Annotated in this window: 45 protein-coding genes, 2 tRNA genes and 1 pseudogene (1 of these 48 running past the window's edge); 17 read left to right on the forward strand and 31 right to left on the reverse strand. The window is 70.7% G+C overall.

Annotated features, from left to right (window positions below):
• A partial coding sequence (locus ACIOMQ_RS00005) for a TetR/AcrR family transcriptional regulator (protein ID WP_402187294.1) occupies positions 1–570 on the reverse strand: 570 nt, incomplete at its 3' end.
• A 121-nt stretch (positions 571–691) separates the two neighbouring features.
• Here ACIOMQ_RS00005 and hisN point away from each other — a divergent pair.
• A complete protein-coding gene (gene hisN / locus ACIOMQ_RS00010; RefSeq protein WP_362200661.1) occupies positions 692–1,492 on the forward strand; it encodes a histidinol-phosphatase in 801 nt (266 codons plus the stop codon).
• Positions 1,493–1,529: 37 nt separating this feature from the next.
• Here the strand turns inward: hisN and ACIOMQ_RS00015 are convergent, their stop codons facing one another.
• Together ACIOMQ_RS00015 and ACIOMQ_RS00020 are read right to left on the reverse strand one after the other, a co-directional pair.
• Positions 1,530–2,672 carry a tyrosine-type recombinase/integrase gene (locus ACIOMQ_RS00015; protein WP_401938267.1) on the reverse strand — a complete coding sequence of 381 codons (1,143 nt, stop codon included), beginning with the start codon at positions 2,670–2,672 and terminating at the stop codon, positions 1,530–1,532.
• Positions 2,673–2,904: 232 nt separating this feature from the next.
• Positions 2,905–3,651: pseudogene (locus ACIOMQ_RS00020) on the reverse strand (RNA polymerase sigma factor); the annotation flags it as partial.
• An 80-nt stretch (positions 3,652–3,731) separates the two neighbouring features.
• On the opposite strand from ACIOMQ_RS00020, the gene ACIOMQ_RS00025 reads away from it, so the two are divergent.
• Both ACIOMQ_RS00025 and ACIOMQ_RS00030 read left to right on the forward strand, forming a co-directional pair.
• Complete coding sequence (locus ACIOMQ_RS00025) at positions 3,732–4,490, forward strand: GntR family transcriptional regulator (RefSeq protein WP_401938264.1); 759 nt, start codon at positions 3,732–3,734, stop codon at positions 4,488–4,490.
• Positions 4,487–5,047, forward strand: coding sequence for an AAA family ATPase (locus ACIOMQ_RS00030; RefSeq protein WP_402187296.1), 561 nt, complete (start codon positions 4,487–4,489; stop codon positions 5,045–5,047). The genes ACIOMQ_RS00025 and ACIOMQ_RS00030 overlap by 4 nt, the downstream gene beginning before the upstream one ends.
• A 796-nt stretch (positions 5,048–5,843) precedes the next feature.
• Here ACIOMQ_RS00030 and ACIOMQ_RS00035 read toward each other — a convergent pair.
• Complete coding sequence (locus ACIOMQ_RS00035) at positions 5,844–6,236, reverse strand: hypothetical protein (protein WP_401261171.1); 393 nt, start codon at positions 6,234–6,236, stop codon at positions 5,844–5,846.
• Between the two features lie 1,819 nt (positions 6,237–8,055).
• Between ACIOMQ_RS00035 and ACIOMQ_RS00040 the strand changes: the two genes are divergently transcribed.
• Positions 8,056–8,460 (forward strand): CBS domain-containing protein, encoded by a 405-nt coding sequence (locus tag ACIOMQ_RS00040; RefSeq protein WP_362200657.1) that lies wholly within the window; start codon positions 8,056–8,058, stop codon positions 8,458–8,460.
• 71 nt (positions 8,461–8,531) lie between these two features.
• On the opposite strand, the gene ACIOMQ_RS00045 is transcribed toward ACIOMQ_RS00040, so the two are convergent.
• Positions 8,532–9,983 (reverse strand): catalase, encoded by a 1,452-nt coding sequence (locus tag ACIOMQ_RS00045; RefSeq protein WP_402187300.1) that lies wholly within the window; start codon positions 9,981–9,983, stop codon positions 8,532–8,534.
• 161 nt (positions 9,984–10,144) lie between these two features.
• Between ACIOMQ_RS00045 and ACIOMQ_RS00050 the strand changes: the two genes are divergently transcribed.
• The 4 genes from ACIOMQ_RS00050 to ACIOMQ_RS00065 all read left to right on the forward strand — a co-directional run bounded on the left by ACIOMQ_RS00050 (position 10,145) and on the right by ACIOMQ_RS00065 (position 13,638).
• Entirely contained in the window at positions 10,145–10,564 is a 420-nt protein-coding gene (locus tag ACIOMQ_RS00050; protein WP_362200651.1) for a Fur family transcriptional regulator, read from the forward strand.
• A 198-nt stretch (positions 10,565–10,762) separates the two neighbouring features.
• Positions 10,763–11,596 carry an ABC transporter ATP-binding protein gene (locus tag ACIOMQ_RS00055; RefSeq protein ID WP_401753896.1) on the forward strand — a complete coding sequence of 278 codons (834 nt, stop codon included), beginning with the start codon at positions 10,763–10,765 and terminating at the stop codon, positions 11,594–11,596.
• A complete protein-coding gene (locus ACIOMQ_RS00060; protein ID WP_401753894.1) occupies positions 11,593–12,462 on the forward strand; it encodes an ABC transporter permease in 870 nt (289 codons plus the stop codon). Before ACIOMQ_RS00055 ends, ACIOMQ_RS00060 begins: the two co-directional genes overlap by 4 nt.
• 33 nt (positions 12,463–12,495) lie before the next feature.
• On the forward strand, positions 12,496–13,638 hold the full coding sequence (locus ACIOMQ_RS00065; RefSeq protein WP_401261179.1) for an ABC transporter substrate-binding protein: 1,143 nt from the start codon (positions 12,496–12,498) through the stop codon (positions 13,636–13,638).
• Positions 13,639–13,701: 63 nt separating this feature from the next.
• Here ACIOMQ_RS00065 and ACIOMQ_RS00070 read toward each other — a convergent pair.
• The 4 genes from ACIOMQ_RS00070 to ACIOMQ_RS00085 form a co-directional block, all read right to left on the reverse strand.
• Positions 13,702–13,775 (reverse strand) — tRNA-Met (locus tag ACIOMQ_RS00070).
• 222 nt (positions 13,776–13,997) lie between these two features.
• Positions 13,998–16,193 carry a tetratricopeptide repeat protein gene (locus ACIOMQ_RS00075; protein ID WP_401753890.1) on the reverse strand — a complete coding sequence of 732 codons (2,196 nt, stop codon included), beginning with the start codon at positions 16,191–16,193 and terminating at the stop codon, positions 13,998–14,000.
• 213 nt (positions 16,194–16,406) lie between these two features.
• Positions 16,407–16,480: transfer RNA gene (locus ACIOMQ_RS00080), tRNA-Met, on the reverse strand.
• 52 nt (positions 16,481–16,532) lie between these two features.
• Positions 16,533–19,493 carry a UPF0182 family protein gene (locus ACIOMQ_RS00085; RefSeq protein WP_401985530.1) on the reverse strand — a complete coding sequence of 987 codons (2,961 nt, stop codon included), beginning with the start codon at positions 19,491–19,493 and terminating at the stop codon, positions 16,533–16,535.
• A gap of 128 nt (positions 19,494–19,621) precedes the next feature.
• On the opposite strand from ACIOMQ_RS00085, the gene ACIOMQ_RS00090 reads away from it, so the two are divergent.
• Positions 19,622–20,191: a PPA1309 family protein gene (locus ACIOMQ_RS00090; RefSeq protein WP_362200639.1), complete on the forward strand. Its 570-nt coding sequence runs from the start codon at positions 19,622–19,624 to the stop codon at positions 20,189–20,191.
• Between the two features lie 27 nt (positions 20,192–20,218).
• Here ACIOMQ_RS00090 and ACIOMQ_RS00095 read toward each other — a convergent pair whose 3' ends face one another.
• The 4 genes from ACIOMQ_RS00095 to ACIOMQ_RS00110 all read right to left on the reverse strand — a co-directional run bounded on the left by ACIOMQ_RS00095 (position 20,219) and on the right by ACIOMQ_RS00110 (position 23,669).
• Complete coding sequence (locus ACIOMQ_RS00095; protein ID WP_362200636.1) at positions 20,219–21,307, reverse strand: PDZ domain-containing protein; 1,089 nt, start codon at positions 21,305–21,307, stop codon at positions 20,219–20,221.
• Between the two features lie 144 nt (positions 21,308–21,451).
• Positions 21,452–21,622 (reverse strand): hypothetical protein, encoded by a 171-nt coding sequence (locus tag ACIOMQ_RS00100; RefSeq protein WP_362200633.1) that lies wholly within the window; start codon positions 21,620–21,622, stop codon positions 21,452–21,454.
• A 128-nt stretch (positions 21,623–21,750) separates the two neighbouring features.
• On the reverse strand, positions 21,751–22,212 hold the full coding sequence (locus tag ACIOMQ_RS00105) for a molybdenum cofactor biosynthesis protein MoaE (RefSeq protein ID WP_362200630.1): 462 nt from the start codon (positions 22,210–22,212) through the stop codon (positions 21,751–21,753).
• Between the two features lie 314 nt (positions 22,213–22,526).
• Positions 22,527–23,669 (reverse strand): SDR family oxidoreductase, encoded by a 1,143-nt coding sequence (locus ACIOMQ_RS00110; protein ID WP_362200627.1) that lies wholly within the window; start codon positions 23,667–23,669, stop codon positions 22,527–22,529.
• 192 nt (positions 23,670–23,861) lie between these two features.
• Between ACIOMQ_RS00110 and ACIOMQ_RS00115 the strand changes: the two genes are divergently transcribed.
• Positions 23,862–25,319 (forward strand): zinc-dependent metalloprotease, encoded by a 1,458-nt coding sequence (locus ACIOMQ_RS00115; protein WP_362200624.1) that lies wholly within the window; start codon positions 23,862–23,864, stop codon positions 25,317–25,319.
• On the forward strand, positions 25,316–25,864 hold the full coding sequence (locus tag ACIOMQ_RS00120; RefSeq protein WP_362200621.1) for an NUDIX hydrolase: 549 nt from the start codon (positions 25,316–25,318) through the stop codon (positions 25,862–25,864). Before ACIOMQ_RS00115 ends, ACIOMQ_RS00120 begins: the two co-directional genes overlap by 4 nt.
• Positions 25,865–25,947: 83 nt before the next feature.
• Here ACIOMQ_RS00120 and ACIOMQ_RS00125 read toward each other — a convergent pair whose 3' ends face one another.
• The 4 genes from ACIOMQ_RS00125 to ACIOMQ_RS00140 all read right to left on the reverse strand — a co-directional run bounded on the left by ACIOMQ_RS00125 (position 25,948) and on the right by ACIOMQ_RS00140 (position 29,774).
• Positions 25,948–26,703, reverse strand: coding sequence for an AIM24 family protein (locus ACIOMQ_RS00125; RefSeq protein WP_362200618.1), 756 nt, complete (start codon positions 26,701–26,703; stop codon positions 25,948–25,950).
• 19 nt (positions 26,704–26,722) lie between these two features.
• Positions 26,723–27,403: an AIM24 family protein gene (locus tag ACIOMQ_RS00130; protein WP_362200615.1), complete on the reverse strand. Its 681-nt coding sequence runs from the start codon at positions 27,401–27,403 to the stop codon at positions 26,723–26,725.
• 11 nt (positions 27,404–27,414) lie between these two features.
• A complete protein-coding gene (locus ACIOMQ_RS00135) occupies positions 27,415–29,043 on the reverse strand; it encodes a TerD family protein (protein WP_402187305.1) in 1,629 nt (542 codons plus the stop codon).
• A 107-nt stretch (positions 29,044–29,150) separates the two neighbouring features.
• Positions 29,151–29,774 (reverse strand): M48 family metallopeptidase, encoded by a 624-nt coding sequence (locus tag ACIOMQ_RS00140; protein WP_362200609.1) that lies wholly within the window; start codon positions 29,772–29,774, stop codon positions 29,151–29,153.
• 219 nt (positions 29,775–29,993) lie between these two features.
• On the opposite strand from ACIOMQ_RS00140, the gene ACIOMQ_RS00145 reads away from it, so the two are divergent.
• Positions 29,994–31,139, forward strand: a complete 1,146-nt coding sequence (locus ACIOMQ_RS00145) for a ThiF family adenylyltransferase (RefSeq protein ID WP_362200965.1) — start codon at positions 29,994–29,996, stop codon at positions 31,137–31,139.
• Positions 31,140–31,180: 41 nt separating this feature from the next.
• Positions 31,181–32,572: an AarF/ABC1/UbiB kinase family protein gene (locus ACIOMQ_RS00150; RefSeq protein WP_362200606.1), complete on the forward strand. Its 1,392-nt coding sequence runs from the start codon at positions 31,181–31,183 to the stop codon at positions 32,570–32,572.
• Between the two features lie 158 nt (positions 32,573–32,730).
• On the opposite strand, the gene ACIOMQ_RS00155 is transcribed toward ACIOMQ_RS00150, so the two are convergent.
• From ACIOMQ_RS00155 to ACIOMQ_RS00175, 5 genes are all read right to left on the reverse strand, one after another.
• Positions 32,731–32,946: a hypothetical protein gene (locus ACIOMQ_RS00155; RefSeq protein WP_402187308.1), complete on the reverse strand. Its 216-nt coding sequence runs from the start codon at positions 32,944–32,946 to the stop codon at positions 32,731–32,733.
• A 165-nt stretch (positions 32,947–33,111) separates the two neighbouring features.
• Entirely contained in the window at positions 33,112–33,435 is a 324-nt protein-coding gene (locus tag ACIOMQ_RS00160; protein ID WP_401754092.1) for a hypothetical protein, read from the reverse strand.
• Positions 33,436–33,467: 32 nt separating this feature from the next.
• On the reverse strand, positions 33,468–33,836 hold the full coding sequence (locus ACIOMQ_RS00165; protein ID WP_362200603.1) for a WhiB family transcriptional regulator: 369 nt from the start codon (positions 33,834–33,836) through the stop codon (positions 33,468–33,470).
• 173 nt (positions 33,837–34,009) lie between these two features.
• Positions 34,010–34,345: a hypothetical protein gene (locus tag ACIOMQ_RS00170; RefSeq protein ID WP_362200600.1), complete on the reverse strand. Its 336-nt coding sequence runs from the start codon at positions 34,343–34,345 to the stop codon at positions 34,010–34,012.
• A gap of 165 nt (positions 34,346–34,510) precedes the next feature.
• On the reverse strand, positions 34,511–36,706 hold the full coding sequence (locus ACIOMQ_RS00175; RefSeq protein WP_362200597.1) for an ATP-dependent DNA helicase UvrD2: 2,196 nt from the start codon (positions 36,704–36,706) through the stop codon (positions 34,511–34,513).
• 248 nt (positions 36,707–36,954) lie between these two features.
• On the opposite strand from ACIOMQ_RS00175, the gene ACIOMQ_RS00180 reads away from it, so the two are divergent.
• On the forward strand, positions 36,955–37,209 hold the full coding sequence (locus ACIOMQ_RS00180) for a mycoredoxin (protein ID WP_362200956.1): 255 nt from the start codon (positions 36,955–36,957) through the stop codon (positions 37,207–37,209).
• 112 nt (positions 37,210–37,321) lie between these two features.
• Here the strand turns inward: ACIOMQ_RS00180 and nudC are convergent, their stop codons facing one another.
• The 5 genes from nudC to ACIOMQ_RS00205 form a co-directional block, all read right to left on the reverse strand.
• A complete protein-coding gene (gene nudC, locus ACIOMQ_RS00185; protein ID WP_362200594.1) occupies positions 37,322–38,269 on the reverse strand; it encodes an NAD(+) diphosphatase in 948 nt (315 codons plus the stop codon).
• 44 nt (positions 38,270–38,313) lie between these two features.
• The gene (locus tag ACIOMQ_RS00190) at positions 38,314–39,708 is read right to left on the reverse strand and encodes a dipeptidase (RefSeq protein ID WP_401753884.1); all 1,395 of its coding nucleotides are present in this window, start codon (positions 39,706–39,708) and stop codon (positions 38,314–38,316) included.
• Between the two features lie 10 nt (positions 39,709–39,718).
• Positions 39,719–43,207: a UvrD-helicase domain-containing protein gene (locus ACIOMQ_RS00195; RefSeq protein ID WP_402187311.1), complete on the reverse strand. Its 3,489-nt coding sequence runs from the start codon at positions 43,205–43,207 to the stop codon at positions 39,719–39,721.
• Between the two features lie 161 nt (positions 43,208–43,368).
• Entirely contained in the window at positions 43,369–46,890 is a 3,522-nt protein-coding gene (locus tag ACIOMQ_RS00200; RefSeq protein ID WP_402187314.1) for an ATP-dependent helicase, read from the reverse strand.
• Between the two features lie 305 nt (positions 46,891–47,195).
• Positions 47,196–47,672 (reverse strand): MGMT family protein, encoded by a 477-nt coding sequence (locus ACIOMQ_RS00205; protein WP_402187317.1) that lies wholly within the window; start codon positions 47,670–47,672, stop codon positions 47,196–47,198.
• 221 nt (positions 47,673–47,893) lie between these two features.
• Between ACIOMQ_RS00205 and ACIOMQ_RS00210 the strand changes: the two genes are divergently transcribed.
• The 3 genes from ACIOMQ_RS00210 (at position 47,894) to ACIOMQ_RS00220 (ending at position 54,225) form a co-directional block, all read left to right on the forward strand.
• Positions 47,894–50,758 (forward strand): lysylphosphatidylglycerol synthase domain-containing protein, encoded by a 2,865-nt coding sequence (locus ACIOMQ_RS00210; protein WP_362200579.1) that lies wholly within the window; start codon positions 47,894–47,896, stop codon positions 50,756–50,758.
• Positions 50,759–50,914: 156 nt separating this feature from the next.
• Positions 50,915–52,522, forward strand: coding sequence for an alpha/beta hydrolase (locus tag ACIOMQ_RS00215; RefSeq protein WP_402187320.1), 1,608 nt, complete (start codon positions 50,915–50,917; stop codon positions 52,520–52,522).
• A gap of 116 nt (positions 52,523–52,638) precedes the next feature.
• Entirely contained in the window at positions 52,639–54,225 is a 1,587-nt protein-coding gene (locus ACIOMQ_RS00220; protein WP_402187323.1) for an alpha/beta hydrolase, read from the forward strand.
• 77 nt (positions 54,226–54,302) lie between these two features.
• Here ACIOMQ_RS00220 and moeZ read toward each other — a convergent pair whose 3' ends face one another.
• The 4 genes from moeZ to ACIOMQ_RS00240 all read right to left on the reverse strand — a co-directional run.
• On the reverse strand, positions 54,303–55,481 hold the full coding sequence (gene moeZ, locus ACIOMQ_RS00225; RefSeq protein WP_362200570.1) for an adenylyltransferase/sulfurtransferase MoeZ: 1,179 nt from the start codon (positions 55,479–55,481) through the stop codon (positions 54,303–54,305).
• Between the two features lie 85 nt (positions 55,482–55,566).
• Positions 55,567–56,391, reverse strand: a complete 825-nt coding sequence (locus ACIOMQ_RS00230) for a spherulation-specific family 4 protein (protein ID WP_402187325.1) — start codon at positions 56,389–56,391, stop codon at positions 55,567–55,569.
• Positions 56,379–57,344 carry an NAD-dependent epimerase/dehydratase family protein gene (locus ACIOMQ_RS00235; protein ID WP_362200564.1) on the reverse strand — a complete coding sequence of 322 codons (966 nt, stop codon included), beginning with the start codon at positions 57,342–57,344 and terminating at the stop codon, positions 56,379–56,381. Before ACIOMQ_RS00235 ends, ACIOMQ_RS00230 begins: the two co-directional genes overlap by 13 nt.
• A gap of 216 nt (positions 57,345–57,560) precedes the next feature.
• A protein-coding gene (locus ACIOMQ_RS00240; protein ID WP_402187328.1) for a hypothetical protein crosses the window boundary here: on the reverse strand, positions 57,561–57,671 show its 3' portion. It continues 1,305 nt past the right edge of the window; 111 of the gene's 1,416 nt are visible here — the last part of the coding sequence; its start codon lies off the right edge, out of view; it ends in the stop codon at positions 57,561–57,563.

Raw genomic sequence — 57,671 nt, forward strand, 5'->3', positions numbered from 1 at the left:
CCGCCCCCCCCCGCCCGGGGGGGCCGCCGGCCCCGGCGCGCCGCCCCCCCCCCGCCGGGGGGGGCGGGGGGGGGGGGGGCCCCGCCCCGGGGGGGGGGGGGGGGCCCCCCCCCCGCCGGGGGCCCCCCCCCCACGTCTCCTGACCTGGTCGAGCAGTTCGGCGGGGGTCGGTGTCCCCGCGTCGGCGCGCCGCTGGGCGGGCACGCGCGACGCGATCGGCACCGCGGGGTGTGCGGGGTGGGGTAACCACTCTCCCCAGCAGCCCGTGAGCAACCCCCTGACCAGGGCGTTCGCACGTACGGCACGGACGGTCCAGGCAGCGGTGGCGGCCAGCCTGTCGCCCGTACCGCCCGGTGATGCCAGCGCCCGTTCGACACCGGCCAGATAGCCGTCGGCCGCGCCCCGGAGGAGGGCGCGGGCCAGGCCGTCCTTGCTGCCGAACTCGTTGTAGAGGGTCTGCCGGGAGACCCCGGCGACGGACGCGACATCGACCATGCGCACCACCGGCCAGGGCAGGGTGGCCAGCGCCGCGAGGGCGGCGTCCAGCAAGGCGTCTCGCGCCGTGGGCATCGTCGCCTCCCGCGCCAAGGGTTCTGCGTTCCAGAGTTGACGTGCTCCCGGAGGCTGTCAATGGTCCGGGCGGCGCGAGGTCCGGTGGCTCTTGTTCATCTGCGGTCGATACTGTGACGGCATGCCCGACTACCACGATGATCTGCGCCTCGCCCATGTGCTGGCGGACGCCGCCGACGCGGCGACGATGGACCGGTTCAAGGCTCTGGACCTCAAGGTCGAGACCAAGCCGGACATGACTCCGGTGAGCGAGGCCGACAAGGCCGCCGAGGAACTGATCCGCGGCCACCTCCATCGGGCGCGCCCGCGCGACGCGATCCTGGGCGAGGAGTTCGGAATCGAGGGCACCGGTCCGCGGCGCTGGGTCGTCGACCCGATCGACGGCACCAAGAACTACGTCCGCGGCGTGCCGGTCTGGGCGACGCTGATCTCCCTGATGGAAGCGGGTGAGGACGGCTTCCAGCCGGTGGTCGGCGTGGTGTCGGCGCCGGCGCTCAACCGGCGCTGGTGGGCGGCCAAGGGCGCGGGTGCGTTCTCCGGTCGCAGTCTGACCTCCGCGACCCGGCTGCAGGTGTCGAAGGTGGAGCGGATCGCTGACGCCTCGTTCGCGTACGCGTCGCTGAGCGGCTGGGAGGAGCAGGGCCGGCTCGACGGGTTCATGGATCTGACCAGGGCCTGCTGGCGCACTCGCGGCTACGGGGACTTCTGGCCGTACATGATGGTCGCCGAGGGATCGGTCGACATCTGCGCGGAGCCGGAGCTCTCGCTCTGGGACATGGCCGCCAACGCGATCATCGTCCAGGAGGCGGGCGGGAGGTTCACCAGCCTGGACGGGGTCTCCGGTCCCGGCGGCGGCAATGCCGCGGCCTCGAACGGACTGCTCCACCACGAACTGCTGGGCTATCTGAACCAGCGCTACTGAAGCTACCTGCGGCCTGACCAGCAAGTTTCCTCCCTTTCTAGCCCCACTGGGCCGTCTGTGGGCCGTTGTCGGTGTCCGGGCCGCTCTCGAAGGCCCGGTTCACCGCCTCCCGCGTCTGCTTCTCGCTGCTCGGCATCAGGTGTGTGTACGTCCGCAGCGTGAAGCCCGGATCGTGGTGCCCCAAGTACTCGGACAGCGCTTTGATGCTCTCCCCCGCGTCCAGCAGAACGGACGCATAGAAGTGCCTCAGCGCGTGCATCCCGTTCTCCCGGCCATGCGGGACACCCGCCTTGCCGAGAGCGGGCCGCCACGCCTTCTCGTTGAAGACGCAGCGGTTCACCGCGCTCCCCTCGGCATTGCGGAAGAACACCGATGCGGCGAACGGTGAGCCGTCGACCACCCGCCACGGCAACGTCACTGCCACAGGCGGGTACTGCGCGGTGTGCGCCTCAATCGCGCGAGCGACGCTCTCAGGCAGAGGAACAGTGCGTGTCTTGCCACCCTTGGGCAGCGCGAATACCTGCCGTCCGGCGATGAGCTTGACCTGTCGGACGACGTGAACGACACCTTCGGCAAAATCCACGTCGTCAATGGCCAAGCCGAGCACTTCGCCCTGCCGCATGCCACACCCGCCGGCCAAGTCCACCATGGCCCGGTACCGCTCTGGGAGCTCCGAGCGCACCCGCAGCACGCGGTCAGGCCCCCACGGCACGATTCGGCGGGGTTCAGGCTTTGGAACTTTCACAGATGAGGAGCGGCACGGATTGTGCGGGATCAGGCGATCGTCTACGGCAGCCGCCAACATTGCGTTGAGGTTCGCGAAGATGACCCGCTGATAGGCGGGGGCCAGCCCTCCGTCTTCGAGCTTCCTCAGCCACTCACGGATGTGGATCGGCCTCAGCGAGTCGAGCGATCGGCTACCCAGGTGTGGCAGAACATGCAGGCGGATTCGAATCTCGGTGCTCACGAATGTGCTGGGGTCCATCGTTAGAGAGGCCAGCCATCGTTCGGCGTGCTGCCGCACCGTGAGGCGACCGGCCTGCGGGTCGATGTACTGCCCCCGCGACATGTCCGCCTCGATCCCAGAAAGCCACTTCTCGGCGGCGCGCTTCTGCTTGTCCGGGAAGCTCTTGGACTTCTCGGTGCCGTCGGGGCCGATGTAGCGGGCCCGGTAGCGCATGCCGGTGCCGTGCCGGTCGGTCTTGATGCGGGTGGGGCACCTCTCCGTTCAGGAGAAGCGCGCTCCGGGCCACGTCGTCCAGCCGCAGGAGAACTTCCCGCTGCGCCGCGCTCAGTGCCGCCAGCGCGTGCCGTTCCCATTCCGGTAGCGACTCCATGGCCACCGAGGGGTGGGACAGCTCAGGGTTGTCGATCTGGAGCAACAGGATTGCCGTCTTCGCGAGCCGGTCAGCGGTGGATTCGCTGCACCCCAACCGCTCGCCCATTACCTTGTGGGGCGTGCCGTCCAGCTTCAGCAGCAGCGCTTCACGCTCTCGCTCCGGAAGCGCGGCCACCATCCTCGCCAGATAGTCGGGCAGATCGGCCCAAGCGCACTGGCTTGGCAGCAGCGGGCACAGCGCGTTGCACGTGGCAGGCTCTGTCCAGTCCACCGCCGTCTCAGAGGACCGCAGCAGCGCGAAATGCTCTGCGATCTCGCGCTTCACCCGGACGAACAGGACCTTGCGGGTCTCCGTCTCGGACCACTCCGGGTGGCCCAGCACATCAGACGCTCCGCTGCGGGCCACCCGCACCCACATGGACTGAACGACGTCCTCAGCCAGCGCCCACGCCTCACCGTTTCCCATCCGGGTGCCACACAGCCGGGAGTAGGCGTATCGCACCAGGCGGTCCCCGTAGGCTTCGAACAGCACGGCGAGCCGGTCGGACTGCTCGACCGTCAGCGGGATGATCTCGCCGCTCTCCAGACGGCGACCCCCCGGGCCGTTGCCCGTGGCGGTTCCAGAGCTCCGATTCCTACGCTTCGCGACAGTTCCAGGCATGATGGGTACACCCCTATCGGGTCGGGGAGCGGCGATCTGCTTGGCGGTAGGAGCCGCCCCCTGTGAGAGCCCTGGTCTTCTGACCAGGGCTTTCTTTCGATCAGCGCCAGGTGCACAGCGCTGCTGTACCTCGCCGATCGGAGCGACCAACGGGCACATCCCTACGGTTCCCTAGGGCGCCCTAGGGTGTCAAGCGGTACGCTAGGGAACGCATCGACTGAGATAAGGGAGCTGACGTGATGTCGGAGCAGGTCGGCCATCGGGCGCCGTACGCAAAGATCGCCGCCCACTACACGGAACTGATCACATCGGGGCAGCTGCGGCCAGGAGAGCTTCTGCCCAGCATCAAGGCCCTGTCCCAGGAATGGAGCGTCAGCACGGCGACCGCCGAGAAGGCGTTGCGGCAGCTGCGCGGCGAAGGACTCGTGCGGGGCATTCACGGCATCGGCACCGAGGTGCTCGACCGCCCGACCCCGATGTCCTCGGGATCTCAGCGGCAGGACCGGGGGCGCCGCAGCGGTTCGAGCTGGGGGGCGGCCGAGCGGTCCGACTCGCATGAGGCGTCGGTAGTCCCGGCACCGACCGACGTGGCGGCAGCGCTGGACATCGCACCGGGGGCAGACGTCATCCGTCGACGCCGCGTGTACCGCGATCGGCGCGGCATCGTCGCGCATTCCACCTCGTGGATTCCCGCTGAGTACGGCGAGCTAGTGCCCCAATTGACCGAGAGCGCGTGTCTGACCGGTGGCACGTCGTTGCAGCTCATCGCCCAGGCCACCGGACGCCCGATCACCCGTCGGATCGACACCGCCTCAGCGCGCCTACTGAAGTCTGCAGATGCGAAGCTCCTGGAGTTGGAGCCCGCGAACCCGCCGACGGAGCCCGTGGTCGTCATGACTGCGAAGTTCGTCGACAGCGCGGGCCACGTCGTGGAATACGGCGTGGACCTTGGCGGACCGGGCCGGACGTGGCTCACGGAGTCGGAGGTCGCACAGTGACGGCAGCCTCGGCCCTGGGGCCGTTCTGCGTCCTGATGGCGGGACTCCCTGGCTCGGGCAAGACGACACTCTCTCGCGCCCTAACGGCCCGTGGGTTCGTCCGGCTGTGCCCGGACGAGGAGATGTTCCGCCGGCATGGCGTGTACGGGGTCGACTTTCCCCGGGGCATCTTCCCAAAGCTGGAACGCCCGGTGCTCGAAGAGATCGCCGTGGACCTCGGTGAGCAACTTCGAGCCGGACACAACGTGGTGGTGGACCACGGATTCTGGACCCCAGAGGACCGCGCTCACTGGCGGTCGGTGGCTGTGGACGCCGGTGCGTTGACGACGCTCGTCTACCTAGAGGCGAGTCACGAAGAACTCTGGACGCGGGTGAGCAAACGAAACGCTCAGCACGAAGCGGATCCAAACTCGATCTTCTTCTCGGAAAGCGACCTGACCCGCTACCGGACGCGATTCATCCCGCCTCAGAATGATGAGCCTCACATCGTCTACGGCGGTGACCCGAATTCGGTACTGAAGGCGCTTAAAAAGGCAGGAATGAAAGCTGAGTGCTAGACGCTACGCCCCTGATCAGAGGGCCATTTCACTGCTAGTGCCCCTGCTAGGTCTAGCAGAGGCACTGCGATGTTGGAGCGGTGAGTCAGGGGTCGCACCATCGCGGCACGGTAGGGGATACAAGGAGCGGCTGCGCCGCACATTCTTTGGCAGCTCGCTCCGCTCGCGCGACCAGCGCCGTACGTCCCGAGCACCGTCGCGCGGTTACGCAGGCCCGGCTGTAACACCGAAGCGGAACAAGCGGGTCCGGCTGTCGCGGCCTCGCTTGTCGAGGGTCAGCGTCCGCAGCGTCCGCACGTCCCGATCCTTAAGAGCCGTCTTGACCTGCGGTGACGCTCTCAAGAGGGAGCGGATCTTGCGGACGCTGCGGACGCTAGCGGACGCTATACATTTCGTTTAGCGTCCACACAGAAAGCGCAGGTCAGAGGCGGCGCCAGAGAGGTTGCGGACGCTGCGGACGCTGTTTTCTCTCAACTCTCTAGAAAGAGGTGCAGTGAGAGGTAAACGGAATGCCACCCCGCCCCTGAAATGCCTTGGTGAGCCATCCAGGAGGGGCGGGCCGGATGCCTTCAAGTGCCGATGCCCTCCGCCGCTCGGCCGTGGCTCCGGTCGGCATTTCAGAGGGAGGTCGGGCTCGCGAGGGAGGGAGAAGCCCCGGCCGCTCGCACAAGCAAGAGGAGCACGCCGCGCCGCAGGCAGGGTGCTCCTCTTGCTTGTGCGAGCGGAGAAGAGACCACCGCTGCCAGAGCGGGGTCTCTTCAACGGATGGGAGCCGCCGAGCGCCCGCGAGTTGGGATCAGGGCCGGTTCAGAGTCTTTGACCCGAGCCACGTGACTGTCTCGTTGCTATTGATGCGCACGAGCGTGACCGTAGCGCTGGACGCCCCACCTGCGAAGTCGGTGCTCATGGTGAAGTCGAACCCTGTGGTGTGGTTGTTGCAGGCAGTCCGGGTCTCAAAGGCGTTTCCGGGATAGGTCTGGAACGTAGCCTGGATACAACCGCTGATGTGGGACTCCACCCGCCCCGTCACGCCAACAGAGCGGTTGTAGAACTCAAAGCTCCCGTAGGTGCTGCCCTGGCCACCCGGCATGCTCCAACCCACCGGAGCAGCTGTAGCCGTTCCCATCGCAGCCATGAGAAGCGCTGCCGTCCCCGCCAGAACTCCCGTACCACCAAGCATCTTGCGCACGATGTACCTCCGAGTCGACTTGATTGGATCATCATACGCATCCCGCTCTCGGCCCTGTGGCGGACCAACGCCCTTACTGAGGTGTCCTACTGGGGTTCGGTGAGGCACGGCGCGTTGCTTGTTCGCGGGAAGCAGGCAGGGCGCCCGGCTCCATCAGCCGGTGTCGGATCGTTTGCCCTACAGGCCCAGTTGGCAACGCCGAAGAGACCACGGCCGCCCCCTGGGGAGTGGTCTCTTCGACCGCCAGCGTGCCGAGCGGGAAAGTACCGGGTGCAACTGCCGGCCGACTTGCCGCACCGGGCTGCTGGTGACGATGCGTGCTCGCTTGTAGCGACAAGCGGGGAACCAGGGGGGAGAGAGGCCACCCGGGGTAGGTGAACCGGGGTCGGGCGCTTGTCGCTACAAGCGACAACAAGCGACTCCCGTCACTTTCCGCTACCGCCTACTGGCTACTGGCTACTGGCTACTGGCTACTGGCTACTGGCTACTGGCCAATGTCCTGCTGGGAGGCCAGGGGTAGGCGGTGGAGGCCCGTTCTACTGGCTAGTGGCAAGTTGGCAGTAGCCAGTAGGCAGTAGCCGTGTGTGTCTGTGTGGGGTGTGGGGCCACACGACCCAGGGGAAGCCTGAAAGCCCGTTCCGCTCCGGTTTTCTGGCCTCTTTCGACGGCAGGCTGTGTGTGTCACACGCCCCACACATGCAGATCAGTGACCTACACGCGGCTGTGTAACGCACACAGCGTGTGTGGGTCACTGTGTGAGGGCTGTGTGGGTCCGTGTGTGGGTGGCTGTGTGGGTCGAAACAAGGGGCGAGGCGCTAGGCCACCGCCCGCCCGACACCCGCCGCGGGCGCCGAACAGCTCCGGGAGCTCCCGGCGTGGGCGGCTGAGGGTCGTCCGCCCGGAGGGCGGTCCGTACAGCTCTTTCCTGCACGCTTGTCGCTTGTCTTGTCGCCTGTCGCAAACGACGTCACTCACACCCGCCGGGGTACGGAAACCCCTTCTGACCTGGGTGCCGACAAGCGACAAGCGAGACGACAAGCCGCCCGTGGCTGACAGTGACCAAATCGACTGTGGTGGGCCCCCACAGGCAGACCCCCACAGACCCCCACAGCCGTGTGGGGCCCCACACGGCTGTGGGGGTCTCTGACCTGCATGTGGTGGGTGTGGGGCCCCCACAGAAGCCGCCCCCGAAAGCGCCCCTAGCCCCCCCCAGGACGCCTCGGGGGACATCCTGTGGGGGTCTGTGGGACTCCCACAGACCCCCACAAGAGACGCGACAGAGAGTGATGATCGCGTTGCCGCCTCGCCGGAGCGGCGGGCCAGGCCGTGAACCGTCGGTCGGCCAGCGGGGTGTCAGGAGGGACAGGGCTCCGGGTGTCAGGCAGTGTCACGCGGGTGTCAGGACCTGGTGTCAGGGCGCGTGACACCCGCTCCCGCCTAGGGGTTTGGGTGTCACGCGCCCGTGACGGTGTCAGGTGTCACGTGGGTGTCAGAGCCATTCACCGGGCCGATGGCCGGGCCGTCTGTGGGCCGTCGGAGGGTGGCCCACAGTCACCAACGTTCACCAACGTTGACCGGTGGATCGCAGGTCAGAGAGCACTCTCGTGCAGTCGCCACAGGCGGCCGAAGCCCATATTCAGTTCCAGCGCTACTGATCCGGAGTACGCCCCCGAGGGGCGGCGCGCACCACCGCGCGCCCCTCGGACGATCCCGTCCCCCCTTGTCCCGGTGCCGCATCGATGCAACCCTGAGAGTCCCCCTGCTTGTGAACTTGTGAATCGACTCACACGGTCGTTTCACGAAGGAGGTGGCTCTCTTCATGCTCGTCCGTGACGCCATGAGCACGCTGGTCCTCACCATCGGACCCACCCATACACTCCGCGACGCCGCCCGGCTGATGTCGGTCCGGCACGTGGGAGCCGCAGTCGTCCTCGACCGGGACACCAGCGGGCTCGGCATTCTCACCGAGCGCGACATCCTCGACGCGGTCGGATCGGGCCGGAATCCCGATGTCGAGACCGCCTCCGCCCACACCACCACCGATGTGGTCTTCGCCGCACCCACCTGGACCCTGGAAGAGGCAGCGGAGGCCATGACGCACGGCGGGTTCCGCCATCTGATCGTGCTGGACGACCACGGACCCGTCGGCATCGTCTCGGTCCGCGACATCCTGCGCTGCTGGACACCCACCAGGCGCCGCCACCGCGCGGAACTCGTCGGCTGAACCCCTGAACGACCGGTGGGCCGGCCCCCTCCGAAGAGGGGACCGGCCCACCGCCGACGACAGGCGTCCCGTCAGCCGCGCAGGGCCTGGACCACGGCCTCCAGACGCTTGCCGAAGTCGCCGTCCGCCTGGCGGAAGTTGTGGATCGCGCGCTCGGCGATGTCATCGCGCGACACCTTGGCGATGAACCCGGCGAGGTTGTCGATCAGCCGGGCCTTCTCGTCCTCGGAGAAGAGCCGGTAGAGGTTCCCGGCCTGCACGAAGTCGTTGTCCTCGGCGTGGCTCGGGGCCTCGTGCGTGCCGACCTCACCCGTGACCGGGGTGGCCTCCCACAGCGGCCGGTCCGTCTGGGCCGGTCCGCCGAAGCTGTTCGGCTCGTAGTTCTTCGCACCCTTGTGGCGGCCGTCGTACAGGTAGCCGTCACGGCTGTTGGTACGCGCCTCGGTGGCGTGCGGACGGTTCACCGGCAGGTGGTCGGCGTTGATGCCGACGCGATAGCGGTGGGCGTCGCCGTACGCGAAGAGGCGGCCCTGGAGCATCTTGTCGGGGGACGGACCGATACCCGGCACGAGGTGCGCGGGGCTGAAGACCGACTGCTCGACCTCGGCGAAGATGTTCTCCGGGTTGCGATTCAGCTCCAGCTTCCCGATCTCGATCGGCGGGTAGTCCTCGTGCGGCCACACCTTGGTGAGGTCGAACGGGTTGAAGCGGTACGTGGCCGCCTCGGCCGCCGGCATGATCTGGACCTGCACCGTCCACGACGGGAAGTCACCGCGCTCGATCGCCTCGCGCAGATCGCGCTGGTGGCTGTCCGGGTCCTCACCGGCGAGCGTGTTGGCCTCGGCCTGGGTGAGGTTCTTGATGCCCTGGTCGGTCTTGAAGTGGTACTTGACCCAGAAGACCTCGCCGGCCTCGTTGCTCCACTGGTACGTGTGCGAGCCGTACCCGTTCATGTGGCGGAAGCTGGCCGGGATGCCGCGGTCGCCGAAGAGCCAGGTCACCTGGTGGGTCGACTCGGGCGACAGCCCCCAGAAGTCCCAGACGTTGTCCGCCTCCTGCGAGCCGGTGTACGGGTCGCGCTTCTGGGTGTGGATGAAGTCCGGGAACTTGATGGCGTCCTTGATGAAGAACACCGGGGTGTTGTTGCCGACGAGGTCGTAGTTGCCCTCCTCGGTGTAGAACTTCAGCGCGAAGCCGCGGGGGTCGCGCACCGCGTCGGCGGAGCCTAGGTTGCCCGCGACGGTCGAGAAGCGGAGGAACGTCTCGGTCTGCGTGCCGACCGCGGAGAGGAACTTCGCCCGCGTCCACTGCGAGACGTCGCGGGTCAGGGTGAACGTGCCGTACGCGCCGGCGCCGCGGGCGTGCACGATGCGCTCCGGAATGCGCTCGCGGTTGAAGTGCGCGAGCTTCTCCAGCAGCGACTGGTCCTGCACCAGCACCGGACCGCCGACGCCCGCGGTCTGGCTGTTCTGGTTGTCGGCAACCGGCGCGCCGGCCTCCGTGGTGAGCGGTCCCTGCGTCACGTGCGCCTCCTGCGTCGTTCCTGCACATTCGTCATGTCCTGCACAGCCTGTCCCTTGGCCTATGCCGATTCCGATCCTACAATGGACATTGTCCAAGTCAAGTGAACATCCAAAGTCACACTTGTTCGGGACCTGGTCCCCCCACTGTTAGGCTTGTGCTTATGAGTGACCTGTTGGAACGACTTCGCGGACGCGGCTGGCGCATGACCGCCCAGCGGCGCGTCGTGGCCGAGGTCCTCGACGGGGACCACGTGCACCTGACGGCCGACGAGGTCCACGCACGGGCCGTCGCCAAGCTGCCCGAGATCTCCCGCGCCACCGTCTACAACACCCTGGGCGAAATGGTGACCCTCGGCGAGGTCATCGAGGTCTCCACGGACCGCCGGGCCAAGCGGTACGACCCGAACGCACACCGCCCCCACCACCACCTCGTCTGCGCACGCTGCGGCACCATCCGCGACGTGCACCCGGCCGGCGACCCGCTCGCGGATCTGCCGAGCGACGAGCGGTTCGGCTTCACGGTCTCCGGCGTCGAGGTGACCTACCGCGGCATCTGCCCGAACTGCGCCGCGACGACCTGACTTCTGTCACGGAGGGCCCCGGTGCGAGCATCACCCGCACCGGGGCCCTCCGCGTGAGCGCCCGCGGGACATGACGCACACACCCGGCCCCACCACGCGCGCACCCCCTTCCCGAATCTGACGGGTCGTCATATCGTCGGCGGCGATCACGTCCGCCCCGCGGCGGATCCGCACCTCGATACGCGCGAGGAGAGACCCGTGGGAGATCCGCACCCGACCCCACCCGAAGCCCCGGCCCCGCCTCCGGCCCCCGCCACCGCCACCAGTCCCAAACTCCGCGCCGACGCGCTCACCCGCTCGTTCGGACGCGGTACCAAGGCGCTGCCCGCCCTCGGCCCCGTCGACCTCTCCGTCGCACCGGGCGAGTTCACCTGTCTCGTCGGCCCGTCCGGCTGCGGCAAGTCCACGCTGCTCAGAATCGCCGCCGGGCTGCTCCGCCCCAGCTCCGGCGAGCTGTCCATCCGTACGGCCTCGTCCCGCCCGGCCGCGATGATCTTCCAGGACTACGGGATCTACGACTGGAAGACCGTACTGGCCAACGTCCGCTTCGGCCTCGACATCCAGCGCGTACCGCGCAAGGAGGCGGACGCCAAGGCGCGCGACTGGCTGGCCCGGATGGGGCTCTCCGACTTCGCGGGGGCGTATCCGGCCGCCCTCTCCGGCGGGATGCGGCAGCGGGTCGCGATCGCCCGCGCCCTCGCCGTCGAGCCCGAGCTGCTGCTGATGGACGAGCCGTTCGCGGCGCTCGACGCCCAGCTGCGCACGATCCTCCAGGACGAGCTGCTCGACCTCACCCAGACCACCCGTACCACCACCCTCTTCATCACCCACAGCCTCGAAGAGGCGATCGTCCTCGGGGACCGGGTGCTGGTGATGTCCGCCAGACCGGGGCGGATCATCGCCGAGCGCCGCCCGCCATTCGGCCGCCCGCGCACCGGCGAGGTCCGGTCGGCGCCCGAATTCACCGCGCTGAAGAGCGAACTGTGGGAACTGCTGCGCGGCGAGGTGCGGAGGGAGGCGGTCCCGGCATGAGCGCCTCCGTACGTGCCACGAAACCCGACGACGGGGTGCTGATCCGCAGACCGGGCCCGCAGGAGCTTCATCCGGTACGCACCCACCGCAGGCGCCGCGCCCTCGAACTCGCGCTCGCCGTCGCCGTACCGCTGGCGCTGGTGCTGCTCTGGCAGCTCGCCGCCACGCAGTCCTGGATCGACGGGCGGGTCTACCCCGCCCCCTCCACCATCCTGGCGGACGGCTGGGACCGGGCGGGCGCCGGTGAGCTGTGGCCGGATGTGTGGGCCACGCTCAGGCGGGTCCTCGGCGGCTATGCGATCGGCACCGCTGCGGGATACGCGCTCGGGCTGCTGATGGGCTCGCTCTCACTCGTACGGGCGGCGCTGGAGCCGTTGCTCGACGCCCTGTACGTCGTACCGAAACTGGCCCTGCTGCCGGTCTTCCTCAACATGTTCGGCCTCGGCGAGGGGCCGCAGATCGCCCTGGTCGCCGCGACCGTCTTCTTCTTCGTCTGGATCTCCACCATGGCGGCCGTGCTCGCCGTCCCGGTCGGCCACCGTGACGCCGGTCGGGTCTTCGGCGCCTCGCCCCGGCAGATGTTCCGGCACGTGCTGCTGCCCGCGTCGCTGCCCGCGGTCCTGGTCGGGGCGCGGATCGCGGCGGGGGTGGCCGTACTGGTCATCGTCGCCTCCGAGCAGATCGCGGCCGCCGACGGACTCGGCCATCTGATCTTCGACTCCCGGGCGCTGTTCCGGAACGACGTGATGTTCGTCGGCATCGTGTGTGTGGCGGTCCTCGGTGTCGTCTTCTCCGAAGTGGTGCGGATCGCCGGGCGGCTGCTCACCCCGTGGGCCCCGCGCGACCGCGGTCGCGGCCAGTCCTGAACGGCTCCCCCACGTTCTTCGTACGGAGGCACTGTGCGTACACGTACCCCCTTGACCTGCACCGTCGTACTCGTCACCGCGTCCCTGCTCGGCGCGGCAGGCTGCGCCGGGAAGGACTCCACCCACGGCAGCGGCCCCGCCGCGCCCCGCACCGTCACACCCGTCGCGGGCTGCGGCACCGGCAGCTGGACCGACCCGGCCGACCTCGCCCCCGACCGGAAACCGGCCCGCTGCGACAAGGGAGCCCCGGCCCCCCGGCCCCTGGCGAAGAAACGGAAGATCACCGTCGCGACCGGCACCCTGAGCGCGGAGTACGTCGCTCCGCTCCAGGTCGCGGTGGCGAAGGGCGAGTTCGCCGAGGAGGGGCTGGACGTGCGGCTGAAGGTGCTGCCCACCCCGGACGCCCTGCCGCTGCTCGCCAAGGGCGATGTGGACGCCCAGTGGGCGGCTCCCGAGGCGGCCGTGATGAACGGCATCAACGGCGGCTTCGACATCAAGTGGGTGGCGGGGAACTTCTCCCCCGACCCCACCTCCAAGAGCGGCCTGTGGGTACGCCTCAAGGACGGCGAGAGCGCCGATCACGTCGACATGGCGGGCCGCAGGATGGGCACGATGATCGGCAAGGGCTCGGTCATCGCGTACCCGATGGACACCTCCCTGCGGAAGCACGGCGGCGGCCTCGACAGGATCGGCTTCCAGCAGCTCGGTTCCGCGGACGTGCTGACCGCACTGGAGAACGGCGGTGTGGACTCCGCATGGCTGCTCGACCCGGTCTGGCGCACGGTGGACGGCGACGAGAAGTACGCGTTCCTGGGCGGCCAGCCGGTCGGCGAACCGCTCGGTGGCGTGCTCTTCGGCCCGGCGCTGCTGAACCAGGACCCGGACGCGGGCGTCGCCTTCCTCCGGGCCTACATCCGGACGGTGAACACCTACTTCGCCGGCGACTACAAGTCCGACCCCGTGTTCGTCGCCGAGCTGGCGAAGCTGATGAAGACCGACGAGGCCACGCTGCGATCGACCCCGTCACTGCGGATGGACTGGGAGATACGGAAAGGCACGACGGACCGGCTGCAGAAGGCGTACGCGGACGCGGATGTCTCGAAGGGCGCCCCGGTACCGGAGGCGAAGGCGGTCGACCGGGCGATGTACGAGGAGGCGGTGGGCCACACCCTCTGATACACACGCACGGATACGCACGGAAGGCCGGATCCTCTGGAGGATCCGGCCTTCCGTGTTCAGTAGCGGGGACAGGATTTGAACCTGCGACCTCTGGGTTATGAGCCCAGCGAGCTACCGAGCTGCTCCACCCCGCGTCGTTGTGTTCCCCACCGTACGTCACCGCTCCGGACCAGCGCAAATCAGTTCCGGCGCGGGGCGGGGCGGGGAGGCCGTCCGGGGCGGCGCGGGGAGCGGGGACGGGGCGGGGCGGCGGTCCGGCGCGGGACGAGGCGGGGCCGGGACCGCTGCTTTCACGAGCCCCGTTCGCGGCCTCACCGCTCGGCCCCCGCTCGGCCCCCGCTCGGTCCTGCGCGGTCCTACGCGGTGAGCTCCTGGTGCAGCGCCTCGCGCAGCCGGGCGGCGCGCTCGGCGACCTCCGCCGGTCCCAGCTCGACCGCCCGCGCGCACCAGCGCTGCCCCTCGGTGAGCTCGCCGCGGCGGGCGGCCAGCAGGGCCAGGCGCAGCGCGGCCCGCCCGTGCCCGTCGTTGGCCGCTCGGCTCCACCACAGCGCTGCCTCCCGCTCGCTGCCCTCACGGGCGAGCAGCAGTCCGAGGTTGAAGGCGCCGTTGCGGCTGCCCGCCTCGGCGGCCTCGCGGTACCAGCGGGCCGCGCTGTCCACGTCGCCCCGGGCGGCCGCAAGCATGCCGACCCGCACCTGGGCACGGCGGTGCCCCTGCTCGGCGGCCCGCTCGTACCACTCCTCGCACTCGGTCTTCTCCGGCATCGGCTCGCCGAGCGCGGGAGGGCCGGGCGGCGGCTGCCGCGAGTCCAGTACCCCGGCCAGCCGGAAGGCCGCCTCGGCGCTGCCACCGCCCGCCGCGCAGCGCAGATGACGCTCGGCCTCCTGCGCCTCGCCCTGGTGCAGCAGGGCCATGCCGACCTGGAGCGCGGCCTCGGTGTGGCCGGCCGCCGCAGCGCGCTCGTACCAGACCAGCGCCGCACGGTCCTCATCACGTCCGGCGTACAGGATGCCGAGGTTGAAGGCCGCGTCCACACTGCCCGCCTCGGCGGCCTTGGAGAACCAGGGCTCGGCGCCGGTCGCGTCGCCCGCCTGGAGCAGGAGCACGGCCAGCGCGTTGGCGGCCTCGCGGTGGCCCGCGTACGCGGCACGGCGGTACCACTGCTCGGCCTGGGGCGTACGGTCCTGAGCCGCGCAGAGCAGCCCCAGGTTGTAGGCGCCGTTGACGTCGCCCGCATCCATGGCGGCGCGGTACCAGCGCTCGGCGGTCTGCTGCTCGCCGCGGGCCGCGTGCAGGGCGCCCAGTGCGTTGGCGGCGTTCCCGTCCCCCTCCTGGGCGGCGCGCAGCCACCACACGGCGGCGCTCTCCTCGTCGCCCGCGTCACGGAGCAGGAAGCCGAGCGCACAGGCGGCCCGCGCCTCACCGGCCTTCGCGGAGACGAGGTACCAGCGGCCGGCCTCCTTGGGCTCGCCGCGCTGTTCGAGGATGGCACCGAGGTGCAGGGCGGCGCGCCGGTGACCGCGCGCGGCGGCCTGCCGGTACCACTGCTCGGCCTCGCCCACGCGCCCGGTCGCCGGGCCTGCCACCGGGCCGTCGGTCCGGCGCCCCGCGGACCGGCCGGCGGCACCCGCCCGATCGGCCACGCCCGCACCGGTTGCGGAGCCGAGGCCGGGACCGGGGCCCAGCCCGGGGCGGCCGAAGGCATCGTGCGGATCGTCGGCGGCGCTGCGGTCCAGCATGCGCGCGAGGCGGTACGCGGCCTCCCGGTGCCCCTGTTCGGCGGCGGCGCGCAGCCAGCGCTCGGCGCCTACGTCGCTGCGGTGTTCCAGCAGATCGGCCAGGGCGTACGCCCCCAGCGCGTGCCCCTGCTCGGCGGACTGCCTCAGCCAGTACTCGGCGCCGGGCTCGTCACCGCGCTCCCGGTAGTGGCGGCCGAGGGCGTGCGCGGCGGCGGCGGAACCCGCGACGGCCGCGATACGCCACCAGCCGGCCGCGTCGTCGATGTACCCGCGCTGATGGAGAAGGACGCCCAGGTTGTTGGCCGCGGCCCGGTCGCCGTCCGCGGTGGCCGCGCGCAGGTAGGACTCGGCCCCGTCCAGATCACCGCGGCGCAGCAGCAGGGCGCCGAGGACGCTCATCGACGCGGTGTCCCCGGCGTCGGCGGCGCGGCGGTGGCGCGCCTCGCTCTCGGCGCTCTCCGGACTCTCTCGGGCCTCCTGGGCCCCTTGGGCCACGGGGCCCTCCGCAGCCTCAATGGCCCCGGCGGTCCCGGTGATCCCGGTGATCTCCGCGCTCTCGGCGCTTTCTGTGCTCTCGACGGTCGCGGCACACCCCGCAGTCTCGGCGGTCTCGGTCGTCCCAATGATCCCAGAGGTTGCAGTGATCCCAGAGGTCTCGGTGACCTCAGAATTCTCGGCGATCTCAGCGGTCTCGTTGCTCTCCGCGGCAGCTGCGCCAAAAGCCGCATTCATCACGCTATCCGGCCGATGAACACGGCGCTGCACAAACCGCCCTGTATCCAACAGAGTTGCCCTGTCCCCCATAAATACCATCGTCGCACCACCTGCAACCCGCGTACACCTGGTATACCGCGGCCAGTGAGGTCACTTCAGCGTTTTGTCGACATGCCCACAGAGAGATAAGTCAAACACGTCCGGGGCCAACTCGTGCCCCGCGAACCGCCCTTTACACGCACCGTTCAAGAATGTCGTCGCGACACGACGAAGGCCCGGATCCTCGAAAGGATCCGGGCCTTCGTCTTTCAGTAGCGGGGACAGGATTTGAACCTGCGACCTCTGGGTTATGAGCCCAGCGAGCTACCGAGCTGCTCCACCCCGCGTCGTTGTGTTCAAACAGTACCACGACGCGAGGTGGGGCCTTTACCGGGTCACTCAGCCACCACTACTGGATTCAGACGTTTTGCCCGAATCGCCCGAACTGTCGGAATTATTCGCACCGTTCGCGGCGCCGGCGCTGTTCGCGCTGCCCGACTTGGGCTGGGCGGCCGCCGCACGCCGCAGCGCGTCCTGGAGATCCGCCTGGGCCTTCCCGTAGGCGCTCCAGTCCTGCTTCTTCAGGGCTGCCTCGCCTTCCGCGTAGGCCTTCTGCGCGTCCGCGATCGCCTTCTTCAGCGCGGCGTCACCGGTGGCCGGCGGCTGTGTCGTTTCGCCCGGTGGCCTGGTGGTTTCGGCGGGTGGCTGGCCGGTGCCGGAGTCCGTCACCCCGAAGACCGCGTTGAGCGCCTCCCCGAGGCTGTTCTCGAAGACGGTCTTCGACCCGTACGAGGCGGCGACCTTGCGCAGCAGCGGGTAGTTCTGCGTGCCACCGCGCGTGTACACCGGCTCGATGTAGAGGAAGCCTCCTTCGAGCGGCACGGTCAGCAGGTTGCCGTACTCGATGTCGGAATCGGTTCCCTTCAGGTTTCTCACGAACTCGGCGACGTCGTCGTTGCCGTTGAGCTCGCTCTGCACCTGGCCGGGGCCCTTCACTGTGGTGGTGACTCTCAACAGCCTTATCGTGCCGTAGTCCTTACTGGCCGCGTCGGCGTCCACCGCCATGAACGCCCCGAGGTCGGGCCGCCCCTTCGGGGTGAACGTCGTCGTCAGCGAGAACTTCTGGGCCGCCTGGTCCGGCATCTTTATGCTCAGGTAGTACGGCGGGACGGCACCGGACTCCTTGTTGGTCGGGTCGTCCGGGACCTGCCACGCGTCACTGCCGCTGTAGAACTGGGCGGGGTTCGTGACGTGATAGCGGGTGAGCAGCTCCCGCTGCACCTTGAACAGGTCCTGCGGGTACCGCAGATGGTCCCTCAGCTCCTGCGGGATGTCCGTCTTGGGCTGCACGGTCCCCGGGAACGCCTTGCGCCAGGTCTTGAGGACCGGGTCCTCGGTGTCCCACTCGTAGAGCTTGACCTTGCCGTCGTAGGCGTCGACGGTGGCCTTCACCGAGTTGCGGATGTAGTTGACCTGGTTCTGCTGGGCGACGACCGCACGCTGGTTGGTGGTCAGCGAGTCGGCCGTGGTGTCACCGAGCGTCGTACGCGAGGCGTACGGGTAGCCGTTGGTGGTGGTGTACGCGTCGACGACCCACTGGATGCGGCCGTTCACCACGGCCGGGTAGGCGTCGCCGTCGATGGTCAGCCACGGGGCGACCGCCTCGACGCGCTCCTTGGGCGTGCGGTTGTAGAGAATCCGCGAGCCCTCGCCGATGGCCCCCGAGTAGAGGATCTGCGGCTCGCTGAACGCCACCGCGTACGCGGCGCGGTTGAAGGCGTTGGAGAGGCTGACCCCGCTGTTGCCCTGGTAGCTGGTGGTCTTCTCGCCGTCCTCCTCGTAGTCGAGCTCCTTCTGGGGCCCGCCGACGATGGAGTACTGCTCGGTCTTCTCGCCGTAGTAGATCTGCTGCTCGTACTTGCCCAGCTCACCCGAGGTCGGCAGACCGGACTCGGTGAAGTCCGGGGAGCCCTTCGGGTTCTTGCCGGTCGTCGTGCCCCGGGCCGCGATGGCGCCGTAGCCGTGGGTGTAGGTGAAGTGGTCGTTGATCCAGTTGCGCTTGGGGATGCCGTCGAGGTTGAGCTCGCGCAGACCGATGACCGTGTCCTGGTCCTTGCCGGCGGCGTCCTTGTAGCGGTCCACGTCCAACGTCTTGGGGAACTGGTAGTAGTTCCTCTTCTGCTGGAGCTGCTGGAAGGCCGGAGAGACGACGTTGGGGTCCATCACCCGGTAGCTGGCGGCGTCGTCCGCGCTCGCGCGCAGTTTGGCGTCGTCACTCGTCGTGCTCTTGCCCGAGTAGTCGTCGACCTGTGCGTTGTCGATGTCGTACGCGTCACGCGTCGCTTCGATGTTCTTCCGGATGAACGGCGCTTCCTTGGCCTGCTCGTTCGGCTGGACCTGGAACTTCTGCACGATCGCCGGGTACAGCCCGCCGATCAGGATCGCCGAGAGCACCATCAGACCGAAGCCGATCACCGGGAGCTGCCAGGTCCGGCGCCAGAGCGTCGCGAAGAAGAGCACGGCGCAGATCGCGGCGATGCAGAACAGGATGGTCTTCGCCGGAAGGTAGGCGTTGGCGTCGACGTAGCGCAGGCCCGTCCAGTTGTCCGTGGCCTTGAAGTCGCTGGACTTCACGGCCAGACCGTAGCGGTCGAGCCAGTACGCCACGGCCTTCAGCGAGACGAAGACACCGAGCAGCACCGACAGGTGGCCGGTGGCCGCGCCGGTCGCCCGCGCGCCGGGGCTGGTGATGCGGAGCCCGCCGTACAGATAGTGGGTCAGCGCGGCGGCGATCAGCGAGAGCACCGTGGCCGCGAAGCCGAAGCCCAGCAGGAAGCGGTACCAGGGCAGATCGAAGGCGTAGAAGGACACGTCCAGATGGAACTGGGGGTCCTTCTGGTGGAACGCCACGCCGTTCACGTACATCAGCCAGGTGCGCCACTGGCCGGAGGCGGATGCTCCGGCGATCAGCCCGACGAGCGCGGTGATCGCGAGCAGCACCCACTTCTTGTACGGGGCGAGGCTCATCCGGTAGCGGTCCAGGCTCTGCTGCTCCAGGGACATCGCGCTCAGCGGCGGCCGGAGCCGGTGCGCGAGCCAGATGTTCAGGCCGACGACGAACGCCATCAGCAGTCCGAAGACGAGGAACAGCCCGATCTTGGTCCACAGGGTGGTGGTGAAGACGGACGAATACGCGACCGACCGGTACCAGAGCCAGTCCGTCCAGAACCCGGCGAACATGACGAACGCCATGGCGAGAACCGCCAGGACGCCAAGTGTCATGAGCAGGGTACGGGCACGCCGGGACGGGCGGCCGACTCTGATCCGTGGCCCGGTCGGGCCTCCGCCGCGGTCCGGCATCTGGAAAGCCAACGTGCGCACCTCGAAGTTCGCGGGTCGTGTGGAGCGGGCCCAGCGATCGTAGAGCCCACCTATGCAACTTACTGACGCTTTACCTAGTTCCCGCTCCCGGGGCGGAAGGAGGCAGGATGTCGGTCATGCCCAACGTTTCCCCCTCAGGCCCCCCGATGGCCGCGAGCCCCCTCACCGTCGCCGTGCTCGAAATCGACGAGTACATCTCCGGCCTCGGCTGGGACCAGCCGGCCCGGCTCTTCGCTCTCGTCGACACCGCCCGGCTGCGGGCCCAGGAGCCCGGCCTCGCCGCCCAGCTCGGTCTCGACAGCTCCGACTCCCCGACCGCCTCACTCACCCCCATCGAGCAGGAGGAGCTTCCGGCCGGCACCGCCCTGGACGAGTTCCTCGCCACGATCGCCTGGCCCGACGCGGTGATCGGATGCGCGATGACGGTGGAGCGGCTGATGCTGCCGCCGTCCGCCGAGGCCTCCGTACCGGAGGGACTCGGCGATGCCCAGCTGACCAAATGGGTCGCCAAGCACCCGGAGCGCCAGGAGGTTCGGATGACCGTGGCCGTCCTCAGGGACGGTACGCGCGAGTCGGCCGTACGGCTCCGCGAGAAGGACTCGCCGAGCGAGGTGCGGACCGGCTCCGGCCTGGTGCCCGGACTGGCCGACGCACTGGCCGCGACCTTCGAGGCCTGACCCGCCGCGTCCCCGCCGGGGGCGCGGTCAGCCTGCCGAGCAGCTCGGCAGGCCGGCCGTGTCCCCTGCCTTGATCTTCTCCAGCGACTTCTTCGCGTCGTCGATCGTCTTCACCTTCACCAGCGTGAGTCCGCTCGGGGTGTCGGACGCGGCGGCCTTGCAGTTCTCGTCCGGCGTCAGGAAGTACCGGGCGCCGGCGTCGCGCGCGCCGACCAGCTTCATGTTGATGCCGCCGATCGGGCCGACCTTCCCCTTGTCGTCGATCGTGCCGGTGCCGGCGACGAACTTCCCGCCGGTGAGGTCGGTGGGGGTCAGCTTGTCGATGATGCCCAGGGAGAACATCAGCCCGGCGCTCGGGCCGCCGACGTCGGCCAGCTTGATGTCGATCCGGAACGGGAACGTGTGGTCCGTTCCGGCCTGGATGCCGACGATCGCGCGGTTCTCCTTGGGGGCCTTCGCGGTGGTGATGGTGATCTTCCGGCTGCCCTCGGGCTCCTTGCCGGCCTTCTCGGCCTCCTGCGCCGTCTTCGCCGGGATGATCGTGAACGTGACGTCCTCGCCGGGCTTGTGGCGGGTGACGAGCTTCGCGACGTCCTCGGGCTGCTTCACCGCGCTGCCGTCGACCTGCTTGATCACGTCGCCGGCGTGCAGCTTGCCCTGGGCGGGGCTGTCCTTGACGACCGTGGAGACCACGACGCGCGCCGGCACCGGGATGCCCAGCTCGGTCAGGGCGGCGACCTTGGCGCTCTCCTGGGACTGGCTGAACTCCTCGGCGTTCTCCTGCGTCGACTGCTGCTCGGTCTTGCCGCCGGGGTACAGCGTGTCGTGCGGCACGACCACGCTGTCGTGGGCCAGCCAGCCGTACACGGCCTCGACGAGGTTCATCCGGTAGTCGGCGCCGGTCACCCGGACCGTCGTCATGTTGAGGTTGCCGGACGTCGGGTACGTCTTGTGCCCGGAAATCTGCAGAACCGGTTCGCCGTCGACCTTGCCGAGGGTGTTCACGGTCGGCCCGGGAGACATCTCCGAATACGGCGCTTTGATCAGCACGCCTGCGCAGAGCAGCGCGATGAGGATCAGCGTGGAGGCGAGCATCGTCGCGGTGCGGCGTGGCATGGAACGACAGTACGGGAAGGGTCTGTGAGTGCACCGTCGGGGCCGGGCCGTACGGGGCGGGGAGCCGGGCGTGGGGCTGTGCCGGAGGGCTTCGGCCTTCGGTGCCGCGCTGCGGATTGGCGACTGCGTACGTCCGCCGAAGGGTCAGACGGCATCGGAACCGGAGTGCGACTTCTCCATCGCCTCACGGAACCGGGCATACCCGGCGAGTTCTGAAACATCACCGGTCGTGCGATTGCGGGTGGCCCAGCTTCCCCATATCGCAGCGCCGAGCGCAGCGAAAAGCGGAATCAACAACCAGGCGAGTGCTGCCATTACGACCTCCCTACCCCATGAGCGACCGCAACTGACCGATCAGCAGATTAACCATCTGCAGGACCAACGCTCACGGCAGGGGTGCGGTTACGCAAATCGGGGCGGACCACCACCCGATCGGCTTGCGCTCAGCAGGCCCCGACCCACTCCTCGGTGCCGTCCGAAAAACGCTGGTGCTTCCAGATCGGAACCTCGTGCTTGAGATCGTCGATCAGCTTGCGGCAAGCCTCGAACGCCTCCGCCCGGTGCGGGCAGGCGACGGCGACGACGACCGCGAGGTCGCCCACATGGAGATCACCCACTCGGTGGACGGCGGCCAGCCCCCGGACCGGGAAATCCGCCACGACCTTCTCGGCCACCCGGCGCAACTCGTCCTGCGCCGAGGGGTGGCAGGAGTACCCGAGGGCACCGACGTCCTGACCGCCGTCGTGGTTGCGCACGGTGCCGACGAAGAGCGCCGTGCCGCCCGCTGCTTCGTCCCCGACGGCCCGGAAGACCTCGTCGACCGACAGCGGCGTCTCGCGGATCGCCAGCAGCCGGATGGGGTCGGTTGCCGCCCGCTCGCCGGGGTGGTCGTGAGTGGGAGCCATGGGGCCCATGGTGCCGTACGGCACCGACGTCGTGAAATAGCGTTTTCCACCTGCGGTCCGCCGCCGGCCTTGGAGCCTTCTACAGCCGTCCCACGGTCTGCCGACCGGGGCCGAGGGCTTTCCCGTCCGGACCGGGCGGGGCCAAGGGCCTTCCGTCCGGATCGGGCCTCATCGGTGAGCGGCTCCCGGTGCCGTGTGCCGCAAGGCGGAGGTGGGGCCGGCCGGGGTCTCTCCCGGCGAGCGCCGCAGGGAGCCCGGGGAAGGAGCCCTGGCGACCGGCGGCAGCGCGGCGAGACACGGTGCCGGGGCAGCCCTCAGATACGGCGACGGGCCTTGCGGGCGCGGCGGACCAGGGCGGCCGTGCCGAGCAGCGCCACGGTGGCACCTGCGGCACCTGCCGCGGTGGCGTCCTTGCGGCCGAGGCGGCGTCCGGCGACGGTGTGCCGCCCCTCCACCTCTTCGAGGAGCGCGGCGAGCACCTCCTCGTTGGTCCAGCCGGGGCGCCAGCCCGCGTCGTGCAGTCGGCTCACGCTGACCACCCACGGGTGCATCGTGTACGCCAGGTCGCCCGCCGGGGACGGGGTGAGGCCGATCCGGTGCAGCCGGGCGGCGGCACCGAGGGCCACGGCGGAGGGCAGCTCCATCCGGCGGACGCCGCTGAGCTCCTCGACCTCGGCCTGTTCCAGCCAGCCGTCGCAGCCGACCGCGAACTCGCCGTCGATCTTCTCCAGCGCCGCGTACTCCAGGGCCGTGACCAGGTCCTCGACGTGGCAGAACTGCCAGGTGGGGCGTGATCCGGCGACGACCAGGAGGCGCGGCGACTCGAAGTAGCGGGTCAGCGCGGTGTCCGTACCGCCGACCAGGACGGTCGGCCGGACCACGGTCACGTTGAGTCCCGGGTGGGCGCGCGGCGCGCGGCGGCCGAGCCGTTCGATCTCCAGGAGGTCGCCGACGCCGGTCGCCTCGGCCGTGGCGCGCAGCTCGGCGTCCTCGGCGAGCGGGATGTCGTTGTCGGGCAGCGCCCCGTAGACCATCGCCGAGGTGCACAGCACGACCCGGTGGACCCCCACGGCCGCGGCCGCGGTCAGCACGGTCTGGGTGCCGCGCACGTTGTAGGCGGTGCGGGCGGCGGGGTCGGTCTCCAGGTCGAGGTCGAGCGCCAGATGCACCACGACGTCCGCACCGCGCAGCTTCTCCGCGATGGCGGGGTCCCGGACGTCGAGGATGTGCCAGGTCGCCTCGGAGACCTCTCCGCGGCGTTCATCGATGGCGATGACCTGCTTGATCTCCTCGGAGCGGGCGAGGCGTGCGGTGAGCAGCTCACCGATGCCGCCCGCGGCTCCGGTGATCGCGACGACGGGGCCACGGCTTCTGGAGCGGCTTTTTGCGGACTTGTTCTCGGTCGAGGGGTCGGACAGGTTTCGCGCTGCGCGAACCTGAGGATCTGGGGAACTCACCGGGCGTCTCCAGCGGTTGTCTTCAGTACGTACGCGAATGACGCGTACGTACCAGGTGGCGTCCATCCTGCCGCAGGCCGGGAGCCGGCGGAGCACTGAGGCCCCGAGCGGACTTTTGGTGTCTACGCTGGATGGTGATGTCGGGCAGTCGCCGTCGGTTCGAGCCGGCGGCCCTACGAGCCGAGGAAACCCGTGAGTGACACCCCATTCGGATTCGGCCTTCCGCCGGAGGAGCCGGACAACGGCGACGAGGGCAAGAAGAAGGACCCCACCGGAGGTGGGCAGGGTTCGGGCGGGCCGGCGAACCCGTTCGGCTTCGGGCCCGGCGCGGGCGGGGACAACCCGTTCGCGGCGATGTTCGGCACGATGAACCCCAACGACCTGGGTGCGGCCTTCCAGCAGCTCGGCCAGATGCTGAGCTACGAGGGCGGTCCCGTCAACTGGGACATGGCCAAGCAGATCGCGCGCCAGACGGTCTCGCAGGGCACGCCGGACGGCACCAAGGACGCGAGCGTCGGCCCGTCCGAGCGGTCCGCGGTCGACGAGGCGCTGCGGCTGGCCGACCTCTGGCTGGACGGGGTGACCTCACTGCCCTCCGGTTCGGTCTCGACCGTCGCGTGGAGCCGTGCCGAGTGGGTCGAGGCGTCCCTGCCCGCCTGGCAGAAGCTGGTCGACCCGGTGGCCGAGCGGGTCGGTCTGGCCATGGGCGATGTGCTGCCCGAGGAGATGCAGGCGATGGCGGGGCCGCTGATCGGCATGATGCGGTCGATGGGCGGCGCGATGTTCGGCCAGCAGATCGGGCAGGCCGTCGGTGTGCTGGCCGGCGAGGTGGTCGGCTCGACCGACATCGGACTGCCGCTGGGCCCGGCGGGCAAGGCCGCGCTCCTTCCGCTGAACGTCGAGAGGTTCGGCAAGGACCTCAGCGTGCCGCAGGAGGAGGTGCGGCTGTATCTCGCCCTGCGCGAGGCCGCCCATCAGCGGCTCTTCGCCCACGTTCCGTGGCTGCGCTCGCATCTGTTCGGCGCCGTCGAGGGGTATGCGCGCGGCATCAAGGTCGACACCAGCAAGCTGGAGGACGTGGTCGGTCAGTTCGACCCGTCGCAGCCCGAGCAGTTGCAGGACGCCCTTCAGCAGGGCATGTTCCAGCCGGAGGACACCCCGGAGCAGAAGGCCGCCCTGGCCCGGCTGGAGACGGCGCTCGCACTGGTCGAGGGCTGGGTGGACGCGGTGGTGCACGAGGCCGCGAAGTCCCGTCTGACCTCGGCCGACGCGCTGCGCGAGACCATGCGCAGGCGCCGTGCCTCCGGCGGTCCGGCCGAGCAGACGTTCGCCACGCTCATCGGTCTCCAGCTGCGTCCGCGGCGGCTGCGTGACGCCTCGCGCCTGTGGGCTTCGCTCACGGACGCCCGTGGTCTCGACGGCCGCGACGCCCTGTGGGAGCACCCCGACATGCTTCCGACCGCCCAGGACCTGGACGATCCGGACGGTTTTGTGCACCACGAGCAGCTGGACTTCTCCGAGCTGGACAAGATGCTCGGCGAGGCCGCGAAGGGTCCGCAGAAGCCCGAGGCCGCAGCGGGCGAAGCGGGCTCCGGAGAAACCGGGGAAACCGACCGGGAGAACGACGGCAAGGGCGACACCGACCGGTGAGCCTGTACGACGACGCCGTTCTCGTACTGAAGGGGTACGAGAACCCGGTGGACCCGGCCCAGGAGGAACTGCGCCAGGTCTATCTGGATCATCTGGCTCGGCATCCCGACGGCATGTGGAAGGCCTGCGGGGCCGGACACCTTACGGCCAGCGCACTGGTCGTCGATCCGGAGCGCGGGCGGGTCCTGCTCACCCTGCACCGCAAGCTGCGGATGTGGCTGCAGATGGGCGGCCACTGCGAGCCGCAGGACACCACGCTGGCTGCCGCGGCCCTGCGTGAGGCCACCGAGGAGTCCGGCATCGGCGGCCTGACCCTGCTTGCGGGCGGACCGGTGACGCTGGACCGCCACCGGATCCCCGCGCCCTGCCACTGGCATCTGGACGTGCAGTACGCGGCGCTCGCCCCGTCGGGCGCGACGGAGCAGATCAGCGACGAATCGCTGGACCTGCGCTGGTTCGCGTACGACGAGGTCGCGGCCGTGGCCGACACCTCGGTCGTACAGCTGATGACGCGCGCCCGCGCCGCGCTGGAGCAGCTCCGGTAGGACGGAGGCATGCGGCACGGGTGAGGGGCGGTCGCCGGGGAGACCGCCCCTCACCCGTATGGCCCGTGCCGGTGCTCGGCGGCTCAGTTCCAGGCGTTGTTCTGGTTCTGGCCGTGGGCGCCCTGCTGGCCCATGCCGTACTGGGCCCTGATGCCCTGGCCGATCTCGTGGTTCTGCGGGGGCAGCACCTCGCTCGGCTGGACCAGGGCGAAGCCCTGGCCGAGGAAGCTGAGCTCCCAGCCCTCGCCGGTGTTGCCACGCCGCCGCCAGACACCCGAGGAGTGCGTCTGGGCCTGCATCTGCACGCGCAGCGAGCTGGACCAGGCGACGATCGCGTCGGCGTCGGCGTTGACGTACTTGTCCGGCGTGACCTGCATCATCAGCGGCCGGCCCGAGGTCATCAGGGCGACCTTGCCCGTGCCGGAGATGTTGAGCTGGTACTTGCCGGTGCCCGAGATGCCGTACTGGCTGTCCACCGCGATGACCTCGGTGTGCAGCGAGGAGTCGAGGGCCAGGACGTAGGCACTGTCCACCGTGATGCCGTCGTGGTCGACGTCCACGACATGGATGTACTGCGCGAGGTTGGCGAGGTAGACGGTGCCCTGCCCGGAGCAGCGCATCAGTTCCAGGCCCTCGCCGGTGCTCGCGCGGGCGCGGCGCTGCCCGTGCGACTGGTACTCGCCGTCGAACTCCATCAGCCCCTGGTAGGCGACCATGGCACCCTTGCGGGCGAGGACGTCGTCCCGGCCGGTCAGCGAGACCCGCAGGAGCTGCGGGTTCTGGACGGTGTACCGGTCCTGGGACTGCTGTTCCGTGTAGCTGAAAAGCGGACTCTGCATGGTGTGTTTCTCCTCACCCTCAGTTCCGGACCCGCAGGCGGTCGGTACTGTCCTCACTCGGCTGTACGACGACGATGCCCTGGCCGGAGAAGGCCATCTGGTACGCCTCGCCGCTGCCCCGCCCGATGAGGGAGGAGGCCTTGAAGCTGCGCTTGCCCTTCACCTTGAGGTTCGGGGACCACGCCACGAGGGCGTCCGGGTCGACGTAGGTCTCGTCCTCGCCGCGTCCGCAGTCGACGACGATCGGTGTGCCCCGCGAGGTGATGGCGACCCAGCCGGTGCCCGAGATGCAGACGTTCCACAGTCCTTGGCCGGCGAACTTGGCGAGGCCCTTGACCCGCTCCACGCCCCAGGTGAGATGGCTGTCGAAGGCGAGGACGTTGGTGCCGTTGACCGAGAGGGAGTCGTTGTTGAGGTTGATGACGACCACATCGGCGCCGTAGTCCGCGAGGTAGAGCAGTCCGTCGCCGGAGCACTTCATGATCGGTGCGCCCTCGCCGGTGATCCACTGGGAGGCGATCTGACGGACGGCCGGCGGGTTGGGTTCGTACTGGATGAAGCCTTCGTACGCCACCATCGAGCCGGTACGTGCGTAGAGGTCCTGGCCGGTGGCCATGGCGACCTTGAGCATCGTGTGGCCGTGGTTCTCCATACGGGCCGTGACGGGGGTCGGGGCGTAGCCCGCGAGTTGCTGGTTCATGACGGGCTCCCTCAGACCTCGTAGGGCTGGACAACGATGAAGTTGCCGGGGGCGCCCCGGAACTGAAGGTTCACGGTCTCCCCGCTGTGCCCCGGGTACGCGTTGCGGCGCAGCCGGACCTGGCTGGAGATGATCACCTGGGACGCGGACGACCAGGCGACGACGGCGTTGCAGTCGGCGAAGGTGGTCGGGGTGACGGGCAGGACGACGGGGACGCCGTGGGTCTTCACGACGACCGTGCCGGTGCCCTGGAACTGCATGGTGAACAGGGCCCCACCGGGAATGCCGTGGCCCTCGATCCTGCGGACCTCGTGCTGCAGCGACTCGTCGAACGCGAGGACGTTCTCCGCCGAGACGCAGATGCCGTCGCCCTGGAGCTCGATGGCGTGCAGATGGGAGCCGTCCTCGGCGAGGAAGACCTGTCCGCGGCCGGTGCAGCGCATCAGCTGCATTTCCTGGCCGGTCGCGTTGCCGACGATCCGGCCCGCGAAACCGGCGCCCTTGTAGCTGAAGTCGACCTTGCCCTGGTACATCACCATGCTGCCCTGCCGGGCGAGCACGGGCATGCCGCCCATGGTGAGGTCGACCCGCATGAGCTGCTGGTTCTGCGGGGTCCAACGCTGGCCGGTGGCCGTCTCCTTGTACGGCTGGAGCGCGGCCTGAAGCCCGGCACCGGCCTGTGGCATGCCTTGCGGGACACCCTGGGGCATTCCGGGCGGCTGCATTCCTGGTGGCTGCTGTCCGTACGGGGCGGGGGCCTGCTGGCCGTACGGAGCGGCGGGCGGGGGCTGCTGCCCGGGGATCTGCCCGAACTGCGGCTGCTGGGGCGGCAGACCTGGCTGTCCGTACGGCGCCGGAGCGGGGGCGGGCGGCGGCACCATGCCGCCGTGCGGTGCCATCGGGGCCGCCATCGTCGGCGCGGAATGCATCTGCTGCTGCGGCGTGGGGGCCGGTGCGTCCGGGGCGCCGAAGGACGGGGCGGGCGGCGGCGCTTGGGGGGCCTGCGGTGCGGCCGGAGCGCCGAAGGACGGGGCGGGTGCCGGGGCGGCCGGCTGGGCGGGCGGGGCGAACGACGGGGCGGCCGCCTGCGGCTGAGGTGCGGCGGGCGCCTCCTCGGCGACCTCGCCGCCGAAGTTCTTCAGCAGCGCTTCGAGGCCGCCGTCGAAGCCCTGGCCGACGGCGGCGAACCGCCAGACGTCCTTCAGGTAGAAGTCACCCAGCATCACCGCACGCTCGGTGGTGAACTCCGAACCGTTGAAGGCGTACCTGACGACTTCCTCGCCACCCGCGACGATCCGGATGTAACCGGGGCCGACCTGGGACATCTGCCCGGCGCCGTCGACCGTCGCAGTGAACGACAGCTTGTGGATGCTCGCCGGAATGCGGTCCAGGGTGACGCGGAACGACTCGGTGTCACCGGCCTGGGCACCGAGAAGCTGAATGGACTCCTCGGGCGATTTAGGCTGATTGAAGAAGATGAAATACCGGTCGTCGGAGAGCTGCTCATTGGCATCGAGGCCGAAGCAGCTGATGTCAAAGGTCAGTCCCGGGCCGGCGATCTGCACACCTACGTACAGGTCCGTCCCCGGTGTGAGATCGCTGATCTTGGCCTTGTGGCCGCGTTGGAATTCCCTGGCCATGCGTAACGACCGTCCCCCATCCCGAATGTGAATGCGTCGCGTCAGGCTAACCGCAAACTCCGACGTTGAGCTAAGTCGGTACACACCCGGTACAGAATCGCCGAACGTCACTCACCGCGTGCGGCGGGCAGATGCGGCAGCCGGTCGGCCGCCACCACACCCTCCAGGTAGCCACGGGCCCGCTCCGTGCGGGGATACGCCTCCAGCAGCCGCCAGAAGCGCGGACCGTGGCCGGGGACGAGCAGATGGGCCAGCTCATGGACCAGTACGTAGTCGACGACGTACTCGGGCATGCCCTGGAGCCGGTGCGACAGCCGGATGCTGCCCTCCGCCGGGGTGCAGGACCCCCATCGGGTGTTCTGATTGGTCACCCACCGCACGGACGCGGGCCTGGCCCGGCCCTCGAAATACTGGGCGGACAACCGCTCCGCCCGCTCGGCCAGTTCGCTGTCGCCGAGGATCCGCTTGCTCTCCTGGGCCGCGAGCTTGTCGAGCATCACGCTCACCCAGCGCCGCTCCTCGGCCTGCGACATCCGGGCGGGGATGAGCACGATGGTGCGGTCCCCCTCCCGGTACGCGGAGACCGTTCTGCTGCGGCGGGTGCTCCTGCGGACCTCGACCGCGCTCGTCGCCGAGGCGCGGGGCGGGCGGTCCACCGCGCTGCGCTGATGGGTTCCGGCACTGCGCGCGGGGGTCTCCCCGGCGAATCCGGGTGACGGGTCGGCGGGCACGCCATGACGTTACCCGGTGTCAGTGGAGGAAGTCCCGCCTCCGGGACGGTTCGCGTGCGATCCGCTCCACGGCATGCACCATTTGAACGACTAATACCCCGCACCTGTGGACAACTTTCCGCACACTTCGCCGCCGGCCTGCATTCTGACAACGGATCTCGCGGAGATCCGGGCCATGGCCCACACACAGAGATCATGGAACACAGACCGGGGGAAGCCGTGTATCCGATGCTGAAGCCCGCACTGCGCCGCGCATGGCGCGGCCGGGGCACCGTGCAATTCGGGGTGACCCGCGCTCATGCGGTGAAGCTCGGTCCGATGGATATCGCCACGGGCTGTTTTCTGGAACTGCTCGACGGCACGCGCGGCCTGCCGCTGTTGCGCGAAGAAGCCCGAGCCATGGACCTGTCGGACCATCAAGTGGAAACCTTGGTGCGCCGCTTGAGAGACGCGGGCCTGATCGACGATGTGCGGGCCGCCGGCCCGGAGACCGATGCGTTGAGGAACCGGCCCGAGGCCCTGGAGCGGTACCGCCCTGACCTGGCGTCACTCTCCGTCGTCCATCCCGAGCCGGGCGGCGGGATGCGGCGGCTGGCGGCCCGCCGGGCGATGCGGGTCCAGGTGCGGGGCGCCGGGCGGGTCGGTGCCGCGATCGCGGCGGTGCTGTCCGGGTCCGGAGTGGGCCGGGTGGAGGTGCTGGACGGCGGGTGCACCGAGCCGTCGGACGTCTCGCCCTGCGGACTTCCACCGGCGGCCGTCGGGGAGCGCAGGGCCACCGCGGCCCGGCAGTTGGTGCGCAGATCCGCCGTCGGCCCGGCTCCCCGGACGGCGGAGGCGGCGGAGGCCTCGGCGGGCGGCGAGCCGGGGCTGTCACTGATCGTGATCGCCCCTCGTGACGGTCTCTCGGCGTACGCCCCCGACCCGAGGCCTGCGGAACCGTGGATCGCTTCGGGGACTCCCCACCTCTATGCCGGAGTGATGGAGGCGACGGGAGTGGTCGGGCCCCTGGTCCTGCCCGGGGGCACGGCGTGCGCGGGATGCCTGGCGCTGGAGCGTGCGGAACGGGACGAGCAGTGGCCGAGGATGCTCTCGCAGTGGCAGTCCGGTCGGCGCAACGCCGTCCAGGCCTGTGACCTGGGGCTGGCGACGGCGGTGGCCGGCCTGGCGGCCGCTCACGCGCTGTCCTTTCTGGACGGGGAGCTGCCCGCCAGTACAGGGACCCGCTGGGAGGCCGCGCTGCCGCTGTTGGACTGGCGCTCCGAGCGGATCGGGGCACATCTCGGCTGTTGCTGCGGAGCGGCTGGGCACACTGAGGGGGAGCGTGCCTCCGGGGCCGACGCGGTACACGACACAATGGCCGGGTAACCGCCGCACGCGGTACGGCAGTCTGGGATTTGGAGGGGCTCATGTCTGATCTACCCCGGAAAGCGGTCACCCGCACCGCCAAGTTGGCCGCCCTGCCACTGGGCTTCGCCGGCCGCGCCACGTGGGGTCTGGGCAAGCGGATCGGCGGGAAGTCGGCGGAGTTGGTGGCCCGGGAGGTTCAGCAGCGCACCGCGGATCAGCTCTTCAAGGTCCTGGGTGAGCTGAAGGGCGGGGCGATGAAGCTGGGTCAGGCCCTGTCCGTCTTCGAGTCGGCGCTGCCCGAGGAGGTCGCGGGGCCGTACCGGGCGGCGCTCACCAAACTGCAGGAAGCCGCGCCGCCCCTGCCCAGCGGCACGGTGCACGCGGTGCTGGAGGAGCGGCTCGGCGAGGACTGGCGGGAGCTGTTCCTCGACTTCGAGGACAAGCCGTCGGCCGCCGCCTCGATCGGTCAGGTGCACCGCGCGGTGTGGCACGACGGGCGCGACGTCGCGGTGAAGGTGCAGTATCCGGGCGCCGGCGAGGCGCTGCTCTCCGATCTGACCCAGCTCAGCAGGTTCGCCCGGCTGCTCGGCCCGTTGATCCCCGGAATGGACGTCAAGCCGCTCATCACGGAGCTGCGTGACCGGGTCTCGGAGGAACTGGACTACGACCAGGAGGCACGGTCGCAGCGGGACCATGCCGAGGAGTTCGCGGCCGATCCGGACGTCGTCATCCCCGGTGTGGTGCACCAGTCCGACCAGGTGCTGGTGACGGAGTGGATGGACGGCGTTCCACTTGCCGACGTGATCGCCGGGGGCACACCGGAACAGCGCGACCGGGCCGGTCAGTTGCTGGCGCGCTTCCTCTTCTCGGGGCCGGCGCGCACCGGGCTGCTGCACGCGGACCCGCATCCGGGCAACTTCCGGCTGCTGCCCCCGGACGACGAGACGGACGAGGCCGGACAGTGGCGGCTCGGGGTGCTGGACTTCGGCACGGTAGACCGGCTGCCGGGTGGTCTGCCGCAGACCATCGGGGACTCCTTGCGGCTGGCACTGGCCGGTGACGCGGAGGCGGTGTACGAGCTGTTGCGCGAGGAGGGGTTCGTCAAGGACTCGATCGATCTCGATCCGGACGCAGTGCTCGACTACCTCCTCCCGATCATCGAACCGGCGCGGGTAGAGGAGTTCACCTTCACCCGGAGCTGGATGCGCAATCAGGCGGCTCGGATCGCTGATCCCCGCTCGCCCGCTCATCAGCTGGGCAAGCAGCTGAATCTGCCGCCCTCCTATCTGCTGATACACCGGGTGACGCTGAGCACGATCGGGGTGCTGTGCCAGTTGAGTGCGACGGTACGGCTGCGCGACGAACTCGAATCCTGGGTCCCGGGGTTCCTGTCGGAGGATGAGCAGGAGGTCGTGGTACAGGAGTTGGCGGGCGACGCGCCCGGCGCATAGGGCAGTCGGCCTTCGGACCCGTCACCGAGCCCGGACCGTCACACCCCGGCTCCACAACCTCGGGTTTCGTGCCCCGACCGCCACCACCAGGCGCACGCCCCATGTGTCACCACCAGGCGCACGCCCCATGTGTCACCGCCAGACGTCACGCCCCGGCCTCACCACCAGGCGGAGTCGAGGCGGCTCTCGATCGCCCTGATATGGGTGCGGGCGCACTTTTCGCAGAAGTACTGGTGGCTGCCGTTCTCGACGGAGCAGATCCAGGTCGGCGGTACGGTCTCGCTGCCGGCGGAGGTTCCGCACAGGGCACACGCGGCCACTGCGGTGTCCCTCTGCGCGGGTTGCCGCATCCGGTGATGAGTCTCCTCGTCCACGTGGTGACGATAACTCCGCCGCCGCCGTGCCGCGCGGCACCACACAGCACGACCGCGGGGCCGGTCCGTTCGGACCGGCCCCGCGGAAGGGGTACTGACATGGGTACTGATTGCTGCCGGGCAGAGCGGCTGCCCGGCAGCGGGCGCTGCTGGTGTCCTGCCCGGCTAGTGCATGACCGCCATGGCCAGCGCACGGCGGGCGCGCATCGAGGCGCGCTCGGCCCTGCGCTGCATCCGGCGCGCGGTGACCAGGCGCACGGCCCGGCGTTGCGTGTCGGCTTCCCTCAGGCGGTCGTGCATATGCGCACGAGCCAGGGCTTCTGGAATGAGTTGCATCTCGCGGGTCCTGTTCTGACGCGAGTCGTTCGCGCCGGTGATCGTGACGTTCGGTGTTGCGGAGCCGACGGGCTCATTCGTGGGGACGGACATTGGTGCCTGATTTCGGGGATCGTGGGTGTGGGGACGGTCGATGGTTCCGATGCGCTTCATGGGTTTGGGGGCCGCGACCCCCAGTCCGGCGATCACGCCGCGACCGGGTTCTTGCGCGGACGACCACGCGGCCGCTTGCGAGCGACGACGACGCCCTGGATGAAGAGCTCACCGCCCCAGACGCCCCACGGCTCGCGACGCTCCTTGGCGCCGGCGAGGCAGGCCTCGACGAGCGGGCAGGTGCGGCAGAGGGACTTGGCGTACTCGACATCGGCCGGCGACTCGGCGAAGAAGACCTCCGGGTCGTAGGAGCGGCAGGGGACGGGCACGCCGAGGTTCTCGATGGCGTCGTCGAGCGCGGTGAGCGCGGTGAGGGGGGTCAAGGTGGAGTCCTCCGTGAGGCCGGGCGGCGGGATCGTGTCGGAAGGCGGTACGGACGGGGCGTGCGCTTCGAGTTGCACGGTGGGTGGTGTCCTCGTCTGGTCGTTCCGGCCTGTTGGCCGGGTGGCGGCTGGTACCGGGTGCTGCTTGTCCCGAGGCTCCTTCGCGCTGTCTCGTCCGTTTGGACAAAACAAAAGGGCCGCGGATCCCGAGTGGGGTTCCGCGGCCCTGAAGGCGCCGGCCTGATGGCGAATCAGGCTGGATCACTCCAGGGTTCAGGCCCACGGAAGGCCCACATCGTGTGGTGGTGCGTCATCTGCTTCTTGGCGCCGGATTCCGCTCCCGCACCGACGGCCGCAAAGGCATAGGCCTGGGCCTGTCCCTTCGCTACTGCTGCTGCCGGTGCCTGGGTCGGTCGCTCATTGCGCTCCCGCACGGGGAGGCTCGCCGGGGACAGCAGGCTGGCGGCAGAGATGCCGGACAGACCGGTGCCACGGAGCGAGGACTCGGAAGAGCAGGCGAGGCCGAGCGAGCAGGCGGAGACGACCGAGAGATCGGTCATTTTGTTGGTCTCGATGATGCTGATCACTTCAATCGCCTCCTCTCGGCGTCTCGGGGGGACCGGCGGGCCGGTCCTGCGTATTCGGATAAGTACAGCACAGGACCAGGGCTTCAGAGAAGTCGCTGTTCCCGTGGTTAAGAACCTATGGTGATGACTGGGGCGGGCGCAAACTATTTTTTCGACGAGTTTTTCTCACACCTCGTCAACGACGCCCCCGTGCCCTTCCTCTACCGTCTCACCTGCGCAAATGGCGAGTACCGCGGTCCCGAACCGGTCCAGCTTCCGCGCGCCGACTCCGGAGATCACGGCCAGTTCTCCCGCGCTGCCCGGCACCGCCTCCGCGATCGCCATCAGCGTCTTGTCCGTGAAGACGCAGTACGCGGGCTGGCCGATCTCCTTCGCCCGGACCGCCCGCCAGTCGCGCAGCCGCTCGTACAGCGCCTCGTCCATGTCGGAGGGGCAGCCGTCGCAGCGCATCAGCTTCATCTCGCCCGCGTCGGTGAGGGTCTTGCCGCAGACGCGGCACCGGGCAGGGCCGCGGCGGCCGCGTCTGGCGACCGGTCCGGCGCCCCGCTCGATCCCGCCGCCACCCGCCGCGCCACGCGTGCCGGGAGCCGCCGCCGAGCCGGGGCGCACCCCGTTCAGGAACCGGCTCGGGCGGCGTCCGGCGCGGCCGCCGGGTGAGCGGGACAGCGACCACGACAGCGAGAGGTGCAGGCGCGCCCGGGTGACGCCGACGTACAGCAGCCGGCGCTCCTCCTCGATCTGCTCGTCGGTCTTGGCGTAGGTGATCGGCATCATGCCCTCGGTCAGCCCGACCAGGAACACGGCGTCCCACTCCAGGCCCTTCGCCGAGTGCAGCGAGGCGAGAGTGACCCCCTGGACGGTGGGGGCGTGCTGGGCGGCGGCCCGCTCGTCGAGCTCCGCCACCAGGTCGGAGAGCGTCGCTCCCGGCTTGGCCTGTTCGAAGTCCTCGGCGAGCCGGACCAGGGCGGCCAGGGACTCCCAGCGGTCGCGCACCGCTCCGGAGCCCGCGGGTGGTTCCGTGGTCCACCCCTTGGTGGAGAGCACCGCACGCACCTCCGCCGGCAGCCCCTCCGCGTCGTCGAGCAGGGAGTCGTTGCCCCCCGCGCGGGCGGCGCCGCGCAGGGCGACGCCCGCCTCCCGTACCTCCGCCCGTTCGAAGAAGCGCTCGGCGCCCCGCAGCTGGTAGGGCACGCCCGCGTCGGCCAGGGCCTGTTCGTAGACCTCGGACTGCGAGTTGACCCGGTAGAGCACGGCGATCTCGCCGGCCGGGACGCCCGCGGCGATCAGGTCGCGGATGCGGCGGGCGGTGCCCTCGGCCTCCGCGGGCTCGTCCGCGTACTCCGTGTAAGCGGGCTCGGGGCCGGGCTCGCGCTGCGAGACCAGTTCGAGCCGGTGCTCGGCGGCGCGGCCGCGGGCCTGGCCGAGCAGCCCGTTGGCCAGATGGACGACCTGGGGGGTGGAGCGGTAGTCCCGGACCAGCTTGACCACCGTCGCCCGGGGGTGGCGGGTACGGAAATTCAGGAGGTGGTCGGGGGTGGCTCCGGTGAAGGAGTAGATCGTCTGACTGGCGTCACCGACGACGCACAGGGTGTCCCGGTCACCGAGCCAGAGATCCAGCAGCCGCTGCTGGAGCGGGCTGACGTCCTGGTACTCGTCGACGACGAAGTGCTGGTACTGGCGGCGGACGTGGTCGGCGATGTCGTGGCGGTCCTGGAGGATGGCGACGGTGAGAAGCAGCACATCCTCGAAGTCGATCACCGAGCGGTCGCGCTTCAGCTGCTCGTACATCGCGTAGATCTGGGAGATCTCGGCCGGGTCGCGCGGGGCGTCGCGCTGTGTCTTGGCGACCACGGCCGGGTAGTCGGCGGGCACGGTCTGGGTGACCTTGGACCACTCGATCTCGCTGGTGACATCGCGCAGCTCGTTGCGGTCGAGGCGGATGCGGCAGCGGGCCGCGGCCTCGGCGACCAGCTGGACCTTGCGCTCCAGCAGCCGCGGCAGGTCACCGCCGACCGCTTTCGGCCAGAAGTACTGGAGCTGACGCAGGGCGGCGGAGTGGAACGTCCGCGCCTGCACCCCGCCCGCGCCGAGCTGGCGCAGCCGCCCCCGCATCTCGCCCGCGGCCCGGTTGGTGAAGGTGACGGCGAGCACGCTCGTCGGCTGGAGTATTCCGGCACGCACTCCGTAGGCGATGCGGTGCGTGATCGCACGCGTCTTGCCCGTACCGGCTCCGGCCAGCACACACACCGGGCCGTGCAGGGCCGTGGCGACCTCGCGCTGCTCGGGGTCCAGGCCGTCGAGCACGGCGTCGGCCGACTCGGGGACCTGTGGGAAGAGGGAGGAATGCGTTGCTGCTGTCACCCCGCCATGCTGCCAGGTCGGATGAGGCCGGTGCGGAGGTTGTCCACAGGGGGGCCGTATCGGTCGTACTTATGCGGGGGTGGCGGCGGGAATGGTGGTTGCCTCACGTACGTTCCCTTTCCGTGCGGCGACGCACTTTCCAGCTTCTCCGCGTGCCGGATGAGACGGATGAGACAGACGCGTCCGAGCGGACAGATGAGTCCGGGGACGCGTCCAAGATGACTGACGAGACAGAGGAGCGCGAAGACATGCCGGGCACTGTGACGATGTACAGCACCACGTGGTGCGGCTACTGCCGTCGGCTCAAGAGCCAGATGGACCGCGAGGGCATCACGTACAACGAGATCAACATCGAGCAGGACCCGGATTCCGCGGCCTTCGTCGAGAAGGCCAACGGGGGCAATCAGACCGTTCCCACCGTCCTGGTGGTCGGCTCCACGGGCGTCGAGGCCGTCATGACGAACCCGTCCCTGGCCCAGGTGAAGCAGGCGCTCGCCGTCTGATCCCGCCGCTCCCGCAGCACAGCCGCGCCCCCTCCGGTAATCGAGCTCGACCGGAGGGGGCGTTGCCGTATGCGTCCGCGGGCGCGGTCGTCCGTTGGCGGTGAGTCGAACGTCAGCCGACGGTGCCCGGCTTCGGGAGCGGCTTGCCGTACCAGAGCTCGATCAGGCGGGCCGCGATCGAGATGCCGAACGGGGGCATGACCTCTCCCGACTCGAACGCCGCCGTCAGGTCCTCGCGGGAGAACCAGCGGGCCTCCTCGATCTCCTCGCCGTCCACGTCGATCTCGGACGAGGTCGCCCGTGCCATGAAGCCGAGCATCAGGCTGGACGGGAACGGCCAGGGCTGGCTGGCGATGTACTCGACCTCGCCGACGGTGATGCCCGCCTCCTCGAAGACCTCGCGGGCGACGGACTGCTCGATCGACTCCCCGGGCTCGACGAAGCCCGCGAGCGTCGAGAAGCGGCCCTCGGGCCAGTGCACCTGGCGGCCCAGCAGGGCGCGGTCCTGGTCGTCCGTCACCAGCATGATGACGGCGGGGTCCGTACGCGGGTAGTGCTCGGCGCCGCACGCCGGGCAGCGGCGGATGTGACCGGCCGCCGCGATGACCGTGCGTTCGCCGCAGCGTGAGCAGAAGCGGTGCAGGCGCTGCCAGTTCTCCAGCGCCACCGCGTGCACCATCAGGCCTGCGTCGCGGGGGCCGAGCAGCAGCCCGGCCTCGCGCAGGCCGGCCGGGCGGGCCGGCTGGTCCATGCGCCCGGGCAGGGAGTCCTTCTGGAGCGCGAAGTAGCTGACGCCGTCCTCGTCGGTGCCGAGGAAGTAGCGGTGGGTCTCGGTGACCGGGGCGTCGAAGGCCGGGGTCATGACGATCTCCGTGCCGCCGTCGGCCGTGTCGTCGATCAGCACCTGCCCGCCGGAGACGACGAACACACGGGTGGTCGGGTGGCTCCACGCGGCGGACAGCCAGGCCTCGTCGAGGCGGTGGTGCGCCGCGCGGTCGATGCCGCTGGGCGCCGTGAGACCGATGGGCCGGTCTGCGGTGGCGTTGTCGAAGGTGCTCACAGGTGCTTCCTACTCCCCCGGGATGGATCGGGTGTTCAGAGGATTCAGCGGAGTGCGGCGGCCAGTTCGCCCCAGAGGTGGGCCGCTGTCTCGACGCCCTTGAACAGGAGGTCGAGTTCGACCTTCTCGTCGGGGGCGTGCCAGCCGTCGGACGGTACGGAGATGCCCAGGAAGAGGACGGGTGCGCCGAGCACGTCCTGCAGGTCGGCGGCGGGCCCCGAGCCTCCTTCGCGGGTGAAGAGGATCTTCTGGCCGAAGGCCCGTCCCATGGCGCGGGCCACGGCCCGCAGGGCCGGGTGGTCCAGCGGTGTCAGGCAGGGGCGGGTGGCGGGGGCGAAGGCGATCCGGTGCCGGACACCGGCCGGGACCTGCGCCTCCACCCAGGCCCGGACGACCTGCTGGACGTGGTCGGGGTCCTGGCCCGCGACCAGCCGGAAGCTGATCTTCACCAGGGCGGAGGACGGGATGATCGTCTTGCTTCCGGCGCCCTGGTACCCGCCGCCGATGCCGTTGACCTCTGCCGTGGGACGGGCCCAGATGCGTTCCAGCGTCGAGTAGCCGGCCTCGCCCGACGCCGCTCGGGACTTGGCGGTACGCAACCAGGTCGCCTCGTCGAAGGGCAGTTCGGCGAAGAGCGCGCGCTCGGTGTCGGTGAGTTCTGCCACGCCGTCGTAGAAACCGGGGATCGCGACCCGGCCGTCCGCGTCGTGCAGCGCGGCGACGAGCCGGGCCACGGCCGTCGCGGGGTTGGGAACCGCGCCGCCGAACGAACCGGAGTGAATGTCCTGCTCCGGGCCGTGCAGCTCGATCTCGCACTCGGCGAGGCCGCGCATGCCCGTGCAGACGGTGGGGGTCGTCTCGTCCCACATGCCGGTGTCGGAGACGATCACCGCATCGGCGGTGAGCCGGGCGGCCCGCTCCTCGACCAGGGCGCGGAAATTCGGGGAGCCGGACTCCTCCTCACCCTCGATCAGCAGCTTGAGGTTGACGGCCGGGGCGGTGCGGCCGGTGGTGGCGAGGTGGGCCCGGACGCCGAGGGTGTGGAAGAACACCTGCCCCTTGTCGTCGGCGGCGCCCCGCCCGTACATGCGGCCGTCGCGGATCACCGGCTCGAAGGGGTCGGTGTCCCAGCCGTCCTCGCGGGCGGCGGGCTGCACGTCGTGGTGTCCGTAGACGAGGACGGTCGGGGCGTCCGGGTCGTCCGAGGCCCACTCGGCGAAGACCGCGGGAGCGCCGGGCGTCTCCCAGATCTCGGTGACCGGGAAGCCGGTCTCCTTGAGCTTGGCGGACAGCCACTCGGCGCTGCGTCGTACGTCCCCGGCGTGTTCCGGCTGGGCGGATACGGACGGGATGCGCAGCCACTCGGCGAGGTCGTCGAGGAAGGCTGTGCGGTGTTGTTCGGTGTACGTACGGACGGCGCTGTCCGGGGTGTCGCTCATGGCCTTGAGCCTATCGGCCCGTCGGAGGTGGCTCGTCCCACAGGAGACGCTCCAGTTCCTCCCGGCCCGGCAGGCGGGTGGGGCGGACGGTCTCTCCGCTGCGTACGTACAGGAACGTGGCGGTGACGGCGGTGAGCGGCAGGTCGTGCAGCTCGGCCCACGCCAGGCGGTAGACCGCGAGCTGGAGGGGGTCGGCGGTATGGGCGCGGGCGGTCTTCCAGTCGACGATCTCGTAGGTGTCCCCGGTGCGGTACACCGCGTCGATACGGCCCCGGACCACCCGGCCGGCCAGGGTGATCTGGAACGGCGTCTCCACGCGGTACGGGGTGCGGCGGGCGTACGGGGTGCGCTCGAAGGCCTCCTTGAGTGCGGCGAGGTCGCGCTCGTCGGCGATCTCGGCGTCGCTCTCGTCACCGCCGGGCAGCTCGTCCGGCCCGAGCATGGGCAGCGGCAGCTCCTCGAAGCGGGACTCCACCCAGGCGTGGAAGCGCGTGCCCCGGCGGGCCGCGGGCTGCGGGGGCCGGGGCATGGGGCGGGCCAGCTCCTGGGCGAAGCCGTCGGGGTCGTCGGCGAGGCGCAGCAGCTGCGTGGCCGAGAGCGAGGCGGGCACGAGGACGTCGCGCACGGTGGCGCGGGCGCGGCGCAGTTCGCCGGCGAGGGCGTCGAGGTCGCGGTCCCAGGAGGCGAGGGTGCGGGACTCCTCGGGGGTGAGGTGGTGTGCCCCGGCGCGCTCCGGGGCGCGGGCCGCCGGGACGTGCGGTACGGGGGCCGGGGCGGGGGCCGGGGCGTGCGCGGTGGCCGGGGGCTCCGTCGACAGCGTGTCCCAGTCGTCGGCGCCGTCGGGGTACGCCTCGTCGCCGGGGAACGGATCGTCGCCGGGGAACGGGTCGTCGTCGTACGGAGCGTCGTCGTACGGGGCGCCGTGCGGCCCCGGGGCGGCGGGCGGCACCCCGTACGCGTCCGGCGCAGCGCCCGCCGCGGCCAGGGACTCCAGATGTGCCATGACGGTGTCCGCGGCGGCCCGGCGGCGGCTGAGCGCGACGTCGTCGAGGGGAAGCGGCCACGCGTGGTCGGCCTCCTTCCCGGCGAGCGCCGGGTTCTCCTCGTCCTCGGCCGGTTCGTCCGCCCAGACCTCGATCTCGCCGTGTCCGGCCGCGCAGTGCTCGTACAGCGCGTGCAGGAAGCCGGACGGGCCGCGCGGCTTCTTCTGACTCGGGCCCCACCAGTGGCCGGAGCCGAGCAGCAGGGTGCGGGGCCGGGTGAAGGTGACGTATCCCAGACGGAGCTCCTCGGTGTGCTGGTGCTCCTTCATCTCCTCCTTGAAGCCCTTGAGCCCCTTGGCGTCCCAGGAGTGGACGACGGGAAGGGTGGCCGTGTCCCCGCGCAGGGCGTGCGGGAGGACCTTCGACTGGGAGGTCCAGGCGTCGCGGGACTGGCTGCTGGGGAACTGGCCGGTGACCAGGCCGGGCACCGCGACGACGTCCCACTCCAGTCCCTTGGACTTGTGCGCGGTGAGGACCTTGACGGTGTTCTCGCCGCCGGGCAGGGCGTTGTCCAGGCCTTTCTCGTACTGCACGGCGGTGCGCAGGAAGCCCAGGAAGGCGAGGAGGGTGGCCTCGCCTTCGACGGTGGCGAAGCGGGCCGCCACGTCCAGGAAGTTGGCGAGCGTCTCGCGGCGGCGGGCGGCCAGCGCGTGCGGCGACGCGGAGAGCTCGACCTCCAGACCGGTGGTGGCGAGGACGCGGTGGAGCACGTCCATCAGGGGATCGGCCAGCGAGCGGCGCAGGTCGCGCAGTTCGGCGGCCAGGCGGGCGAAGCGGACGCGGGCCTCGGCGGAGAACGGAAGTCCGTCGTCCACGCCGCCGCCCGATTCGAGGAAGGTGTCCAGCGCGTCGGCGAGCGAGATCACTTCGGCCGGGTCGATGCCTTCGACGGCCTCGGCGAGGCGGCGGTCGGGGTCGAAGTCGTCCTCGTCGCCATGGGCCGCACGGTGGACGAGGAGGCGGGCGCGGCGGCCGAGGAGTGCCAGGTCCCGGGGGCCGATCCGCCAGCGGGGGCCGGTGAGCAGCCGGACCAGGGAGGCGTTGGCGCCGGGGTCCTGGAGGACTTCGCAGACCGCGACGAGGTCGGCGACCTCGGGCAGGTGCAGCAGCCCGGACAGGCCGACGACCTCGACCGGGATGTCGCGGGCGACCAGCGCGGCCTGGATCTCCGGGAAGTCGCCCGCGGTGCGGCACAGGACGGCCATCTCGCCGGGTGCCTTTCCCGTTCCCACGAGGTGGGCGATCGAGTCGGCGAGCCAGTCGATCTCTTCGGAGTGGGTACGGAGCAGGGCGCAGCGGACGATGCCGTCGCGCTCGGCGCCCGGCGCGGGGCGCAGGGCCTCGACGCCCTCGTGCAGGGCGCGCAGGGGTGCGGCGAGGCCGTTGGCGAGGTGGAGGAGCCGGCCGCCGCTGCGGCGGTTCTCGCTGAGGGAGTAGCGGGTGGCGGGGGTGCCGTCGGCGTGCGGGAAATGGAGGGGGAAGTCGTCGAGGTTGGCCACGGAGGCCCCGCGCCAGCCGTAGATCGCCTGGCAGGGGTCGCCGACAGCGGTGACGGCGTGCCCGGTCAGCGCCGCTCCTTCGGGGCCGCGGCCGAAGAGGGCGGAGAGCAGCAGCCTCTGGGCGACCGAGGTGTCCTGGTATTCGTCGAGCAGTACGACGCGGAACTCGTCGCGCAGGATCGCGCCGACCTCGGGCCGGGTGAGGGCCAGCTCGGCGGAGAGGGCGATCTGGTCGCCGAAGTCGAGGAGGTCGCGGCTCCTCTTGGCCTCGCGGTAGCGGCGGGTCAGTTCCAGCAGTTCGCGGCGGGCCTCGGCGATCTCGGGGATCTTGCGCAGCTCGGCGTTGGTGAGCCGGGCCGATTCGAGCGTACGGAGCAGTTCGGTGTCGTACTCCGCGAGTTGTCCGGGGCGTACGAGATGCTCGGCCAGCTCTGCGTCGAGGGCCAGCAGATCACTGACCAGCGTGGGGAACGACCTGGTCAGAGCCGGGTACGGGCCGGGTGCCTCGCGCAGTACGCGGGCGGCGAGCTGGTAGCGGGTGGCGTCGGCGAGGAGGCGCGTGGTGGGTTCGAGGCCGATGCGCAGCCCGTGCTCGGTGAGGAGCCGGCCGGCGAAGGCGTGGTACGTGGAGATGCTGGGCTCGCCCGGAGGGTTGTCCGGGTCGAGGGCGTCCGGATCGGTAACCCCTGCCGCGACGAGGGCCTTGCGGACGCGCTCGGCGAGCTCGCCCGCCGCCTTGTTGGTGAAGGTGAGTCCGAGGACCTGCTCGGGGGCCACCTGCCCCGTTCCCACCAGCCACACCACGCGCGCCGCCATCACCGTGGTCTTTCCCGACCCGGCTCCGGCCACGATCACCTGCGGGGCGGGCGGCGCCGTGATGCAGGCCGTCTGCTCCGGGGTGAACGGGATCCCGAGGAGCTCCTTCAGCTGCTCGGGATCAGTGATGCGTGAGGACACCCGACCGAGGCTAACCGGGCGCACCGACAATGTGCGGGTGGGCGCCTGCCCGGCGCCCCGCTCGCTCCGGGGCGTGGCCGCTCACTCCGGAGCGTGGCGGCTCACTCCGGGACGCGGCCGCTCCCTCCAGGACGCGACGGCCCACTCCGGAGCGTGGCGGCTCACTCCAGGACATGGCGGCCCTCCGGCTGCGCGCTGCACGAGGCCCGGAAGGCGCAGTGCGTGCAGTGCTGGCCGGTCGTGGGGGTGAACCGTTCGTCCAGGACCCGTCCGGCGGCCGTGGCCAGCAGGTCGGACACCCACTCGCCGGAGAGCGGTTCCTGGGCCTGCACCTTGGGAAGGGCGTCGCCTCCCTCCTTCTTGGGGGCGGGCTGGCGCAGCTGTACGAGTTCGGCGCCGCCGGGCTCGGGGCGCCTGCCGTCGAAGATCTCGTCGACCGCCCCTTCCCGGACGGCCAGCTGGTACACGGCGAGCTGGGGGTGGCGGGCGACCTCGTCCTTGGTCGGGGACTGTTTGCCGGTCTTGAAGTCGACGACGTACGCCCGGCCCTCGGCGTCCTGCTCGACGCGGTCCATCGAGCCCCGGATGCGTACCTCGTACTCCCCCGCCTCCAGGGTCACGTCGAAGTCGTGCTCGCTGGCGGCGGGGGCGCGTCCGGCGCGGTCCATGACGTGCCAGCGCAGGAAGCGTTCGAGGGCGACCCTCGCCTGCTCCTTCTCCTGCCGGGACTTCCAGGGGGCGTCGAAGACGAGGCCGTCCCAGACCGAGTCCAGACGCTCCATCAGGACGGCCAGATCGGCGGGGGTGCGCCCGGAGGCCACCTCGTCGGCCAGGACATGGACGACATTGCCGAAGCCCTGCGCGGCCGTCGCCGGAGCGTCCGCCTTCACCTCGCGGCCGAGGAACCACTGGAGCGCGCAGGTGTGGGCGAGCTGGTCGAGCGCGCTGCCGGAGAGGGCCACGGGCCGGTCCCGGTCGCGGAGCGGGACGGCGGAACGGGTCGGCTCGTACAGGCCCCACCAGCGGTAGGGGTGGGCCGCGGGTACCAGTGGCCGGTCCTCGTCGTCGGTGAGCGCGGCGAGGCGGGCGAGGCGGCGGGCGGCCTCCTCGCGCAGGGCGTCGGAGACGTCGGGGTCGACGGTGGTGGCGCGGAGTTCCGCGACGAGCGCGGCGACGGCGAGCGGGCGGCGTGGGCGGCCGGTGACGTCGCGCGGTTCGGCGCCGAGTTCGGCGAGAAAGCGGGACGGCTGGTCGCCGTCGTCGGCGGCCGCCTTGACCGCGGTGACGACGAGGCGTTCGCGCGCACGGGTCGCCGCGACGTAGAAGAGGCGGCGTTCCTCGGCGAGGAGGGCACCGGGGGTGAGCGGCTCGGCCAGCCCGTCGCGGCCGATCCGGTCCGCTTCGAGCAGCGAGCCGCGGCGGCGCAGGTCCGGCCAGAGCCCCTCCTGCACGCCCGCGACGACGACGAGGCGCCACTCCAGGCCCTTGGACCGGTGCGCGGTCATCAGCCGTACGGCGTCGGGACGCACGGCGCGCCTGGAGAGGGTGTCGGCGGCGATGTCCTGGGCGTCGACCTCCTCCAGGAAGTTCAACGCACCGCGCCCGCCGGTGCGCTCCTCGGCGCGGGCCGCGGTGTCGAAGAGGGCGCAGACGGCGTCGAGGTCGCGGTCGGCGTTGCGGCCGCCCGAGCCCCCGCGCAGCGCGGCACGCTCCAGCCGCCCCGGCCACGGGGTGCCGGCCCACAGCTCCCACAGGGCCTCCTCCGCGGTACCGCCGCCTTCGAGGAGCTCACGCGCCTTGCGCAGGAGCGCGCCGAGGCGCTGGGCTCCGCGGGCGTACGCCGGGTCGTGCGCGACGAGCCGTTCGGGCTCGGCGAGCGCGCGGGCCAGCAGGTCGCCGGAGGGGGCCGGTACGCGATTTCCGGCAGCCCGCTCCTCGTCGCGCAGGGCGCGGCCGAGCCGGCGCAGGTCGGCCGCGTCCATGGAGCCGAGAGGGGAGGTGAGAAGGGCCAGGGCGGTCTCGGTGTCCAGCCAGGAGGGCGCTTCGGGGGCGGGCGGTTCCTCGGCGGACGCGTCGGGTTCCCGGTCCGGAACGGGAGCCTCCGTAGCCGCACCCGCGGGAGCCCTCACCGCCGCGTCCTCCGGGGCGTCCGCGCCTGCCGGAGCCTCCGCGCTCGCCGAGACAGTCGCATCCGCCGAAGCCCCCGCCCCCTCCGACGCAGTCGCACCCTCCGAAGCCTCCGCACCCGGCGCACCCCGGCGCAGGGCCGCCGTGGCGACCGCGCGGAGGGCGGTCAGGAGCGGGGCCACCGCCGGTTCGTGGCGCAGGGGGAGGTCGTCGCCGTCGACCTCCAGGGGCACGCCCGCCGACGTCAGGGCCCGGCGCACCGAGGGGATCGTGCGGCCTCCGGCCCGTACGAGCACCGCCATCTCGTGCCACGGGACGCCGTCCTCCAGATGGGCCCGGCGCAGCAGGTCGGCGATGTTGTCGAGCTCGGCGGAGGCGGTCGGATAGGTGTACGCCTCCACGCTGCCGCCCTCACGGACCGCGGCGAGCTCCCGGTGGGCGCGGACCTTCGCCGAGGGCAGCCGGGTCAGCGGCATCCGGCGGGTGAGCAGCCGGGTGGCGGCCAGCAGCTGTCCGCCGGAGCGGCGCGAGGTGGTGAGGACGCCGACCGGAGCCGGATCGCCGTCCGCCCGCCGGAACCTCTCCGGGAAGTCGAGGATGCCGTTCACATCGGCGCCCCGGAACGCGTAGATCGACTGGTCCGGGTCACCGAAGGCGATCAGGTCCCGGCCGCCCCCGGCGCCCGGGGCGCTCCCCCGGTTGCCGGCCAGCGCGTGCAGCAGTCGTACCTGCGCCGGGTCCGTGTCCTGGTACTCGTCCACGAACACCGCGTCGTACCGCCCGGCCAGCAGCGCCGACACCTCGGGGCGCTCCGCGAGCAGCACGGCCCGGTGCACCAGCTCCGCGTAGTCCAGCACCCCCTGCGCGTCCAGCACGTCCAGGTACTCGGCGAGGAACTCGGCGGCGGCGCCCCAGTCCGGCCGGCCGGTGCGGCGGGCGAAGTCGGCCAGCGCGTCCGGGGCCAGACCCAGCTCGCGGCTGCGGGCGAGCACCGCCCGTACCTCGTCGGCGAAACCGCGCGTGGTCAGGCAGGCCCGCAGCTCGTCGGGCCAGCGGATGTGCGGGAAGCCGTCCCGTTCCAGTTCGAGCTGGCCGGCGAGCAGCTCGCGGACGGTCACGTCCTGCTCCGGTCCGGAGAGCAGCCGCATCGGTTCGGCGAAGAGGCCGGCGTCCTGATGGGCCCGGACCAGCGCGTAGCAGAAGGAGTGGAACGTGGTGGCCTGCGGACCGCGGGCGGCACCGAGCCGGGCGGCCATCCGGTCGCGCAGTTCCACGGCGGCCTTGCGGCTGAAGGTGAGGACCAGGACGCGGGCCGGGTCCGTGCCCCGTGCCACGCGCGCGGCGACCGTCTCGACGAGCGTGGTCGTCTTGCCGGTGCCGGGTCCGGCGAGCACCAGGAGCGGGCCGCCGGGGTGGTCAACCACCGCGCGTTGCGCCGCGTCCAGGAGAGGGGGATCCACGGAGTCCGGCGGGGTGCGCACCAGTCGGTACGCGCCCGCGGTCCGCTGCCGTGCCTGACGGTGCGGACTGTGCCGGGTGGTGGAGGAGGAGCTCACGTGGATCGCCGGTCCTGGTGGGTGCACGAGGTGTACTGGGTGTACGGGTGTATTCGGGTGTACGGGTGATGAGGGTGCGGTGCGTGCCGCGAACTGACGACGCTACGCCGACGCGGGCGCGATACGGGACGAGTCCGCTGCGTACCTCGTCACGTTCCGGGGCGCGGGGGCCGGCCTCGCGGGTACCGGCAGCGCAGGTGTCGCGGGTACCAGGCGTGTCGCGGGGACCGGCGCGCGACGCGTCGTGTTCCGCGTCACGCGCCGGGCCCGGCGCCGCCCGTTGGGCGTCCGAATGGCCGAAGCTGTCAGATATGAGCACCTCTGTCCTTGTCCCCGTCCGCGTCCGCGCCAGCGCCAGCGCCAGCGGTGACGCCGTCCCACCGCGCCCGCTTCATGTCGAGGCGTGGCAGATGGCCCTCCGCGCTGCGCGACGCCTCGCGCAGCGGGGTGCTCTCCTCGCGGTAGTGGTCCAGCGCCCGCAGTTCGTGGCCGGGCAGCAGTGCCCCGTCGGCGCGCACCACACGCCACCACGGCACTGCGGCCCCGTACAGCGCCATGACCCGGCCGACCTGGCGCGGCCCGCCCTCACCCAGCCACTCCGCGACATCGCCGTACGTCATGACACGGCCGGGCGGGATCAGCTCGGTGACATCGAGGACCCGCTCCGCATACTCCGGCAGCTCGTCGACCGCCCGGTCGTCTCTCGTCCGGTCGTCTCTCGTCCGGTCGCCGATCGCACGGTCGCCGCTCGTCCCGTTGCCGCTCGTCCGGTGTTGGCTCATCCGGCCCATCCTGCCGTACGGCACCGACAGCCCGGAACGATCCGCGCGCGCCCGCTCACGGGGCGTGCGTGCGGGAGCAAAGGAGCGTATCTTGCGCTTCGCGTGTTCGCGCAGTACACCCTGATGCCCTCCTCCGTCGCCGGGCCGTGCCACCATCGTGCAGGCGGTGACCGGTGATACGAGAACACGAAGACCAATCAGAGGCGACGAAGGAGCAGGGCGTGCAGCCACCGAAGGCGGCGGACGCCCCTGACGCCGAGCCGTACTCGGACACGCCGGACGGGCCCGCCGGAAAGCCTGGTGCGGGACGGGGAGAGTCCGGTGCGGATCGAGGGACGCCCGGTGCAAAGCAGACAGAGCCCGGCGCGCAGCAGGCAGCGCCCGGTGCCGGGCGGCAGGACGTTCCCGGGCACCTGGCCGGCGCGACCCTCTCGACCGCCGCGGCGGAGGCCGAACGCGTCTCGGGTGACGAGCCGCTGCTCGCCGCCCGGGTGCACCGCCCCTCCGATCTCATGCGCCTCCTCATCGGCGTCCTCGCGATCGCCGTCCTGTTCTCGATCGCCGCGTTCGCCCACGGCACGACCACCGGCCTCGAACAGGACATCAACAAGGGCACCGGCCAGGCACCCGACATCCTGATCAAGCTCGCCGGGCTGGTCTCCAGCATCGCCGTGCTGCTCGTCCCGGTCGCCTTCGCCATCGAACGGCTGATCAAACGCGACGGACTGCGGATCGCGGACGGCGTGCTCGCCGCCGTACTGGCGCACGGCGTCACGCTCGCCGCCGACCTCTGGGTGGCCAAGTCCGCCCCCGGCACCATCCAGGACGCCCTGACCCAGCCGCAGCCCGGTGACGCGCTCACCGATCCCGTACACGGCTATCTCGCCCCGGTGATCGCCTATATGACGGCGGTCGGAATGGCGAGACGGCCACGCTGGCGGGTCGTGCTGTGGGTGGTGCTGCTGCTCGACGCGTTCGCCATGCTGGTCGGCGGCTACACGACCCCGTTCTCGATCATCCTCACCGTGCTGATCGGCTGGACGGTGGCATACGGCACGCTGTACGCGGTCGGCTCGCCGAACGTACGGCCGACGGGTCAGCACCTGATGGCCGGTCTGCGCCATGTCGGCTTCCACCCGGTCACCGCGATGCGTGCCGAGGACGCGCCCGACTCCGGCGATCAGAACGACCGGGGGCGCCGTTACCTGGTCACGCTGGAGGACGGGCCACCGCTCGACGTGACGGTCGTCGACCGCGAGCAGCAGGCCCAGGGCTTCTTCTACCGGGTGTGGCGCAGGCTCACCCTGCGCGGCATCACCCAGCGCCGTTCCATCCAGTCGCTGCGCCAGGCGCTGGAGCAGGAGGCGCTGCTCGCGTACGCGGCGATCGCCGCCGGGGCCAACGCGCCCAAGCTGATCGCCACCTCCGAGCTCGGGCCCGACGCCGTGATGCTGGTGTACGAGCACATCGGCGGCCGTTCCCTGGACGCGCTGGAGGACTCGGAGATCACCGACGAACTGGTGCGCGGCGCCTGGCGTCAGGTGAAGGCGCTCCAGTCCCGCCGGATCGCGCACCGCAGGCTCACCGGCGACGCCATCCTGGTGGATCGTTCAGGCAAGGTGTTCGTCACCGATCTGCGCGGCGGCGAGATCGCGGCCGGTGATCTGGTGCTGCGGATGGACGTCGCGCAGCTGCTGACCACGACGGGTCTGCGGGTGGGTGCCGAGCGGGCCGTCGCCGGTGCCCTGGAGGTGCTGGGCCCCGATGCCGTCGCGGACTGTCTGCCGCTGCTCCAGCCGATCGCGCTGAGCCGCTCCACCCGGGCCACCCTGCGCCGGCTCGCCCGGGAGCGCTCGCAGCGCGAACGCGAGGCGGTGCTCGACGCGTCGGACGCGGCCAAGCGCGCCAGGGCGCTGGAACACGGAGCGGCTCAGGAGACCGCCGCGTCCGGAACGGGTCCCGATCACAAGACCGACCACAAGACCGACCGCAAGGCCGCCCGCAAGTCGCTGCGCAATCAGAAGCAGGCCGAGAAGCGGGCCATGGACGACGCCCTGGAAGAGGCGCGCGAGGAGGACCTGCTCTCCCAGATGCGGCAGCAGGTGCTGCTGATCCGGCCGCAGGCACCGGTCGAACCGGTCCGGCTGGAGCGCATCAAGGCACGCACCCTGGTCAGCTGCATCGCCGGCGCGATCGCCGCGTACTTCCTCATCTCCCAGTTCACCCAGGCCGACTTCGGCGCGGTCGTCGAGCAGGCCGAGTGGGGCTGGGTGGCGGCGGCGGTCGGCTTCTCGGCCCTCAGCTACGTCGCGGCGGCGATGAGCCTGCTGGGCTTCGTGCCGGAGCGGGTGTCGTTCCGCAAGACGGTGCTGGCGCAGGTCGCCGGGTCCTTCGTGAAGATCGTCGCCCCGGCCGCGGTCGGCGGTGTCGCGCTGAACACCCGCTTCCTCCAGCGCGCCGGCGTACGCCCGGGGCTCGCCGTGGCGAGTGTCGGCGCCTCGCAGCTGTTCGGTCTCGGCTGCCACATCCTGCTGCTGGCGGCGTTCGGCTACCTGACCGGTACGGAGAGGACCCCGTCCTCGCTCACCCCGTCCAGAACCGTGATCGCCGGGCTGCTGACGGTCGCCGTACTGGTGCTGGTGGTGACGGCGGTCCCGTTCCTGCGGAAGTTCGTGGTGACGCGGGTGCGGTCGCTGTTCGCCGGAGTCGTACCGCGCATGCTCGACGTGGTGCAGCGGCCGCAGAAGCTGCTGACGGGCATCGGCGGGATGCTGCTGCTGACCGGCCTGTTCGTGATGTGTCTGGACGCGTCGGTCCGGGCGTTCAGCGGCCCGGATGTGCCGCATCTCAGTTATGCCAGCATCGCGGTGGTCTTCCTGGCCGGCAACGCGCTCGGGTCGGCGGCGCCCACGCCGGGCGGAATGGGCGCGGTCGAGGGCGCGCTGACCCTGGGGCTGATCGCGGTCGGCCTGCCGAAGGAGGTCGCGGCACCGGCCGTTCTGCTCTACCGGCTGCTGACCCTGTGGCTGCCGGTGCTTCCGGGCTGGCTCTGCTTCAACCATCTGACGCGCAAGGGCGAGCTCTGACGGCTCCTCAGCCGCCGTGCGAGCCTGTCCCCCGAGACCGGCCGGGGGTCCTCGAAGGACACCCCTCGGATGCCCGCCGCGCCGATCGGGCGACTCCGGCCACCCGCTTGGACCGGTGCCGGTGCACCGCTCCGGTTCCCGCCGCACGATGGGCCCATGAGGACCTCCCCCGCCCTGCGCGCCGCCGCTCTCGCCGCCACCGTCACTGTGCTCCTTCCCCTCAGCGCCTGTTCGGAGAACAACGACAAGGGCGGTCCGGGCGGGCCGCACAGCTCTCCGCTCGCCGCGAACGCCGCCGACGCGAACAGCAGCCCCGGCGGCCTCGCCTCCCAGAAGCTGACGTGGAAGCCCTGCCCCGCCCCGTCCGCCGCGCAGGGCGGTGGAAAGGCCCCCACGCCCCTGCCGGACGGCACGCCCTGGGAGTGTTCCTTCATGAAGGCTCCGCTCGACTACGCGAACCCCGGCGGCGAGACGATCGAGCTGGCGCTCATCCGGGCCAGGGCCAAGAACCCGGACAAGCGGATCGGTTCCCTCATCTTCAACTTCGGCGGTCCCGGCGCCTCCGGTGTCTCGACCCTGCCCGCCTTCGGCACCGACTACGACAAGCTCCGCACCCGCTACGACCTGGTCAGCTTCGATCCGCGCGGGGTCGGCGGCAGCGCGGGTGTGGAGTGCGAGACCGACCAGCAGCTCGACGCCCGCTTCGAGAGCGACGACACCCCGGACTCCAACACCGAGGCGGACGCCTTGGTCCAGGAGGCCAAGACGTTCGCACTGGCCTGCACGAAGAACTCCGGCAGGGTGCTCCCCTACGTCGGCACCGCCAACGCCGCCCGCGACATGGATCTGATGCGTCAGGTGCTCGGCGACAAGAAGCTGTACTACTTCGGCATCTCGTACGGCACCGAACTGGGCGGCGTCTACGCCCACCTGTTCCCGAAGAACGTCGGCAGGTCGGTGCTGGACGCGGTGGTCAACCCGACCCAGGACTCCGAACAGGCCTCCCTCGGCCAGGCCAAGGGGTTCCAGCTCGCACTGGACAACTTCGCCAAGGACTGCGCGGCCCGCGGCGACGCCTGCAAGCTCCCCGGTTCCACCGGGAAGGAGGTCGAGCAGGGGATCTCCGGCCTTCTCAACCGGCTGGAGAAGAAGCCGATCCCGGGGCTCGGCAACCGGCAGCTGACCCAGACCCTGGCCACCACCGGCATCGCGGCCTCCCTCTACTCCAAGGAGACCTGGCCGCTGCTGGAGCAGGGAGTGGACGAGGCCGACGGCGGGAACGGCGCGCTGCTCCTCGCCCTCGCGGACTCGCTGAACGGCCGTTCCGAGGACGGTCACTACGACAACTCCATCGCCGCCAACACCGCCATCAACTGCGCCGACTCCAAGGAGCGGTTCACCATCCAGCAGACCGAGGCGAAGCTCCCCGAGTTCCTGTCCGCCTCCAAGGTCTTCGGTGACTACCTGGGCTGGGGCCTGATGGCCTGCACCGGCTGGCCGGTGGCGGGCGCCTGGGTGACCCCGGACGTCAGTGCCCCGGGCGCGGCCCCCACCCTCGTCATCGGCAACACCGGCGACCCCGCGACCCCGTACGCGGGCGCGAGGGCGATGGCCGACGCACTGGGCAAGGGTGTCGGTGTGCTGATGACGTACGAGGGCCAGGGGCACGGTTCGTACAACAGCGGCAGCGCCTGTGTGCAGAACGCCGTGGGCGGCTATCTGCTGGAGGGCAGGGTTCCGGCGGCCGGGACCGTATGCAAGTAGTCCGTCCTCCGCGGACGCGAGCAGTCCGTCCTCCGCGGACGGCCTACGGGGCAGCCCTTAGCATGGGCGCACTTTCTGTACGGCGTACGTACAGGCACATCGGGGAGGACGTACACGTGGCCGGACACGCACGCGCCGGGGCTCTGGCCGGCGCCGTACTTCTGCTGACGGGGCTGCTCGCGGGCTGCGACAGCGCTACCGACGACAAGCCGGTCGACCGGACGGACCTCGGTGCGGCGTCCTCGCCGGACGCGTCGTCCGCCACGCCGGGCGGGCAGCCCGGTACACCCGCCCTGCCCGCCGCGCTGACCTCCCAGCGGCCGGACTGGAAGCGCTGCGGGGCCCCCGCGGGCGGCACGGCGCCCGGTGCCGACTGGCGGTGCGCGACGGTCGAGGTGCCGCTGGACTACGCGAAGCCGGCCGGCGACACCATCCGGATCGCACTGATCCGCAAGGAGGCCCGGGACAAGGGCCGGCGCCTCGGCTCGATGCTGTTCAACTTCGGCGGCCCCGGCGGTTCGGGGGTCTCGATACTGCCGCGCGCCGCCGACTCGTACGGCTACGGGAAGCTCAACTCCCGCTACGACCTGGTGAGTTTCGATCCACGCGGGGTCGCGAGCAGCGCGGGGGTGAACTGCCGTACCGACAAGGAGACGGAGATCGCCAACCGCAGGGTCGACACCACTCCGGACACGGCGGCGGAGGAGGCGGCGTTCATGAAGGACGGCGCGGACTTCGGCGCCGGGTGCGAGCGCCGCTCCGGCAGGGTCCTGCCGTACGTCGGCACGGCGAACGCCGCCCGGGACATGGATCTGATCCGTGAGGTGCTCGGCGACAAGAAGCTCACCTACTTCGGCATCTCGTACGGCACCGAGCTGGGCGGCACCTACGCGCACCTCTTCCCGAAGAACGTGGGACGCGCCGTCTTCGACGCCGTCGTCGACCCGACCGCGGACGCGATCGGACACGCCCGCAACCAGGCGACCGGCTTCCAGCGGGCGCTGGAGAACTACCTCAAGGACCGCGGCCAGGACCCGAAGGCGGAAACGCAGCGCATCGCCCGGCTGCTGGAGCGGATCGACAAGAAGCCGCTGCCGACCGGCTCGGACCGTGAGCTCAACGAGTCGCTGGCGGTCACCGGCATCGTCATGCCGCTCTATTCCAAGAGCAGCTGGCCGTATCTGACCCAGGCGCTGGACGAGGCCGAGAAGAGGGGCACCGGCACCATGCTGCTGCAGCTGGCCGACTCGTACAACGGACGGGACGAGAAGGGCCACTACGACACCCAGAACCAGTCGCAGCGCGCCATCTCCTGCGCGGACAGCAGGCTCCGGCCGACGGCGGCCGAGGCCAGGGCCATGCTGCCCGAGTTCCGGAAGCTGTCCCCGGTGTTCGGCCCGTTCCTGGCGTGGGACACGGCCGGCTGGTGCGCGCAGTGGCCGGTGAAGGGCGAGCACGACACCCCGGAGGCGAGCGCTCCGGGCGCCGGCCCGATCCTGGTCGTCGGTACGACCGGCGACCCGGCGACGCCCTACGAGGGCGCGCGGAAGATGGCGGACGAGCTGGGCGAGGGCGTCGGGGTCATGCTCACCAACAAGGGCGAGGGGCACGGCTCGTACGGCGAGAGCGCGTGCGTGACGTCGACCGTGGACGCGTACTTCCTCGACGGGAAGGTCCCGGCGGACGGCAAGACCTGCTCGTGACACGGCCCCGGGGGGAACCCCGGGTATGCCGAAGGGGCCGGTCCGCGCGCGGACCGGCCCCTTCGAAGCGTGCGTCCTCAGTACACCGGCTTCTCGGGCTCGATCTGGTTGACCCAGCCGATCACGCCGCCGCCCACGTGCACCGCGTCGGCGAAGCCCGCCGACTTGAGGACCGCGAGGACCTCGGCGCTGCGGACACCGGTCTTGCAGTGCAGGACGATGCGCTTGTCCTGCGGGAGGTCCTGGAGGGCGTTGCCCATCAGGAACTCGTTCTTCGGGATCAGCCGGGCGCCCGGGATCGAGACGATCTCGAACTCGTTCGGCTCACGGACATCGATGATCTCGATCTTCTCGTCCGCGTCGATCCACTCCTTCAGCTGCCTGGGAGTGATCGTGGAGCCGAGCGCCGCCTCCTGGGCCTCCTCGGACACGACGCCGCAGAAGGCCTCGTAGTCGATGAGCTCGGTGACGGTGGGGTTCTCGCCGCAGACCGCGCAGTCGGGGTCCTTGCGGACCTTGACCTGGCGGTACTGCATCTCCAGGGCGTCGTAGATCATCAGTCGGCCGACCAGCGGGTCGCCGATACCGGCGAGCAGCTTGATGGCCTCGGTGACCTGGATGGAGCCGACGGAGGCGCAGAGCACCCCGAGCACGCCGCCCTCGGCGCAGGAGGGGACCATGCCCGGCGGGGGCGGCTCCGGGTAGAGGCAGCGGTAGCAGGGGCCGTGCTCGGACCAGAAGACGGACGCCTGGCCGTCGAACCGGTAGATCGAGCCCCAGATGTACGGCTTGTTCAGCAGTACGGCCGCGTCGTTGACCAGATAGCGGGTGGCGAAGTTGTCCGTGCCGTCCACGATCAGGTCGTACTGGGCGAAGATGTCCATCACGTTGTCGGCTTCGAGCCGCTCCTCGTGAAGGACCACATTCACGTACGGGTTGATGCCCAGCACCGAGTCCTTGGCGGACTCGGCCTTGGAGCGGCCGATGTCGGCCTGGCTGTGGATGATCTGGCGCTGCAGGTTCGACTCGTCGACCTCGTCGAACTCCACGATGCCGAGGGTGCCGACACCGGCGGCGGCCAGGTACATCAGCGCCGGCGAGCCGAGACCGCCGGCGCCCACACAGAGCACCTTCGCGTTCTTCAGCCGCTTCTGCCCGTCCATCCCGACATCCGGGATGATCAGGTGGCGGGAGTACCTGCGGACCTCGTCGACGGTGAGCTCGGCAGCGGGCTCGACCAGGGGTGGCAGCGACACAGGAACCTCAACAATGCAGGTGGTCGGTTTCTACGTACTTCAACTACGTACGGTTGCTCTTGCCGTAACACTGCCACGCCCCTTCTCATTCCGAGATACCAGGTCCGATCCGCGAGACGATTTCGTCCCAGTAACTGGGCAGCGCCGCGAATGGGTCCGTTTGTCCGTGCTGTCTGTCCCGGTCCGTGAAGAAGATCGTGCCCGCGCCCTGCCAGCGGGCGATGCGCATGGCCTCTTCGAGATGGGTGCGCGGAACGCCGTGGACGAAGTGCGCGAAGCGCTCCGGCGGATAGGCGGCGGTCCACTCCGCCACCTGCGACCAGCGGTAGTCGGCCCACGGTCCGCAGAAGGTGACCACCTGGTCGGCGGCCTCGGCGTAGCCCGGATGCGGATGGGTGCCCGCTCCCAGCACCAGCAGCCCGCGCTCGTCCCCGCCTTCGTCGTGTTCGAGGAGCGTGGCGAGGGTGCTGGTGAGCCGGCGGACGGCCGGGAGTTCGGCACGCCCGGCCGGGCACCGGCCGAGGTAGAAGCCGTCGACGCGGTACCAGTCGAGGAAGGACTGCGCGTCGGCGATCAGCTCGCCGAAGGCGCGGCTGCCGAAGGCCAGATCGAGATGGCCGAGCAGCCGGCCGCCCGCTCCCCGGGCGGAATCCCGCGGAGTCACGCCGCGCACGGCCCGCTCGCGTGCGTTGCGGAGCCGGCCCGCGGCCTCCAGGCAGTGCGGGTCGGGGCGGGCGCCCGGACCGTCGTCGATGTTGAGCACCGCCCAGTGCAGCGGGGTGCCGGGGCGGGTGAGCTCGGCCCACTCGGTGGGCGCGAGCAGCGGGTGTGCGTAGCCGGGGACACCGAAGCCGAGCTGTTCGGCGCCGCCGGTCCGGCGGGGGGTGCCGGTGGGGGTCAGATACGGCACGCCGCCTCCATCCAGATGTCGGCCAGGGACTCCTCCAGATTGATCCGGGGGCGCCAGCCGAGCCGGTCCCGGGCGGTACGGACGTCGGCCTGCTGCCAGGCGCCGCAGCCGTCCGGGTAGGGGGACGGAGTCGCCGAGAGGTGCTCGATGACCGACTCGGTCGAGGTGCGCGGGGCCCCGATGGGCAGCCGGGGCGGGGGCGCGTCGAGCTCGTGGAGTGCGCCCGCGTATCCGGCGACCCTGGCGAGGACGGCGGCCGCGTCCCGGAGCCGCACGGCGCGGCCGGTGCCGATGTTGACGACGCCCTGTGCCGCGGAGAGCGAGGCGGCGTGCACGGCGCGCGCGACATCGCGTACGTCGACGAAGTCGCGCTGCACTCCGAGGCCGCTGAGCTTCAGCTCACCGTCGCCGGACTGCATGGCCCGGCGCATCGCCTCGGCGAGCCTGCCGAGCGGGGTACCGGCCGGGGTGCCGGGGCCCACGGGGGAGAAGACCCGCAGCACGACCGCGTCGAGGCCGGAGCCGAGGACGAGTTCGGTGGCGGCGAGCTTGCTGACGCCGTACGGGCCGCCGGGACGCGGAATCGCGTCCTCCGCGGTCGATGAGCCGGGCTGCGAGGGCCCGTACTCCGACGAACAGCCGACCTGGACGAGCCGGGCCGTACAGCCGCTGCGGCGCATCGCCTCGCAGACGGTGGCGACGGCGACGGTGTTGTGGCGGGTCAGATCGCGGGCCCCGCCTCGGGTCGCGCCCGCGCAGTTGACGACGACGCCGGGGTGGACGGCGTCCAGGAAGCGGGTCAGCGCGCCGGGGCTGCCGCTGGCGAGGTCGAACCGTACGTCGGCGTCGTCGCCCCGGCCCAGCGCCGTGAGGTGCACGGCGGGGTCGGCGAGCAGGCGGTCGGCCACGAACCGGCCGAGGAATCCGTTGGCTCCGAGCAGCAGCACCCTCATCGCGCGCCCCCTGGGAGCCGACGGCGGCCTGCCGGTGCGGGGGATTGGGGGGTCATGTCCGGTGTCTCCTTGAGGAAGTGAAGTGTGGTCCGGTACGGGGAAAGGGCCCGCGGCGTCGGCTCCGCGGGGCATGCGGGTGGTTCGTGTGCGGGGGGTGGAGCGGTGGATCGGCTTGGTGGCGCGGGGTGCGCGGTGGTGCGGGTGCGGTCGCGGGGATTACGCGGAGGTGCGGGTCCGGTCGCCGGTCCGGGCCGGGGAGTGGGCGGATGCCCGGGGCAGCACGACCGCGGCGGTGACCAGCAGCCCGAGCCCGGCCGCGCCGCAGGC

This window comes from Streptomyces sp. NPDC087845 (assembly GCF_044742755.1).
Classification (GTDB): domain Bacteria; phylum Actinomycetota; class Actinomycetes; order Streptomycetales; family Streptomycetaceae; genus Streptomyces.

Coding starts and splice junctions, on each gene's coding strand:
- ACIOMQ_RS00235 (WP_362200564.1), bottom strand. CDS start 57,344: ATGAGGGTGCTGCTGCTCGGAGCCAACGGATTCCTCGGCCGGTTCGTG.
- ACIOMQ_RS00100 (WP_362200633.1), bottom strand. CDS start 21,622: ATGGCAGCACTCGCCTGGTTGTTGATTCCGCTTTTCGCTGCGCTCGGC.
- ACIOMQ_RS00130 (WP_362200615.1), bottom strand. CDS start 27,403: ATGAACCAGCAACTCGCGGGCTACGCCCCGACCCCCGTCACGGCCCGT.
- ACIOMQ_RS00190 (WP_401753884.1), bottom strand. CDS start 39,708: ATGAGCGACACCCCGGACAGCGCCGTCCGTACGTACACCGAACAACAC.
- ACIOMQ_RS00075 (WP_401753890.1), bottom strand. CDS start 16,193: ATGGTATTTATGGGGGACAGGGCAACTCTGTTGGATACAGGGCGGTTT.
- ACIOMQ_RS00215 (WP_402187320.1), top strand. CDS start 50,915: ATGAGGACCTCCCCCGCCCTGCGCGCCGCCGCTCTCGCCGCCACCGTC.
- ACIOMQ_RS00150 (WP_362200606.1), top strand. CDS start 31,181: ATGTCTGATCTACCCCGGAAAGCGGTCACCCGCACCGCCAAGTTGGCC.
- hisN (WP_362200661.1), top strand. CDS start 692: ATGCCCGACTACCACGATGATCTGCGCCTCGCCCATGTGCTGGCGGAC.
- ACIOMQ_RS00015 (WP_401938267.1), bottom strand. CDS start 2,672: ATGCGCTACCGGGCCCGCTACATCGGCCCCGACGGCACCGAGAAGTCC.
- ACIOMQ_RS00105 (WP_362200630.1), bottom strand. CDS start 22,212: ATGGCTCCCACTCACGACCACCCCGGCGAGCGGGCGGCAACCGACCCC.
- ACIOMQ_RS00090 (WP_362200639.1), top strand. CDS start 19,622: ATGTCGGTCATGCCCAACGTTTCCCCCTCAGGCCCCCCGATGGCCGCG.
- ACIOMQ_RS00040 (WP_362200657.1), top strand. CDS start 8,056: ATGCTCGTCCGTGACGCCATGAGCACGCTGGTCCTCACCATCGGACCC.
- ACIOMQ_RS00050 (WP_362200651.1), top strand. CDS start 10,145: ATGAGTGACCTGTTGGAACGACTTCGCGGACGCGGCTGGCGCATGACC.
- ACIOMQ_RS00160 (WP_401754092.1), bottom strand. CDS start 33,435: ATGAAGCGCATCGGAACCATCGACCGTCCCCACACCCACGATCCCCGA.
- ACIOMQ_RS00180 (WP_362200956.1), top strand. CDS start 36,955: ATGCCGGGCACTGTGACGATGTACAGCACCACGTGGTGCGGCTACTGC.
- ACIOMQ_RS00135 (WP_402187305.1), bottom strand. CDS start 29,043: ATGGCCAGGGAATTCCAACGCGGCCACAAGGCCAAGATCAGCGATCTC.
- ACIOMQ_RS00025 (WP_401938264.1), top strand. CDS start 3,732: ATGTCGGAGCAGGTCGGCCATCGGGCGCCGTACGCAAAGATCGCCGCC.
- ACIOMQ_RS00095 (WP_362200636.1), bottom strand. CDS start 21,307: ATGCCACGCCGCACCGCGACGATGCTCGCCTCCACGCTGATCCTCATC.
- ACIOMQ_RS00060 (WP_401753894.1), top strand. CDS start 11,593: ATGAGCGCCTCCGTACGTGCCACGAAACCCGACGACGGGGTGCTGATC.
- ACIOMQ_RS00205 (WP_402187317.1), bottom strand. CDS start 47,672: ATGAGCCAACACCGGACGAGCGGCAACGGGACGAGCGGCGACCGTGCG.
- ACIOMQ_RS00085 (WP_401985530.1), bottom strand. CDS start 19,493: ATGCCGGACCGCGGCGGAGGCCCGACCGGGCCACGGATCAGAGTCGGC.
- ACIOMQ_RS00125 (WP_362200618.1), bottom strand. CDS start 26,703: ATGCAGAGTCCGCTTTTCAGCTACACGGAACAGCAGTCCCAGGACCGG.